We start from the raw sequence: 57671 nt of genomic DNA, 5'->3' as shown, positions 1-57671 counted from the left end.
GTGGTGAAGGTGACTGGAAAACAGCAGCTATGTTGAGAGCGTCAAAAGTGATGGCAGGTGGTCTGAAAGGTGGTACTTCATTTATGGAAGACTACACTTACCACTTCAACCCTGAGAATCCATTGGTATTGGGTTCACACATGTTGGAAATTTGCCCATCGATTGCAGCAAACAAACCAAGCTGTGAGGTACACCCACTGGGTATTGGCGGTAAGGAAGATCCTGTACGTCTGGTATTCAACGGTGAGGCTGGACCTGCCATAAATGCCTCACTGATCACGATGGGCGACAGATTCCGTCTGTTGGTGAACGAGGTGGAAGCAGTGGAACCAACAGAAGAGTTGCCAAACCTGCCGGTAGCCCGTACACTTTGGAAGACCATGCCTGATATGGAAACAGCACTTTCAGCGTGGATCTATGCAGGTGGAGCACACCATACGGTTTATAGCCAAGCATTGACAACAGACTATATGGAAGATTTTGCTGAGATGTTTGATCTCGAGCTGGTAGTAATTGACAAGGAGACGAAGCTCCGTCAGTTCAAGGAGCAATTGCGTCTGAATGACCTTTATTACCAGATTCATAAAGAATACTAAGATTGTAGGTTACTTCTGAGGAAGTATTCTGGCAATACTAAGTGTGTATAATAATTGGAAAGCCTTGGTGGATATTCTGCCAAGGCTTTTACTTTGATTAAAATAATCTGAAAAAAATCTAAAATTGGTGAGGGCTTTTAGCCTGTTTCCCTCTCTTATATTAAAACAAGATAAATTATTGTAAAATCAACACTATACGGAAATGAAATACATTATAGGATCGTGGCTCTTGTTTGGGTTGATGGGCTTTCTGTTATCTTCTTGTGAATCAGGACAAGATGATATGGAAATTTCAAGTCCTAACGGTCAAATCAAAGTCAACTTAAGCTTGTCAGAGGATGGTAAGCTTGTCTACAATGTATTTCGTGATACAGTCTGTGTATTGTTGGACTCGGAGTTGGGATTGGTAATGAAAGCTGAAGATTTTTCTAAAAACCTTCAACTGACTGCTTTTTCAGCACCAGAAGTAGTCACAGATAGTTATTCTTTAGTGCAAGGCAAGAAAAGCCATTACCAATATCAGGCAAACCGTAGAGTAGTGGAGTTATCGAATGCCAATGGACATAGGATGGAAGTAGTATTCCAAGTGTCAAATGATGGCGTTGCATTCCGTTACCAGTTTCCCGATGCCTCAACCGACCAACAGGAGGTGACAGAGGAAAGAACGACTTTTCATTTTCCGGAAAGTGCTAAAGCATGGCTCCAACCTATGGCAGCAGCCAAAACGGGTTGGGCAAGGTCAAACCCTTCTTATGAAGAGTATTTCCTGAAGGATGTACCAGTGAGTACCACTTCGTCGATAGCTGCCGGATGGGCTTACCCTACCTTGTTCAAAAACAATGACAATTGGGTGATGATTACAGAGGTTGGGTTAAACAGGGGCTACTGTGGTACCCGATTGGATAACTCACTTACAGAGGATCATACGAACTATCAGGTAGCCTTCCCTCAGGATGCAGAAGTGATAAAAGATAAACAGAAATTGCCTCAGTTTACATTGCCATATGCAACGCCGTGGAGGGTAATTGTAACAGGAGAACTATCCACTATTGTGGAATCAACGTTAGGAACAGACTTGGCACAAGGCTCCAAGTTGGAAACAACGGATTGGATCAAGCCAGGTAGAGCATCATGGAGTTGGGTATTGCTCAAAGATGACTTTACAGTATATAAAGTACAGAAAGAATTTATCGACTATGCTGCTGACATGGGTTGGGAGTATTGCCTGATTGATGGTTTGTGGGATACACAAATTGGTTATGAGCAAATTGGTGAATTGGTGAAATATGCTGAAAGCAAGGGAGTTGGTGTCTTGCTTTGGTATAACTCATCAGGAGATTGGAATGATACCCACCAAACGCCAAAGCACATGATGTTGGAGAAAGATACACGTTTGGAAGAGTTCAAACGCATTGCAGAAATGGGTGTGAAAGGAGTGAAAGTGGATTTCTTTGGTGGTGATGGTAACTCGGTCATCAACTACTATATCGATATCTTGGAAGATGCTGCCGAAGCCAAACTGATGGTCAATTTCCACGGATGTACATTGCCGAGAGGTTGGCACCGTACTTATCCGCACCTACTAACGGCAGAAGCCATTAGGGGTATGGAATTTATCACCTTTACACAGGAAGGAGCAGACAGCGCGATGAGTCATTGTACAATGATTCCATTTACCCGCAATGTGATGGACCCGATGGATTTTACTCCAACTGCTTTTTCAGGGTTACCGGGACTTGAACGAAAAACAAGCAATGCTTTTGAGCTAGCACTTCCTGTACTGTTCCAATCTGGCATACAACACTTTGCAGAAACACCTCAAGGAATGCAAACAACACCGGATTATGTGCAGGACTTTATGAGGGAAATTCCAGTAAGCTGGGATGAAACAAAACTGGTAGAAGGAACTCCGGGCAAGGAGGTCATTATGGCAAGGAGAAAAGGAGAAACGTGGTACGTAGGGGGAATCAATGGTGAAAATAAGGAGAAGCAATTTGTATTGAACTTGCCTTTTATTGAAAAGAAAGAAGCTGTATTGATTACAGATGGAGATAGTAATAATAGTTTCAGCAAGGAACTGGTTTATACCAATGAAGATAATCAAGTAGCAATGTCTATGAGAGGTAATGGAGGCTTTGTGATGGTCTTCTGATTTACCTCAATATTATGTGTCGTTTATGTTTATAGGTTAGTAAAAGCTGACAAACAAATAGAAGTACCCATTAGTAGCACAAAATGGTGTAAATAGTTGTAATTGGATGATTTCAAAAGAGAAACGATTAGGAGCTGGTTCCTGACTTTCAGGAACTATGTTTATCCATAATCTTATCTGTTAATAGTTGTTTATACGGGCATGAATATTTCGTGTCCGTATTTCTTTTTATATTGCTTCGAATACACTTACAATTATATTTATAATTGACATCCTTATATTAATTTCAATTGTTTAACCCTCCTGAACTGATATTTTTCAACACAAAATAAATGAATTTAAAAATCAGGTAATCAATCACTTATGTGTTGTATCTCTACGGGTAAGAAAATTTTTTAAGAAAAATTGAGATTTGGGTGAGGGCATTTTGGGGTATTTGATCTCTTTATTAATGTATAAAGAACACTAAATACAGACTGTTAAATCTCAGGTATGCAAAAAAGAGTAGCCATATTATTTTTTCTGACTTGTACGCTATCAATGGTAGGTTGCCGAAACATGCAGCAGCCAAATGCAGGAGATGTCACTGTTGAGGTACAGGATTTTTCGCTTTCAGAAGTAAAGCTTTTGCCAAGCCCTTTCAGTCATGCATTTCAGAAAGGTAAGGAATGGTTGCTGAGCTTGAGTCCAGACCGTTTGCTTCACAGGTTTCATGCCTATGCCGGATTGGCTCCAAAAGACTCTATTTATGGAGGTTGGGAAAGCAGAGGAATTTCAGGGCATTCTTTGGGACATTACCTGTCTGCGGTTTCAATGGCCTATGCTGTAGATGGAGATAAGGAAATGCGCAGCAGAAGCCAATATATTGTGTCAGAACTGGCTCGTTGTCAGCAGGAATTTGGGAATGGATATGTAGGGGCAATTCCTGAGCAGGATAGGATTTTTAGTGAAATAGCTGCAGGCAAGATTTATTCATCAGGCTTTGACTTGAATGGCGGTTGGGTGCCGTGGTATACACAACATAAGGTGTTTGCAGGTTTGGCGGATGCCTACAAATTTACAGGCAATGAAGAGGCAAAGGCAGTGCTGATCAAATTGAGCGATTGGGCGTGTGACCTGTCAGATAAGTTAACAGACGAACAGTTTCAGCAGATGTTAGCCTGTGAGCATGGAGGTATGAATGAGACGTTGGCTTACCTTTATGAGGTTACAGGAGAGAAGAAATACCTTCAACTTTCACTGCGCTTTAACCATCAGCAAATTATTAACCCATTGCTGGCTCGTCAAGACAAACTTATTGGTCTTCATGCCAATACACAGATTCCAAAGGTAGTAGGGGTGGCTGCTCAGTACGAGCAGACTGGTGACACAACGCAAAGGGGTGTTGCTGAATTTTTCTGGAATACAGTTGTTCAGCACCACTCTTATGCCAATGGAGGAAATAGTGACCATGAGCATTTTGGGATGCCTGACGACCTGAAAGGAAGACTTTCGATCTATAGCTCAGAGACTTGCAATACTTACAATATGCTGAAGCTGACCAAGATGCTTTTCAAGTGGGAGCCATCAGCTGATAAGGGAGATTACTACGAGCGTGCACTTTACAACCATATTTTGGCATCCCAAAACCCTGAGACAGGAATGGTTTGCTACTATATGAATCACCAACCGGGTGGTAAGAAAAAATTTAGTTCACCATTCAATGACTTCTGGTGCTGTGTAGGAACAGGTTGGGAGAATCATTTGAAGTATGGTGAGTCCATTTATTTCCACAAGGATGACAAGCTGTTTGTGAACCTGTTTATTCCTTCAGTACTGGAGTGGAAAGACCAAAATGCGAGCATTACGTTAGAAACTGAGTATCCTAAGGAGAAAGAGGTAAGCCTGACACTGGCTTTGGACTCTCCTAAAAAATTGGAGATCAAACTAAGAAAACCTGATTGGTTGGCATCCTCACCAGAATTGGAAGTAAATGGAAAGGCGGTAAAAGTGGAAATTGGAAAAGATGGTTTCGTAACACTGAACCGTACATGGAAAAATGGAGACCGCATCACTTATACCATGCCGATGAATATCCATGCTGAATCACTGCTTGGAGATACAACAAAGAAGGCATTCCTATATGGTCCACTTCTACTGGCTGCAGACCTTGGAGACCAAAACATCTCAGAATATCATACACCGAGTATTGTCGCAGACAATCAGGAGCCATTGTTGGCAATGGAGGATGTAAGTACACTCACCTTCAGTACTGCTAATACAGGAAGACCAACCGATCTGAAATTCAGGCCTTTTAATCAGCTCAACAAGCAAGGCTATATGCTGTATACGGATGTGTTGAACGAACAACAATGGGAAGCCAAACAGGAGCTAGCCAATACATTGCTTAGAAAGAAACAGTATGTACAAGAACATACTGTTGACCGAATCAGAATAGGGGAGATGCAGCCGGAGCGTGACCATAACCTGAAAGGTGAAAAGACGGTTTCAGGAGGTTTGGAAAACAAGTGGAGACATGCAGAAGATGGAGGATGGTTTTCATTTGAATTGGCAACGGAAGGCAAACCAAATAACTTGGGCATTGCTTGTAGGTATTGGGGAAGTGATAGCGGAGGACGCAAATTTGATATAATGGTAGAAGGAGTGGTGATCAAAACCAAAGAACTGGTCGGAGAACTGCCAAACAGGTATTTCTATGAGTATTACATAATCCCTGATAACCTGCTGAAAAATAAGGAGAAAGTGGAAGTGAAATTCCAGGCTTATCCTTCCAATATCGCAGGGGGACTTTATGACTGCCGCCTCATGGAAATCACTGATACGACAACTGTAGTGCAGATGCTGGAACAGTAACTTATTGGAATGTGTATCATAAGAATTTTCGCCCTCTTGAACCGGATAGAAATAAACCAGTCAAAACTCTGACTTACTACTATGGAAGAGAAGACATCATTTGAGGCACCAAAAAGTCAGCCTTTAGACAAAAATAATGACGACATACTGACAGCCGTTAAAATGTTTTTTAGGCAAAGAAGACAGCATGAAATGCCTCAGGAGGAGTTTGACCAATTAAAAAAAGTGCTTTTGGAAGAGCAAAAAAAGCATAGCAAAAAGTGAGTGACCAAAAGTCGTGGACTAGCGCAGCTGACAGTAAAGAAAATGAAAATAAACTATACCTAATGGTTAGTCAGAATGGTAGAAAAGGAAGTTAAAATACTTTCAATTATACTAATTCGCCCATTTCTGAAGTATTCATTTTCAGTTGAATAAGAAGCTTCAGAGACAGAAAGAGCCCCCAAATGGCAGTTTGGGAGCCCCAATTACTTTTATAAGTTTTTATTAAAAGCACTTTAAAGTTATGAAATTATCCTTACAAAAATCATGGAGACATATAAAATATGTCTTCTGTGGGGTTTGCGTTTTGATGCTTCCGGCTTCAGGACTTTATGCCGCAGAGCCTGTATTGACGGAGACGGTGAAGAGGGTGAGTGACGAGCGGAAGATATCAGGAAAAGTAACCTCAGGAGAGAATGATATGGGTATTCCAGGTGTTCACATTGTGGTGAAAGGCACTATGGAAAGTACCGTAACAGATTTTGATGGTAATTTTTCCATTATGATTAAAGAGCTAAACCCCACTGAAGTAGTAGTACTTCAAATTTCAGCTATTGGGTTTATAACACAAGAAGTGGAGGTTAGAGATCAGTCTAATATTACAGTGGTATTGGCTGAAGATGTACAGCAGTTGGAAGAGATTGTAGTAGTGGGGTATGGTGTTCAGAAGAAGTCTGATGTGACGGGTGCTGTAGCAGTCCTGAAAGTAGATGACCTGAAGACAGTTTCTACCAATGATGTAGGCCAGATGCTTCAAGGACGTACGCCAGGTGTTCAAGTAAACAGTGACGGACAGGCAGGTGCTTTTCCTCAAGTGCGTATCAGGGGTATCGGTACATTTGGTAACTCAGATCCATTGTATGTAATCGATGGTGTGCCGATCAGCGGTGTTCCAAGAGATTTCAACCCGAATGATATTGAGACTATGCAGGTGTTGAAAGATGCTTCTGCTGGTGCGATCTACGGTTCAAGAGCGGCGAATGGTGTCATCATCATTACAACCAAAAAAGGTAAGAGAGAAAGCCCTTTGAAAGTAGAGTATAACAGCTACTATGGTGTCGATGAGGTATGGCAAACAATGCCTGTAACGAGCCGTGCGAACTATCAAACACTTAACAATGAGGCACGCTACAATGACGGAAAGCTATTGGCTCCTGCTAACAACCCAGAGTCTGTGAAGTACATTGATGATGTGGATACAGACTGGCAGGCAGAAGGCCTAAAGCAAGGCATGCGTCAGAACCATAACCTTTCCTTCTCAGGAGGTAGTTCATCAAGCACATATAATGTCTCTTTGGATTACTTTGAAAATCAGGGCACTTACGAGGGTAATGGACCCAACTATCAGCGTTATACAGCTCGTGTAAACACGACTCAGGAAAAAGGACGCTTCAGAATGGGACAGTCATTCTTCTATGCAAAATCTAATGAGGATGCTTTGGTAAGTGGAGCAGGTGTATTGGCAGGTGCACAGATTCCATTGGTGAACTACCTCGTAACAGCGATTCCAACAATGAGGCTTTATGATGATACAAAACTTGGAGGATATGGCGGTACGCTGTCAGATCGTGAGGATGCTATCTCTGTGAATGGTATTGGTTACAATAGCTTGATTACATCTACAACAGATGTTGACCGTATCTTTGCAAGTGGTTATGGAGAGTTGGAGCTATTCAATAAAAAGAAACATAGCTTGAAGTACAAGGTCAATGTCAGTGTTGACAAGACCATGGCACGTGACTATGTATTTATTCCTGAGTTTGATTTGGGATATTTCCATAAGAATGACTTGGCTAGAGTTACGGACAACAGCAGAGAATATACAGCAGGTTTGGTTGAGAATACGTTAACCTATGATTTCTCTTCAGGCAAGCATAACCTGAATGTATTGGTAGGTCAGATGTATCAGAGTAATGAAACATTCATTCGTTATGCAGGAGCATCTGGTTATGAAGAACCTTACTTCCCGACATTGGAGAATGGACAAGAGAAAAGCTCTGGAGCTTATCAGGATAAGAGTGTATTGTCTTCTTACCTAAGCAGAGTGAACTATAGTTTTGATGATCGTTATTTATTGACTGCAACTTTGAGAAGAGATGGTTCATCGAAATTCTCTCCCTCAAACAAATTCGGTTATTTCCCATCGTTAGCCATTGGTTGGAAACTGTTGAACGAAGACTTCATGGAGTTTATGCCATCTCAGGTTTCAAGCTTGAAGCTACGTGCCAGCTGGGGTATCCTGGGTAATGAGAACATTGGTAACTATGCTTACTCTCCACTAATCAACCCGAACGTGGTGTATACATTTACAGATGAGAGTGGCAACGAGCAAAGATTGACGGGAGCGATTCAGACAAATGTAGTTTCTGAAACATTGAAGTGGGAAGAGAAAGAAACAACAAACATAGGTTTGGATGTAGAGCTTTTCGATGGACAGGTATTGTTGTCAGGAGAGTACTACAACAGTGTCAGTAGAGATATCTTGGTAGGGGTGCCAATCCCTGCTTCGGTTGGTTCACTGAATGCTGCACCTATCGTGAATGCAGGTACTTTGAGAAACAGAGGGGTAGAAGTAGCGGTGAACTACCGTAGAATTACAGGAGACTTCCAGTGGGATATAGGAGCTAACATCTCTTCAAACCGCAACAAGGTATTGGCATTGGGTGAGAATGTAAATGAAGTATTGGGTGCTGGTTCAATCACAACAGTCGGTTCTGAAATTGGTAGACACTATGGTTTTAAGACAGACGGCATCTTCCAGACGCAAGAGGAAATTGATAACCACGCATACCAGGAAGCAGGAACGTCTGTTGGTGATATCAAGTTTGTGGACTTGAGCGGTCCTGATGGTACACCTGATGGCGTAATTGATGCTTATGACCGTACAGATCTTGGAAGCGCACTTCCAAAATTTACTTATGGTCTTTCGTTCTCAGCAGAGTACAAAAACTTTGACTTTACAATGTTTGCAAGTGGTGCTGGAAAATACCTGATCAACAATGCCTTGTATCGTCAATTGATGCATACAGGTGGTGATGACAACTACCACTTGGATATGCTGGACCGTTGGACATCAACGAATACAGATACAAATATCCCTCGTTTGGTATGGTCTGACCCTAACGGAAACGGTAGAGATTCAGATCGTGAGGGATGGTTGCAGGATGGTACACACTTGCGTATCAGTACAATCTCATTGGGTTACAATGTACCTACTGAGAAAGTAGAATGGCTGTCTAAGGCAAGAGTATACATGACGGCTCAGAACCTATATACTTTCCAAACCTATAAAGGCTATAACCCAGACTTTACATCAGGTGTTTGGAACCCAGGATTTGATGCAGGTTCTTATCCTAAACCAAGAACGATTATGCTAGGTGTGCAGCTAGGATTCTAAGAATGGCTGCACCTAAATCATCAGACATCACATAAGCATATTAGAACATGAAAAAATTACTATATGCGGTTATGGCAGCAGCGACATTGTTTAGCTGTGATAACCAACTGGAGCAGGTCAACCCCAATGTACCAACATTAGCATCTCACTGGCAAACACAAGAACAAGCGTTTGCAGGGGTGACAGCAATTTACAATGGTTTAATTACCGATGGAGCCTATATGAGAACATTCCCGGCTTTTTCTGATAACAGAGGGGATGATTTCCAAGGGGATAGCCCTGCTGTCTATCTTGAGCTAGGTGGACAGTTCACTATTCCGGAAACAGCTGGTGAAGTGCAATGGATTTGGAGAGACCATTACATTTTGGTATTCCGTTCGAATCAGGTACTTACTTATGTTTCTGAAATGGGTGAGGAGGTATTGGATCCAGACTTGAAAAACCGTTTACTGGGACAGGCTTACTTCCTGAGAGGACTAGCTTATTATAACCTGGCGATTACGTTTAAGCAAGTGCCAGTGATCACTGAGCTTCCTAAGGATGATAACGATTACTACCCTGAAACAGCTTCAGAGGAAGTATTGTGGAACCAGATCTACAGCGACTTGAGCATGGCGCAGGATTTATTGCCGGTGTCTTATAAAAATGTATCAGGTGCGGATCAAGGACAGGTTGGTAGAGCAACGAAAGGTGCAGCAATTGGCTTGTTAGGAAAAGCGTATGTCTACAGACAACAGTGGGAAGATGCAAAGGTAGAGTTTGAAAAGTTGATCTCAGGTGATTTGGCTGGTACTTACTCTTTGGTTGCCAATTACCGTGACAACTTCTCGGAAGTAAACGAGAATAACTCAGAGTCTTTATTTGAGGTACAATTCTCAACAACAACAGGTTCTATTTGGAACTGGACAGGAGAGCCTAACTCTAACTGGAAACAGATCAATGGCTTGGGTGTTAGCTATGCCATGGATGGCAAAGGTTGGGCAGATTACTTGCCTACCCGTTGGATTTACAATGAATATAAGCAAGAGCGTACAGTGGATGGAGAGCTAGACCCTCGTTTGCTGACAACCATCGCTTCCTATGAGCCGGAAGCCAACTCTGTATTGGCTTATGGTGAGCCTTGGCCATTTGCTACAGATGCCATCTACCCAAGAAAATACACCAATGATGGTTTGGGTGCATCTACAGACCTTGCAATGGAAGCTACTGGGGGTATCAACTATAGAGTACTTCGCTATGCAGATATCCTGATGCTTTATGCAGAGACGTTGAATGAGTTGGGAAATACAGCAGGGGCTTACCAATATATCCAGCAAGTAAGGGACAGGGTAAAACTTCCTGATTTGGCGACTACCAAACCTGATATGACACAGGAGCAGATGAGAGATCAGATAGCCCATGAAAGAGCGTTGGAGTTTGCCATCGAAGGAAACCGTATCCATGATATCATTCGTTGGGGATGGTTGTACAAGCCTGAAAAGCTCTCCCTTCTTAAAGAGCATGACAGTGACTTTAACACTTGGGTAGCAGGTAAAGAATACTTGCCTATTCCTCAGTCTGAGCTGAACAACAACAAAAACCTCTCTCCTAATTCAGCAAACTAATAGGGGATTAGGAATTTAGAATTGGGAATTCATGGCTACCTCCGGTAAGGGTGGATTCCTGATTCTCTCTCAACAACTAATGACAACGATGACCATGAAATATATATCAAAGATTGCGTTTTTGGGTCTTGCGGGGCTCTTGAGCTTGAGTGGTTGTGTGGAGCAGCCAGAAGAATATCTAACGGAAATAGACCCGGCTGTTTTTGAGCCTAAGCCATTTGATATTGACAATTATAGCGATACGTATGGAGGTATTGCTTCTTGGCAATTCTCCTTCCAATGGGGACCCTACAATTTGCATGACCCTTCAATCGTCAAGGGGGATGACGGGTGGTACTATTGCTATAGTACAGATGTAGCTTACGGACAGTCAATTCGTCCGGGTATTATGGTTCGAAAATCTCAGGACCTTGTTGACTGGAAGTTTGTAGGACAAGCAATTGATGGTTTGCCACAACAAGCAGTAGACTATATCGAAGGAAAAGGTGCTACAGCGAATGAAGGTATCTGGGCTCCTTATATTATGAAAGTAGGGGGAGAATACAGGTTGTACTATTCGTTAGCCTCTGATGGGTTTAGAGTAAGTGCAATTGGTTTGTTGACCGCTTCTTCGCCGGAAGGACCTTGGGTAGAAAAAGGTTTGGCAGTAGTGTCAGAGACGGATGGACCAGGTACAAATGCCATTGACCCTACAGTAGTGGTTACTCCTGCTGGAGATCATTATATGTATTATGGTTCTGCTTGGGATGGACTATTTGTTGTACAACTAGATCCTGCTACAGGTTTGGCTGCAACTGCTGGAGACAAAGGCAAGCTGATTGTAAGAAGAGGTCAGACAGATGGCATGTACAATGGTAATTTGGAAGGACCAGAGATCATCTATAACAAAGAACATGATAAGTATTACCTGTTTGTGGCATATGACTGGTTGGCTACCAAATACAATGTGCGTGTTTTCAGAGCAGACAGTCCTGAAGGTCCATTCCTTGACTGGGATGGTGTACCGGCTGATGAGCCACATGACAACAATGCACCGATGATCTTGGCTCCGTACGCTTTTGAAGGGCATGCAGGATGGCAAGGAACAGCACACTGTAGTGTATTTGAAGGGGTTGATGGAGAATACTTTATGGCAAATCAGGGTAGACCTGTGGTAGACCCTGCTGCAATGGTAATGCACGTACGTAAGGTAATGTGGACAGAAGAAGGATGGCCGATGGTTTCTCCTGAGCGTTATGCCAACGTACCAAACGATCCGGTTACTAAAGAAGAATTGGTAGGTAGCTATGACCAGCTGCTTAACCTTTACACAACGGTACCTGGTTATGGCAACGAGCAGACAGATCCAGGCATCAACGGATCTTTTATCTCTAACCTGCTGGCAGATGGTACGATCAATGGTGACCCAAATAACACTTGGGAGTATAATGCACCTTGGTTAGAGTTAAAATGGGCAAATGGAGCATTTATCGATAAAATGCACGTTTCCCGTGAAAGAGACTGGGAGCGTAAGATTTCCTCTACTGTTGTAATGACAGGATTTAACGGAGGTGGTTTGTCTATTTGGTTTAAGAAGAGACCAGTAGAGTAGTGCAGGAATAGGCAACATACCAACACAAGAATTCCTTTTTTTTAACTGAGTTATTGAGAACGGAGCATAGGACTCCGACTGGGAAAATTATGCTCCGTTCTCTCCTACTTAACAGCTCTGAAATATATACTCAAGCATAGTCTTGGGGTTGACTTTTACAGCCAAAAAATACCTGACAGATGGATAAGATGGATAAAACAATGAAAAAAATTATTGGCAGTGCCCTGATTGCTGGTTCCTTATTTACAGGGAATGCAATGGGGCAAAACTACAAAGACTTTACAGTCCAGACGGACCATGTAAAGGCAGAGATTCAGCCTACCATGTGGGGGATATTCTTTGAGGATATCAACTTTGCAGCTGATGGGGGTATCTATGCTGAATTGGTGAAAAACCGCTCCTTTGAATTTTATACACCATTGATGGGTTGGGAGGAAAAGAAAAGTGAGGACAATGCTTCTTACATTACTGTGATGAACCGCTCATCAAAGGATTCAGCAAACCCTAGATATGCTCAAATTAAGCTGGATGCCGAAAAAGAGGCATTTACCTTGACCAATGAAGGCTTCAGAGGAATGGGACTCAAGGAAGGCTTGAGCTACAGTTTTTCCCTAAATGCCAGAACGTTAAAAGGTGCTCCGGTAACACTGCATATTGAGTTGCTTTCTCATGACAATAAAGTAGTAGGAAAAACCTCTCTAAAGCTGGACAGCCCTCATTGGGACAAGTTTACAGCAAGCTTGAAATCAACTGTTACTGACCCAAAAGGAAAGTTGAGACTTAGCTTTGAAGGAAAATCTACTGTAGATATCGATATGGTATCGATGTTCCCTTCAGATACATGGAAAAACCGTCCAAATGGATTAAGAGCAGATTTGATCCAAAAATTGGCAGACCTGAACCCTGGGTTCCTACGTTTTCCAGGTGGATGTATCGTAGAAGGTAGAGAATTAGCCACCCGTTATCAATGGAAAAAAACAGTAGGTAACCTCGAGGACAGAAAGGTACAGATCAACCGTTGGAATACAGAGTTTGATCACCGTCCAACCCATGACTATTTCCAAAGCTTTGGTGTTGGATTCTTTGAGTATTTCCAGTTATCAGAAGACCTGAATGCTGAGCCGCTGCCTATCCTGAGTTGTGGTATGGCGTGTCAGTTCAATACAGGAGAACTTGTACCAATGGATCAGCTTGACCCATACATTCAGGATGCTTTGGACCTGATTGAGTTTGCCAATGGTGATGTATCAACTCCTTGGGGTAAACTCAGAAAAGAAATGGGACATCCAGCGCCATTTGACCTAAAGTATATCGGTGTAGGAAATGAGCAATGGGGACCTCAGTACATTGAGCGTTACAAGGTATTTGCCAAAGCAATCAAGGAAAAATACCCTGAGATCATTATTGTATCCGGAACAGGGCCTTTCCCTGACGGAAAAGAGTTTGACTATGCAGCAGAAGAGCTGAAGAAACTGGATGCGGAGATTGTAGACGAGCATTACTATAGAAACCCTGAATGGTTTCTGGAGAATGCTGACCGGTACGATAACTATGACCGTTCAGGACCAAAAATATTTGCAGGGGAATATGCGGCACAAAGTGTGGCAATTGCAAGCCCTGACAACAAAAACAATTGGCAGTGTGCCCTGTCTGAGGCAGCATTTATGACAGGACTGGAAAGAAATGCAGATGTGGTTCACCTGTCTTCATATGCGCCACTTTTTGCACACGCTGAAGGTTGGCAATGGACTCCAGACCTGATCTGGTTTGACAACCTGAATTCTTATGCTACCCCTAATTACTATGTTCAGCAACTGTTTTCAACCAATAAGGGAACACAAGTAGTGGAGATAGGCTACGCTTCCAACGAGCCAGTTACGGGTCAGGAAGAATTGTATGCCTCAGCAGTATTGGATGAGAAAAACAACCAGCTGATTCTGAAGATTGTCAATAGCTCTTCAAAGGATGCTACCAAGACAGTAAGACTGGAAGGTGACACCAAAACAACAGGAAAAGGAAGCATCACAGTACTGAAGAGTGAAGCGTTGGGTAGAGTGAACAGCTTTGATAATCCTGAGAATATTCACCCAACTACAGAAGAAGCAAACTTTAGAGGCAAAAAGCTGACTATCAACCTGCCTGCTTACTCTTTGACTGTAGTTAAAATCAACCTTAAGGAAAGCAATTTATAACAAATAGGACTATGCCTTGGCTTTCCTACGATTCAGAACTGTAGGGGAGCATGGGCATAGGTGAAAATATAAACTAAATAACAATGGGAAGTTTTTCATTTCTGGACTATGCAGTCTTTATCGGATATGCCGTACTGATCTTGTTTATGGGACTCTGGGTTTCCCGAGACAAAAAAGGAGAAACCAAGTCGGCAGAGGATTATTTCTTGGCGTCAAAGTCATTGCCTTGGTGGGCAATTGGAGCCTCGCTCATCGCTTCTAACATCTCGGCAGAGCAATTTATCGGGATGTCAGGTTCTGGGTTTGCCATCGGGTTGGCGATTTCTTGTTACGAGTGGATTGCAGCAGCTTCGCTGATTATAGTGGGTAAATATTACCTGCCGATCTTTATCAAGAAAGGCATCTTTACAATGCCTCAGTTCTTGAAAGACAGGTTTGATGGGCGTGTTAGTATGAGCCTTTCCGTATTCTGGTTGCTGGTGTATGTGTTTGTGAACCTGACTTCAGTACTGTATATGGGCGCGTTGAGTCTTGAGATTATCATGGGTGTGCCGATCTTGTACGGCATAATTGGTCTGGCGCTCTTTGCTGCAGTTTACTCGATTTACGGAGGACTTTCAGCTGTGGCTTGGACAGACGTTGTACAGGTAGTTGTATTGGTTATTGGAGGTTTAGTTACTACTTATCTGTCATTCAATGCACTGTCTGGTGGAGAAGGTATGCTGTCAGGTTTGCAGATTGCATTCGAGCAAGCACCAGAAAAGTTTAAGATGATTATCGATAGAGGGACCATGATTCCTGATGGTAAAGGTGGATTTGTAGATGCCTATGAAATGTTGCCAGGTATCGGTGCTTTGTTTGGTGGTATCTGGATTGTAAACCTGGCTTACTGGGGACTTAACCAGTACATTATTCAGCGTACCTTGGCAGGTAAAAACCTGAAGGAAGCGCAGAACGGGGTTGTGTTTGCAGGTTACCTGAAGATCCTGATGCCTTTGATCGTTGTGTTGCCAGGTATTGTAGCGTTCACCATTAGTAAAGATCCATTGGCATACAATGTAGGGGAGAGCATTGCCGGTACTGTTTCTGACATGGCGGTAGGTACGATCACCAAATCAGATGAAGCTTACCCTTGGTTGCTGAATACCTTCGTTCCAACAGGTTTGAAAGGTTTGGCATTTGCCGCATTGGCAGCAGCGATTGTTTCTTCATTGGCATCCATGATCAACAGTACGTCGACTATCTTTACAATGGACATCTATAAGAGCCATTTCAATCAGAATGCCTCGAACAAGTCTTTGGTAAACATGGGTAGAATGGTTTCAGTAATTGCACTGTTTATTGCCGTATTGGTCGCTCCGATGTTGGGAGAACTGGATCAGGCGTTCCAGTTTATTCAGGAGTTTACAGGACTTGTAACACCGGGTGTATTGGTCATCTTTACATTGGGACTTTTCTGGAAACGTGCAACAGCCAATGCCGCTTTTGCAGTAGCATTGCTTACTTTCCCATTGTCTTGGGGTATGAAAATCCTCTTGGAAGAAATGCCATTCTTGGATAGAATGTTTATAGTGATGCTGGTACTGGCAGCCATAGCGGTGGTAATTTCCCTGTTTGGAAAAGAAGACAAGGAAAAAAGTATCAAAATTGAGAAAGGTATGTTCAACACAGGAATGACTTTCAACATTGCCTCAATGGGTATTTGTGGAATCTTGTCCGTTCTGTACCTGATTTTCTGGTAGTAAATAGGGTTGTGCAATATTTAAGGTCGGAAAGAAATGGAATCATCTGTTTCTTTTCGGCCTTATGTTTTTAATAAGGAACTGCTGCTATGGCATAGAAATGGGGTTTTATGTGTAGAGTAGGAGAGAACAGAAACGCAGGGAAATAGTTAGGAAAGAAGAATGGAAGAAATTTTGCAGTTAAACACTTGTTTAAAACTTATATTTAAAATATAATTGCAGCATGAAAGGGCAAAAGGATATAGAGAAAGATAATACTGAATTGAAAATCAGACTGGCAGCAAAAGAATTGTTTACTGCCAAAGGCTTCAAAGGCACAACTGTGCGTGATGTAGCTAAAAAGGCTGATGTCAATATTGCTCTTGTCAACTATTATTTTCGTAGCAAAGAAAAGCTTTTCAAGGCTATTTTTGAAGAAAACACGAAAGAATACTTTCTGTTGATTCAGGATATTGTTCAAAGCGAGGGACTTACATTGGAAGAGCGAATCAAAAGATATGTCTCTACGGTAATGGACCAACTGGTACAGAATCCTCAATTGCCAATGTTTATCTTGCAGGAGATGCATCAGAATCCAGAACTGTTTCTTGACAAGAAACGCATGGACTGTACCCGTATCGCACAATCTCTTTTGACAAGGCATAAGGATGAAATAAGCCCTGAAAAGTTGTCTAATATAGATGTTATCCAGCTAGAAGCCAGTATTTCCAGCCTGATAGTATTTCCTTTGGTATCCAAGGTTATCATGATGAAAGTACATGACCTGGATGAAGCGGAATACCATAACCTGATGGAACAAAGAAAAGAAATTATTACAGATATGATTATCAGTTACTTGAAGTCATGATTTTTCACTTTTAAAATTTTTTACCCCTTAATTAAACAATAGTTTAAATCATAAATTTAAAATGTTCTTTTAAGATTTTCATAATCATATGACCTTTGCCGTCAGAAGGTGTAAGTGGTGTTTATTTTGATTATCAGCTATTTAAAATCATAAATTTTTTTTACCCTTCGGTTAAACAAACGTTTAAATCATTATTTTAAAATGAGTATTCAAAAGAAACTTTTAACAGGCTTATTGCTACTAATCCTCTTGAGAGTGCCGGTGTTTGCACAGGAAAGTGGACAATCTCCGACAATGGGGATATTGGATTGCATTGAGTATGCGAAAGCCAATCAGACTCAGATTCGAAGTGCGCGAATTGATGAGCAGATTGGTGAACAACAGATAAGGGAGGCCAGAGGTACAGGTTTGCCTCAGGTAAATATTAATGCCAGCTATGAGGACAAGTTAAAACTTCCACTCCTTGTAGTACCTGGCTTTGGTGGTGAAGACGGTGGTGGTATCACCATGGGTTACCAATACAATACATCTGTCTCGGCAGAGGCTACCCAAATGATATATGACCCTACATTTGGTGTTGCTTTGAAGGCTGCCAAAACAACCCGTAGCATGTATAAGCAGCAGACAGCTTTTTCGGAAGAGCAAACGGCTTATGGGGTTGCCGTCGCTTACTATCAGGTGATTGTGGTTAAGAAGCAATTGGACCTGCTGCAAAGTAACCTGAGAAATGCTGAAGAAACCCTGAAACAGACGGAGCTACAGTTTAAGAATGGTTTGGCAAAAGCTGTGGATGTTAGCCGATTAAGAGTGAATGTGAATACACTTCGTTCCAGAATTGATCAGAGTACATTGACACTTCAGCAAGTGGTAAGCCAACTGAAATATCAGATGGGAATGCCATTGGAGCAACCGTTGGATATCAAGGAAATTGAAATGAATGAAGAGGAGCTGAAGTTGGCATCAGAAAATGTGCAAGCTGAACCGAAGAACAGGTTAGACTATCAGTTGCTGGAAACTAATATGGAACTGCAATACCTTGATCAGAAAAGAAATTCTGCAAGTTACCTGCCTACGCTTACAGCATTCGCCAACTACGCTTATCAGGCTCAGGGTGCTGAGTTTGGAGTCCTTCCTACTGACAGTAATGGATGGCTGGATTTCAGTACGGCAAGCATTGGCTTGAGACTGAGAATACCAGTATTCCAAGGTTTGCAACGTGATGCAAGAATACAGCAGTCCAAACTGAAACGCTACAAGATAGAAGAGCAAATCTCCAATAAAAAAGAAACGATCAAGCTGGAGGTTACCAATGCAGAAATAAAGTACAAGAATACATTGGAGCGCATTGATTCTGAGAAAGAAAATGTGGAGTTGGCGCAAAGTGTATTGGATATAACAAAGCTCGAATTCAGAGAAGGGGTAAGTACTTCTACAGATGTTGTCAACGCGGAAACAGCACTTACGGAAGCACAAAACACTTATATCACAACCCTTTTGGACCTGTACACTGCAAGGTTGGAGCTTGAGAATGCCAAGGGTACCATCATGGACTATTTAGTAATAAATCAGTAGAAACGACAATCTGGAATATATATGAAAAAGATCATTAGCATAACTTTAACCATAGTGCTCATTTCCTTTATAGGATTCAAACTCTATAGCAACAAAAAGGAAATCAATGCAAATAATAAAGTGGCGGACAAAGGTGACGTTACTGTCGCAGTCAACACTTCAAAAGTCAAAAAAGGTACAAGTACAAACAGTTTCTCATTGCTGGGTACTGTAGCTCCTGACCAGGCTGTAGACATCAAGGCTGAAACAGCAGGAAAAGTGGAGAAAATTTACATCGATTTGGGTGATGAGCTGAAAAGAGGTGCGGTAGTCGCTCGCATTGACAACAGGCTTTTGAGCATTGCAGCTTCCAATGCCAAACAAAGACTGGACGATGCCAAGCAAAACTACGAACGTTACAAAAACCTATTTGAAGGTGGCGCAGCCACACAGGCGCAGTACGATCAGTTCAAACTGTCTTATGAAAATGCACAAAACCAGTACGCTGAAGCAAAAAGACAACTGGACAAGTCTGTAGTGACGGCACCGTTCAGCGGTGTGATTACCAAAAAGAGCATTGATGAAGGTGCCTATGTAAATATTGGGGGATCAGTTGCCAGACTGATTGACGTAAAACACCTGAAAGTAGAGCTAAGTGTAGCTGAAAAGGATGTTTACAACTTGAAGAAAGGGGATCAGGTAACAATTTCTACATCGGTATTCCCGGGTGTTACTTATGCAGGTGAAATTACATTCATCAGCCCTCAAGGGGATGATGCACACAACTATCCAGTTGAAATTGCCTTCGATAATAAGGCTACCAATACTTTGAAAGCGGGTACTTATGTGAATGTTCAGTTCAGCATTGCTAGTGGTGTTGAGGTATTGCAAATCCCTCGTTCTGCACTGATTGGTAGTATCCAAAGTGCTAAGACATACCTAGTGAAAGATGGTGTAGCTTACCTGAAAGACATTACTGTAGGTCGTGATAACGGTGAATACCTGGAAGTGGTAAATGGCTTGCAAGCGGGCGATGAAGTAGTGGTGACAGGACAGATCAACCTGTCTGACAAAACCAAGGTAGAAGTAATCAACTAATAAATAAGGATAGCGAATTATGACAGTTACAGAAATAGCCATTAAACGTCCGGCACTGGTGATTGTAGTATTCACCGTGCTGGGACTTTTGGGCATGTTGAGCTATCAGCAGCTTAACTATAACTTGCTTCCGGACTTTGATGCTCCGGTAATGACAATTGCTACAGTCTATCCGGGTGCAGCAGCCAGCGAGGTTGAGACCTCTGTGACCAAGGAAATAGAGGATGCTCTTTCATCATTGGAGAACCTTGATAAGCTGGAGTCAACTTCTCAGGAAGGAATCTCTTTGGTAGTGGTTCGTCTGTATCAGAATGCAGATATTGATCAGGCAGTGCAGGATGCTCAACGTAAGATTGATGCAATCCAGTCAGAGTTGCCTGAAGATGTAGACGCTTCAAGCATCAGTAAATTCTCTACAGCTGACTTACCTGTATTGCAACTTGGCGTGACGGCTGATCTTGCCCCAACAGCTTTTTATCAGCTGATGGATGACCGTATCAAGCCACAACTTGCCAAGATTGAAGGCGTAGGTCAGATCAGTCTGGTAGGAGGGGAGCAACGTGAGATTCAGGTCAATGTAGACCCTGCAAAACTGAAAGCCTATAAACTGACTATCGGTCAGGTAAGTCAGGCAATTACAGCAGCCAATCAGGATTTCCCTACAGGAAAGATTGAAACACAGAACTCACAGTACAGCTTGAGAATGGCGGCTAAGTTCAGCAACCTGAACCAGATCAGAAACCTGATTATCACAACGACTGCGGATGGTGCTCAGGTAAGAGTGGATGATGTAGCCGAAGTGAATGACGGTATTGCAGAGCAAACGACCATCAACCGTGTTAATGGGCGTACCAGTATCGGTGTGGTAATCCAGAAACAGGCAGATGCCAATGCTGTAGCAGTAAGTGAAATGGTACGTAAAAAGCTGACTGAAATTGAGAGCACTTATGCAGCTGAAAACCTGCATTTCACAATTGCCAATGACAGCTCAGTATACACGCTTGCTTCAGCAGACGCTGTAATGTTTGACCTTGTACTGGCAGTAGTGATTGTGGCAGTGGTGATGTTGTTCTTCCTGCACAGTATGAGAAACTCACTGATTGTACTGGTAGCGTTGCCAACTTCTATTGTATCGACATTTATCCTGATGTACCTGTTCGGTTTCTCACTGAACCTGATGACGTTGCTGGCACTATCACTGGTAGTAGGTATCCTGGTGGATGACTCCATTGTAGTATTGGAGAACATTTACCGCCATATGGAGATGGGCAAGCACAAGCGTATTGCCGCATTGGAAGGTAGAAATGAGATTGGTTTTACAGCGATGGCTATTACGTTGGTGGACGTTGTGGTATTCGTACCGATGTCATTGGTAAGTGGTCTTGTTGGTAATATCGTAAGAGAGTTTTCATTAGTGGTAGTATTCTCTACACTGATGAGTTTGGTGGTATCTTTTACCATTACGCCATTGTTGGCTTCCAGATTTGGTAAGCTGACACATTTGGATCCAAAAGGAGGTATGTGGAGCAGAATCCTAATCGGTTTTGAGTCAGGTTTTGATGGGCTAAAAGATACCTACAGTGCAATGCTCAGCTGGGTATTGAATGGAAAAAGATGGGTAGTTTACCTGAGTACAGTGGCGCTGTTTGTGGCTTCATTGGCATTGGTGCCAGCCGGATTTATTGGTGCTGAGTTTACACCACAGGCTGACCGTGGAGAGATGGTAATTACCTTGGAGTATGACCCTGAAGTAACAATCTACCAAAATAACCAGAAGACCACTCAGGTTGAAAAACTATTGCTGGCACGCCCAGAAGTGGAAAAGGTAATGAGTAACATTGGTTACGGAGGTAGTACTATTGGCGGTGCTTCTACCAACTATAAGTCACAGCTGACAGTCACCTTGGTAGACAAAAAACATAGGAACTTTAGCACGACAGACTTCGGTATTACCATGCAGAAGGAAATCATGAGAATTCCGGGTATCAAAGCTAAGGCGGCTCCGACTTCCATCGTAGGTGGAGCAGGAGACGCCCCAATCCAGATTTCAGTGAAAGGTACTGACATGGATCAAATCAGGGAAACTGCTGAGATGATCAAAGGGATTGTTGCCAATACTGCTGGTACATCAGATGTAGAGTTTTCTATTGAAGATCCAAAACCTGAGATTCAGGTGCAGGTTGACCGTGATAAGATGGCAAATCTGGGCTTGAATGTTGGAACAGTAGGTAGTACACTTCGTACAGCGTTTAGTGGAAATGACGATTCCCGATTCAGTGAAAACCCTTATGAGTATGACATTATGGTAAGACTGGATGGGTTTAACCGTAGCAGTCTTCAGGATGTAAACAACCTGAGTTTTGTCAATAGCCAAGGACAGGTAATTCCACTGAGTCAATTTGCGGATGTTCGTCAGGAACTGGGTGCAAGTAAGTTGGAGCGTAAAGACCGCCAGTCATCCATTACAGTCAATGCACAGGTTGTAGGTAGACCTGTTGGTACAGTGGGTGCGGAGATTCAGGCAGCTGTAGCGCAGCAAAATATTCCTGAAAGCTTAGAGGTTGCCTATGGAGGACAGCTGGAGCAGCAGAGTGATGCCTTTGGTAGCCTTGGTTTGGCAATGTTGATGGCGATTATTTTGGTGTACCTGATCATGGCAGCCCTGTATGACAACTTTATAGATCCATTTATTGTACTGTTCTCATTACCAGTAGCCCTGATAGGTGCATTGTTGGCTCTGGCACTGACAATGAGTAGCTTGAGTATCTTCTCTATCATTGGTCTGATCATGTTGATGGGATTGGTAGCCAAGAACGCAATTCTATTGGTAGACTTTGCCAACCACCTGCTTGAGCAGGGGATGGAAATGAAAGAAGCATTGGTAGAAGCAGGTAGAGAAAGGCTTAGACCTATCCTGATGACCACACTGGCAATGGTATTTGGTATGCTTCCAATTGCGATGGCTTCAGGTGCAGGTGCAGAGACAAGAAACGGACTGGCGTGGGCCATTATTGGAGGTCTGATCAGTTCATTGATCCTGACATTGGTATTGGTGCCATCAGTATATATGACCATAAAGAGACGTGTTGTCAAATGGCAGAAGAAACGTTCAGACGAAACAGAAAAAACTGAGCTGGCTCTCAGTAATGCTTAATTTTTGGTTTTAGTTAGTTTTTGGAAGTCCTGCCCATTTTGGTGCAGGGCTTCCTCTTGTAATTGAAATAAAATGGAACCTGAAATCATTCAGCAAAAAGCTTTGGAACTTTTTTCCAAACACGGAACACAAGCAGTCAACATGGATTGCCTTGCCCGTGAATTGACGATATCCAAAAAAACATTGTACAAGCACTTTGAAAGCAAAGAAGCATTGGTGTATTCATTACTAGAGCAGGTTATTGAAGAGTGGGGGGCATCTTTAGATACCATACTGCAAGGAAAGAAAGACCCTGTGTCTCGACTATTAGCATTTGAACTTTTAAGGTATGACTATTTGCAGCGGTTCAATCCTGAGTTTTTGGTTAAGAAGGCAACCAACTATGACAGTATTCTGGACCTTCAGGATATTATAAAGGAGCAGGTGTCCAGTATCTATTATTGTTTGCTAGAGGATGCAAAGGACAAGGGGTACCTGATTGAATGTTTGGATATCCACACATTTATCAAGACACATGAAATGACCTTTGAACTGTTTGTAGAAAAATGTCTGTCAAATACAGCCCAATCTCATGAATCATTTAAGCACCTTGTGATGCTGCATACTGCCGGAATTGTCAATCAGAGAAAGATTGATGTATGGCCAGTAGTAGAAGAGTTACTAGGAAACCGTAACCTGGTTTTCCAATAAAGATATAGGCACTTAACCAATAAGTTCTGACTCTTTTTAAGAAAGGATAGGACAACAAAAAAGTTGATATAATAAACATATACTACCGAATTGACCTTATATGACCACTATGATAGACAATAGACTTACAAAAAGCGAGAAAGTAATTTTCTCGCTTGTATTTCTGCACCTGATTGTTGGAGTACTAACCTTCTTTTTTGACAAGGGTATTTTTGATCTCTATGTAATAGAAGATGGATATATTGAAAATATGACAGCAGTTATGCTCCTTTTTTCAGCAGCCTTCTTTATAGAGGCAGCTTTTAGAAATAAGAATAAGCAATGGCGTTTTCTGCTGTTCATGGCTGGGATGGTTTTTATTTTTGGTGCTGGAGAAGAAATTTCATGGGGGCAGCGTATTTTTGGCTTAAATACTCCAGAAAACTTGAAGGCAATCAATACACAGGCTGAACTTAACCTCCACAATATCAAAGTGGGTGATGTGAAGTTCAATAAACTAATATTCAGTGCAATCATGTATAGTGGAATTTTCACTTACTTGATTGTTATTCCAATGCTATATCAATTCAGTAATAAGGTAAGAGATTTTGCATTTTTATTTATACCAGTACCAAGATTGTCTCAAGGCCTTATTTACCTTTCTTTCTTTCTACTAGTTTCCATCATTCAAGATGGCAAGCTTTGGGAACTTCAAGAGTTCACTTTTTCAGTCTTCCTATTTACTACTTTGCTTTATCAGCAAAATGAACAGTTTGATGAAATTGTCGGAAGGAATACAAGTAGATAGAATTTCACAAGTGATGATGTTAATAGAGGGAGTGTCAAAATCTGATGCTCCCTTTTTTTGAGTCACTATATCGAGAATATCATAATTTAACAATAAGGGAAACGAAATAATTATATATAAAAAAGAATTATGCTTTAATAAAGAAATCATCTCCTTTGGTAGTTCTGTTTAACAACCTTGAAAGGTTGTTTTCGTGTTACGTTAAACAATATAATTATAAATATCAGTAATAAGGATCTTTATAGAAGTTTAAGTGTTTATACCTCATTTGTTTATTTCGTGGATTGTTAAATCATAATAATAAAGAAAAATCACTCTAGGGTATTTCATGAGGTTCCACCCATTCTTTAGACAGCTAAAAGGGTGAACTTATATTTTCTCTTTTTCTCTCAATTTCTGAGCGCACTTTCTCTTCTTGGAGTATAGTAATACCCTGAAAGACTGATGGAAAGCAACACGCACGGTTGCAGGATGCTCAGCTTTTCATTGGCCTCATCGATGAGCAAACGTCTCTCAAAGACGGTCAGGCCTTCTTTAAAAAATCTACCTGAACCTGCAATTGTCCTATTTTGGCATAGAGTTGTTCTTTCTCAATTTCGGCATCCTGCTGTTGTTTGTCTAACTGATTTTTCTTGGCAAATACCTGTGCAGCACCAGCGAGAAATTCCCGTTTCCAGGCATTGATCTGGGCTGGTTGTAACTTGTATTGCTGAGATTACTCGACTACCGTTTTGATTTCCTTTATAGCCTCGATCGCTACTTCTGCTTTGAAGGTGGCCGTAAACTTTCTGCGAGATCTTTTTGCGTTTGACATAAGCGTAAGTTACTGTTTTTTTCAATTAAGCTTATGGTCCAGTTTTCTTAGGGTATGATAGAATTTTTGGGGGAACTTCAATCTACTTTATAAAGAACAAGGGATTGACCTCCCATTTCTATAAAGCCACGAGATATTTGTCTGATGTTTTAGAATAAACAGTATGGATCGCCTGATACTGATAGCAGTGCCTAAAGCCCGCCTGCGAGCGTATTGTTTGGGTTTGTAGCGTTTTGGGTTGACATCTTTACTGTAAAAGTGGTTTGACAAAAAGTGATAATTGGATTTAAGCGATACAAAAATAACCAACCACTCGAAACAACAAAATAATATTGTTGTTTCGAGTGGTTGGTTACCAGGTCAGACCGAGTACTGTCTAGCTATGCACCCATTTATCAAATTGGTATAATTGTATTAACCAACAACACCGAATGATCTTTTAAACCAATTTATATTATTAATATATTCCTTAATTAATTCATAAAATATAATATATATATTTTCTCGATTTATACTTCTCACAACTATGTCTCTATAAGTATCAAATTGACCTAACATTATATCAATTCTATTTTCATCAATTTCGTTTTTGTATTTTTCAAAAATTAAAGGATGAATTTTATTAAACCAAATAATAGCTTTTTCCCTCTCCATTTTTGCAATATTGAAAATTTCTTCGTAATGAAAGGGGGTTAAAATATAACCTAGATACTCTTCTTTATTATAAGTATTTTCAAACTTAAAGCAAGTAAATGACATATTATCATTTATAACTTTTGTGCTAATATAAAAATTAAACTCATTTTTACTTGCATAGAGAACTTCTTTAAGTATAATCCCTATAGGACATGTAGCAGGCGTTTCAATTGGACTATAAGGTATATATATTCTAATATCATCATCTTCATAATAAGATGAGTCTTCTGATTCGTCATACTGTAGAATATCTAATAATCCTACTCCATTATATTTAAAATCCGCAAATCCCCATACATCAAATGGAGAATTAAATGAAGACCTATATAAGCCTAAGTTTGGCAATTCCTTCTTTAAATTTATTTTATTTTATTTACGAGAGGATGAATTGATCGTAAAACTCCTTTTTCTAGCCACATTCTGACTTCGTTTGTTGTACCTGTTTCATTAATTTTTCGACCAAAATCTAATATCATTTCAGGAGCTCCCCTTGCTGACGTACCAGTCTTTAGTATTCTGGAAGGATCATTCTCAATTATATCAAGTGCTTCAGCCATTACACCTTCAATAGTCATTCCATCTTTAAACATCTCGCTTGTCCCTCTTCAACCAGGGTTAAATTTATTTTTCCCATAAAAATGGACGACTGAATGCTTAGGATCTCTTAATACTTTTTTAAAAGGGACACAACTATTATGTACTAAAATTTCATTTTTTCCTACTAGATAAGTATGCTCCCTATAAACTTCAAGATTATATACTGTATTAGCTGGAACTTCCTTAAAGGATTTTAACTTAAGTTTAGTATGCCGTCCACAAACTGCTTCTTGTACTTTAAGTTCTCCTACTGGTACCCAATCACGTCTGTCTAACGAATAAAATGGGTGGGTCGGTGAAGCGTTAATGACTTCTTTGTTCCCTAGACTATCCTCAAAAGGATAAGCAATTATAGCGGTTGCCGCATGTATAAATTTACCAGTTATAGGTCTGTTTACAAATAGAGAGCCCGTATTTTCTTTAATCAGCCTTGTATCTAACTGATTCGGAATGAACTTCAGTACAGTAGCCATTCCATCAATCCCTAACTCCGGCATACTTAAGGGAACCTGATTTCCCAACTTGTCTGCTTTCTGTTGTTTTAGCCACCAGTTAGGTCTTCTAAAACTAACAATAGCAGCATTACCATCAGGCTTTTGTACAGATAGCTTGACCCACTTCCAAGTATAAGGAGTAATCTGTTCCGCGTCAATCTCAGTCCACTCCTCAGCTGCCGTTTGAAATGTCCTGACAAACTTCTCCTTTGAATTAAGTTTCTCTTGAATTTCAGTATAGCTGGAAAAGAGGTGGGATAGAATCCCCCCAACTCATCTGGCGTTTTAAAGTAGTCAATTGGAGATTTTAGATCTTGGCACCAGGTACTTGTCAATACAAGTACCTGAATTATACATAATATTATATATCTATAGAAGTTCCTTTAGATTAGATCGATAGGATAAAATAAAGAATACTTGGTAAGTTGAAAAAGAGAAAGAGGTAAACCTTTTGTTATTCTAGGCTTGGTACCTTGATCACGATTTGGACCTCTTTCTTTCCTGATAAACAAGCCTCAGATAGAAGTTAGGGTTAACGACCCATTATTAAGGTTTTGATTGTGTTTACCAGATTTGTATTTCACTAAATCAACAAGAGAAAATGGCGTACCAGTATTTCATCGGTCTAGATATCGGAAAAAGCACAATGGCTGTCTTGGTCAAAGGCCTGCAATCAACATTGGTCGAGTATGGGATTGAGAACACTCCCAAAGCACTCCATAAGCTGATTGTGCTTCTCAGCAAACAAGGCGTCACAGCAAAACATAGCTTAGTGTGCATGGAGCATTCAGGTGTCTATACTAGCCATAGCCTAGAACAGTTCTATGCAAAGGGCGATCCCATTTGGGTGGAAAACCCCATTAATATCAAGCGGTCCATCGGGATGGTACGGGGTAAAAATGACAAGGTGGATGCCTATCGCATCGCCGATTTTGCCTTCAGGAACCAGGATAAGACTTAGTTATGGGAACCTGAACGTAAATAGCTGGTCAAACTCAAAAAGCTATATACCATCAGGGAAAAGCTTATGGAAACCAATAAGCAACTTACCATGAGTTTGAAACAGGCTGAAGGTTTTGAAGACCGTCAACTTACAGGGCTGGCACGCAAACATTTCCAGCCGTTGTTGAATCAGCTGGATAAGCAACTGAAAAAAGTACAGCTACAGATCCGTCAACTGATTCAGGAAGATGAAAAACTCAAACAACTGACCAAAATTGTCACCTCCGTACCTGGTGTGGGAGAAATTGTTTGTTGGAAACTACTGGTTGTGACCAATGAATTCAAGGATCTCCGAGATGGACGGAAGTTCGCCTGCTACAGTGGTGTAGCTCCATTTGCCTATACCTCAGGCATTAGTATCAAAGGAAGAGCAAAAGTATCCAATATGGCTAACAAAGACATGAAAAAGTTATTGCATATGGCTGCAGTAGCAAGTATTGGTAAGGGAAAAGGAGAACTCTATGATTACTTTCACAGAAAAGTAAAACAAGGCAAACACAAGATGTCAATCATTAACGCTGTTAGAAATAAGATTATACACCGAGTATTTGCCTGTGTGAGTGCAAATAGAGAATATGATTATTCTTATATTAATGCACTTGTTTAGATTATAGAAATCGTGATAATCTCTAATGTACTTTATCATTCTAAGTCGATACCACTATGAGCTGGACCATTTCACGCAGACGTTTTTTACTTTCTTCATCAGTCCTGACTGGAGCAATATTTCTCGCTCCTAAAAGCTTGTTTTCACAAAGTAAACAACCTAGTATCCGCTTTGGAGTACTGACGGACAGCCACTATGCCAATCGCCCTGAATCAGGGACAAGATTTTACCGTCAGTCAATAGAAAAGCTGGAAGCTTGTGTTGAAGTTTTGAATAAAGAGAAAGTGGATTTTGCGATTCATTTGGGTGATTTAAAAGATCAGGACGAACAAAAGCAAGAAGTGGATACATTGCGTTACTTGTCTGAAATAGAAGGTGCATTTGCCAAGTTTAACGGACCAAGATATCACTGTATTGGAAACCATGATGTTGATAGCATTTCAAAAAAGCAGTTTCTTGAAGGTGTCGAAAACACAGGTATCCCAAAAGATCAAGGACATTATTCTTTTGACCTGAATGGATTTCATTTTATAGTACTTGACCCTAATTATCATCCTGATGGAAGCCATCATAACCATGGTGATTTTAAATGGTCTGAAGCGATTATTCCGGAAGGTCAGTGGAAATGGTTTGAGCAAGACCTTGAGAAAACAACTTTGCCAACGGTCGTATTCTGCCATTTTACTTTATATAATTTTACTCGAGACAATGACCCATTTTATGTGACAGATTTTGAAAGGGCTCAAAAGCTGATGGAAAAATCAGGAAAGGTATTGGCTGTACTTCAGGGACATGTACACCAAGAAGATTTCCAGACCATCAATGGGATTCATTACATTACACAATTGGGGATGGTAGATCATGATGGGCTTGATAACAACAGTTTTGCCATTGTAGAAATTGATCAAAATGGGTTGGTTATAAATGGCTACAAGAGAAGTACTTCTCACAAGTTTTCGTTAGCCAAAAAGTAACCTGAAAATTATAGCTATAAGTGCTAAAAGCAAAGAGCGTCATCCCAAATCAGGTTGGAATGACGCTCTTTTATTATATCTATATCATATATAGCTTTTAGAATAAAATAGCCTATTGGGTCTTAGCCTCTTTTCTTTAATGACTCCATAATACCTCTAGATGTTTCCCTTACCCTGTCAAGGTTTTCACTCTTTGCAGAAATGGCTATGTGAATTTGTCTGCCATCCACAGCTGTAAAGAAAACCAAGTAGTACTCACCCTGATTGGATGTTTCAAGATAGGCTACAGGCAGTGAGTTGATATCTACTGTTTTGGTATCCAACCAAACTGCATTTGGGTACATTCCCTTAAAATGGTTTTCATAAAACTCCCTTAGGTTATCTACCTCCCCTTCTGAAAGTGGATTCAAGTTATCTGACAGTATCAGGGTTATAGAATCCTGCTCCTGATGCAGCTCCAATACCGGATGAAAAGGTTGGTCATGGTACTTTTCATCTAGTACTTCAGGATCAAGTTGGCTAAACGTTGATGGAACATCAATTGACAATTGCTCAAAGATGGCAACCTGTACATTTTGACTTGGCGAAAATGCCCATAATACTGGTAGTAAGCTGATTGCTAAAAAAATTCTTTTCATTAGATCCTAGTTAAAGCTGTTGCTCTTTGTAAAGTTTAGTTATGAACATCTGTTCTGCTCCCAACAAGGGCTTATGCTGATTACAGGAGTCACTTTTAAAATAGTTTCTTGCTGGTTTTATGCAATTTATGTTTCTCGTTCAATGTTACAGACTGTTCAGTTCCCGTAAATATACAAACTTTCCAAAGCTGAAAAACTATATTTTGAATCAGAAAAGGTAATTGACTGACTGTTCAATAGAAATGATTGAGCTGATATACTTATAAATACCTGTAAGTATGATGACTACGTAAAACAAAAAAAGACCCCTCAGGCAAATCACCTGAGAGGTCAACTTTATATAGGGTACTTGATTGAATTACAACTTCTTCAAACCTTTCTTCTGGCTCTTGTCTGTCACTTCAATCAAGCTGATTGCATAACCACCTGCTGCTACTGAACGCTGTGTCAGTTTAGACTTGCTGTTCACCAACACCTTACGGATATTGTATGCTTGAGGGTTTGTCTTGTAATCAGCATCTTTCGCATCGCTGTAGATAGTTGCTACATACGTTTTGCCTGGCTCCAGGAAGTCGAAAGAGATTTTGGATACATAAGCCTCGTCACCTGCAACGTTACCTACAAACCAGTTGTTAGAACCTTTCTCACGACGAGCGATTGTAATGTATTTGCCTGGTTCTGCTTCCAGGTACTTGCTCTCATCCCAATCTACTGCCACATCCTTGATAAACTGGAACGCATCCATAAAACGCTTGTAGTTTTCAGGAAGGTCAGCTGCCATTTGCAGTGGGCTGTACATTGTCACGTACAGTGCCAACTGGTTAGCGATTGTCGCATTTACATGAGAGTGGTTGTTAGGGTTCAGTTTTGAGATATCCATCTCGAAGATACCCGGCGTATAGTCCATTGGACCACCAATCAGACGCGTGAAAGGCAGGACACTTACGTGGAAAGGCTTGCTACCACCGAATGCCTGATACTCTGTACCTCTTGCTGACTCGTTACCGATCAGGTTAGGGTAAGTACGTGCAATACCTGTAGGACGAACTGCCTCGTGCGCATTGATCATAATCTGGTACTCTGCTGCTTTTTCCAAAGCATACTGGTAGTGGTTCACGATCCACTGGCTGTAGTGGTTTTCACCACGTGGCAGGATATCACCTACATAACCACTCTTCACTGCATCATAACCGTTGTCTTTCATAAACTGGTATGCTGCATCCATATGACGCTCGTAGTTACGAACTGAAGAAGAAGTCTCATGGTGCATGATCATCTTCACATTCTTGCCTTCAGCGTATTCCTGAATACCTTTTACATCAAAGTCAGGGTAAGGAGTCACGAAGTCAAACACATAGTCTTTTGACTTACCGAACCAATCTTCCCAACCTACATTCCAGCCTTCTACCAACACGCCATCAAAGCCGTGCTCAGCTGCAAAATCAATATATTCTTTTACATGTGCTGTATTTGCACCGTGTACACCATTAGGGTTTACTTCAGTAAAGTTAGTCTCACCCAACTGTACTCCACTCAGCTCATTTGTATAAGCCCAAGAGCTTTTACCTGTAATCATTTCCCACCATACACCAATGTATTTCACTGGCTTGATCCATGAAGTATCCTCAATCTTACAAGGCTCATTCAGGTTCAGTGTCATGCGAGAAGCCAAAATCTCACGCGCATCATCACTCACGATTACTGTACGCCAAGGCGTTGTACGAGGTGCTTGCATATAACCTTTGTCACCTACTGCATCTGGTGTCAACCATGACTCGAATACAAAGTTCTTGTCATCCAAGTTAAGGTGCATACATGGGTAGTCGATCAGCGCTGCTTCATGCAGGTTGATGTACAGTCCGTCATCCGATTTCAACATCAGGGAAGTCTGAACACCTGTTGGAGAGAATGAAGTCTGAGAAAGGTTACCACCGATAGCTCCAGCCATCAAGCCTCTGATTTCTGAAAGACGTGATACTGTATAGTCATACTCCTGCGTGTCATAGTCACCCGGAATCCAGTATGCCGTGTGGTCACCTGCCATCGCAAACTGCGTATGCTCCTCCTTGATCACGAAGTAAACAAGGTTTTTCTGCTCAGGGAACTCGTAACGGAAACCTAAACCATCATTGAAAAGACGGAAACGGATGACCATCTTTCTGTCATTAGTCTTCTGGTCCAGTGTTACTGCCAGTTCTTTGTAGTGGTTACGGATTTGGCTTTCCTCACCCCAAACTGGTTTCCATGTCTCATCAAAAGAAGTAGTATCTACTGCAGCCAAAGTGAATCCATCATAAAGAGATGCCTTTGGATCTGCTTTCTTGTTTTTCAGTTCGATCTCCGAACCGAATTGCTGACCTGATTTGTCTGACTTTAGCTCAAAGCCCAACTTACTTGTTTTAACAACCTCTTTCCCCTTATAGGTTAACGAGTAGGTTGGTACGCCGCCTTCAGCCAGATTAAATTCCATTGTCAGTTTACCATCCGGAGACTTCAGTTCCGTCTGGGCTGACACGATACTTGTGACAAGGCACAACAGAATTAAAATAAAGTTCTTTTTCATTTTTATACAATCAATACAACACTAAGCTTGTCCAATTAAATATTGGTCGTTACAGATTTTACAGTGACCATGAGGTAACTATATTTCCACAAAGATATAAGAGTTTATGAGCCAATTCTAATTTCGAATTTCCCGAAACCGGTTACGAAATCAGTAACTGAAAAAAAAAACACCAAATATTTAGAAATATTAACCCCCTATTCTCAGAATCTTATATGCATTAACATCTAATGAGTAATTATCTCCAAGCTCTACAGTTTCTCCTGAAATCATATCTGTCCAAGTCGTATTTTGAAGCGTTGAAGGGAGCGTCAAATTCACCCCATTATTTCTAGTATTGACCATAACCAATAAGGCATCTTGCCCACTATGTCTTTGATAAATCAAAACGTCTTTATGGGTATATGTAGTCAGCTCTTTATCCAAAAGATCTATCACTTCTGACCTGACTTCCATGACTTGTTTGTACTGTGAAAGAATGTCCGGATTTTCACTCCAGTCAATGACATCTTTGGTGAAAAATGAAATCAGTTCAGGTCTTGCTACTTCCTGTCCCGAATAGATCAATGGAATCCCATCCATAAATGCGGTTGCCACAAAAGCCCCTACACTCCCCTGCTTACCAAAAATATCAACAGGTGATTCGTCCCAAGCGTATACGTCATGGTTTGTGATATATCGCAGCTTGGTCTTCCCTGCCGGAACTGCTGACCACTCCTGTTCACTGGTTACAAACAGGCTAGATGCAGATGAATTCTCATGGTATACTTTCTTGATCTGGTTATAGAAGTCCCAAGAGTAATTGAACTCAAAGCCAGCATCAAAATTGTGAGTAGCACCACCCTCAGCGAGCCAAATCAGGTCTTTGCTTGAAGTATTGTTCACTGCCCCAATTGCTTGCGACCAAAAATCTTCAGGTACAAAGTCCACAGCATCACATCTGAAACCGTCGATCCCTGCACTGTCGACCCAATACTTCATCGAAGCTATCATCTCATCACGCATGTCCTGACTGTCATAGTTCAACTCTGCCACATCAGCCCAACCAGTATTTGGGGGTGAAATGATATTGCCACTGCCATCCTGTGCATACCAGCTTTTGTTACTGATCCAAGGGTTGTCCCAAGCGGTATGGTTCGCTACCCAATCCAATATCACAGCCATGTCCCGCTCATGTGCTTCATTCACTAGATCGATCAGGTCATTAAGCGAACCAAATTCTGAATTAACTTCCTTATAATTCCTTACAGCATAAGGCGAACCTACTCCTTTTTCAATACCGATAGGGTATATAGGCATCAGCCATATCACATTAGCACCAAGGCTCTCAATATGGTCAAGGTTGTTTTTTATACCATCCAGTGTACCTGCATTGCTGAACGATTTCAGGTTTACTTCATAAACTACCATCTCATTTAGTGAGGGCACATTATCAAACGGGTTGACCGTATGGTTTTGTTTTTCATCATCTTTACCACTTGGACTGGTCAGGTTGTCTTCAGAGGAACATGAAAACAACATAGCCCAACACAACAGGAGCCAATACATTTTTTTCATTGTCATACACTTCAAAAAGTTAGAAACATCTACAAACAAGTCTTTTTTGTCGGGATATCAATAAAGCCAGAAAGAGCTGGCACCGGGAACAGCCGCCCAAGACAGTGTTCATCACCTCAGACAACTGGTTCCCAGACCAACTCTAGTGTATAAGACGAACAGCCTTATACATCACTTCAACTGTTTATCCTATATTCTTTTATATCAGTTTTTGATAATCTCATAGTTGAACTGGTACGGAGCCTTTTGTGTATTAAAGCTCAAAATCACTGTGTAATTACCTTCTTCTTTTACATCATAAGATGCACCATCAAAGTAGAGTTGACCACGTTTAGAGGTAATATTTCCAACACCATAGTTAATACCCCAATCATTGTTAGCCCTAAATTTCAAGGCACCTACTATCAGGTCAGTTGTAACTCTCCAAGTATCCGTCTCCGCATCGTATGTCATTGGCGTAGAATTTTCCCAACCTCCTGAAGTGGCTGTACCAATCAGACCAAATGACTCCACCAATGCCGACTCATAAGTCATTTCTGCAAGTTTTGGCTGAATTCTATAGAATCCGGCAGCAAATGTAACCTGCTCAGCAGCATCGTCAGTAGACAAAGTACCGTCTGCTATAAAACCATAATTGGTATGGTTGTAATCAGGGTGGCTAGTCAGTTTAAGGTCAGTTTCAGCATTCAGGTAAACGTAACCGTCAAATATATTGTCACCTGTCTGGATCAGTGTAGCCGACTCTTCTGGCTTCCAACCTTGGTAACCTCCTGGAGTCCAAAGCATGGCAGGAGCTGCTATATCCAATGTCGTGATGACACCATTACCAGTCTCTGAAGCCAACTCGTTGGTAGCAGAAGTGGCAACTACTCTAAATGCTACATTTACGGCTGTATTTCCTTCTTGCATCAGGTTACCCATCAGGTAGAAATTCAATGCCTCATTTGTAACTGTCAAAGAAGTTTCTGTCACTTTACCCAATGTAATTGCATTCGCAAAATCGTTACCTTCTACATCCATTTCCACAGTATATACCACATCTGAAGTTGAACCAAAATCTGCGGCATCCCATTCGATTGTATACGCATCTCCAATATTCTCTGCCGTGATCGTTGTAGCCAGTTCTGAAGTAATTACTGGAGGCTCACCTGCTGAAGCATAAGTTCCAACAGAAAGCGTAACCAACTCAGAGTTTAGGTCATTGAACCCTTCTGATTGTGCTACAACTCTCAATTCCACTTTGGCTGTTTCATTAGGGTTTTGACCCAATGTACCGATCACCATATCATTCAGTTCTGAGTAAGAGACTGTAATAGAAGCTTCTTGTGTTGCCGCCAAGATCGCTGGAGTCGCAAACAAGTTATCTACAAAATCAAGCTGCACAATATAAGTAACAGCCAAATCCACCCCATAATCCGCTTCATTCCAAGTAACTGTCAGCTCAGAGCCCAAGTTGTTCTCATCAATGCTGATGGTTGTACCGCCTTCAGGGGTCACCATTGCAGGCGATACCAGTTCCTCATTTACGATGATATTTTCTCTTTCCACACAAGCCTGCAACAGGCAAAACAGGGAGACAATTAAAAGTTTATATGATTTCATGATTGTGTCGTTTAATTAGTTGTCAGATTAGTAGTTTGGATTTTGCTTCAGGTTAGGGTTCAGTCCTAAGTCAAATGCAGGAATCGGGAAAATATCCCTGAATGATGCAGTCGGAATTCCTTCTTGAATACCGCCTTTCCAGTCCCACACAAGCTTACCATCTGTAAACTCACCGAACCTTACCAAGTCTGTTCTTCTGTGACACTCCCAATACAATTCCCTGCCTCTTTCATCCAGAAGAAAGTCCAAAGTCAGCTCTGCATCCGAAATGTTTCCTGAAGCATCCTCATAAGCACGAGACCTGATTTCATTTACATACTGAAGGGCTCTGCCTCTATCTCCTGCACCACCTCTCAATGTTGCCTCTGCATACATCAGGTAAATATCTGCCAACCTGAACATAGGGAAGTCAGTATCCACAAATGTTCCGTTCTTGCCTTTGATCCCTTTTGATGATACATTCTTAAACTTGCCTGTCAGGTACCCTTGGTTAAACATAAATGGATCTGTGATTTCCAGGCTACTCTGTCCACTGGTATGGAAGATCGCTCTCTTATCCGTAGCACCTGTCACATCCTCAAACGACCTTTCTACAAAGCTGGTAGATGGTCTGTTACCTGACCAACCTCCTGACGGAATACCATAATCGTTATCCGCATCCATGGTACCTCCTACTTGCGCATGAATAATGAAGGTCATTCCCCCATAGTTTCTGGTATTGTTACCATCCTCCGCAATCGGGAAGATGATCTCACTTCTGTATTGGTGGTTGTCCGCCAGAAATAGGTTTCTGTAGTTGTCAATCAGGTTATATTGTCCTGAATTGATGATTTCATCGCAATACTTGATACAGTCATTGTACCTGTTCTCTCCTCTATATACTTCCGCATTCAAGTACATTTTTGCCAGTAGTGTCCAAGCAACTGCCTTGTCTGCCCTCGCATACACGTTCTGTCTTGGATCTTTCAGGTTAGGCAACGCTTCCAGAATCTCTGCTTCGATATGATCAAAAAGGGCTTCTCTCTGAATCATCTCTGGTTGAAATGCACCAACTCCGTCTTCAGGTAAAACAAATGGTACGTTCCCCCAAAGATCCATGGCAAAGTAATAGAACATCGCTCTTAGCAACTGAGCCTCTGCTCTGTATACTGTCACCTCCGCCTTGAAGTCTTCATCCATCTCACCAATATTGTTGTCCACTGCTCTCAAAAACTCATTGCAGTAAGCGATATTGATAAAGATTCTCTGATAAAGCAGTTGCAAGTAACCGTTGTTATCTGACCAAGTATGTTCCTGATAGTCTGAAAGCCCTGGATCATTCCATCCTGTTACAGCCTCATCTGTTGACACTTCCTGCGCACTCCAATACATTCGCAGGAAAGAAGTAGTCCCTTCATCTTCAGCAGGAATCTCAGGCTTACCATATTCTCCTTGCTGTCCAGTCAGGGTTAAGCTTCCGTAGAGCTTTGCCAAAAACTGACTGTATCCTTCTTCAGTATCAAATGCATTGGCTGCATTGATGTCCTGTTCATTTAAGGGTTCTGTATTTAAGTCATCTACACATGACGTTGTGACCAGCATAATGCCTAGTCCTAGCGCCAATGTTTTCAATATATTTTTCATGATCATGCTCTATTTACTGATTAAAATGAAGCTCTCAATCCCAATAAGTAAGACCTTGTACGAGGATAGAAGCTATTGTCCAATCCACCACTGATTTCAGGGTCCAGACCGCTGTAGTTGGTGATCACCAATACATTGTTGATACCTCCCGAAACTTGCAGTTTCGCTAGTCCCTGGAATACTTCTCCCAAATTGTAAGCAAGATTGATATTATCAATTCTGAAGAATGAAGCGTCTTCAATAAAGTGATCTGAGAACCTGCTGTTCAGTTCGAAGTCCGTCTTTGGCATGTTTCTCAAAAACTCTTTTGAATCATAAAGAGATGTCAGGTTATTAAGCGCCTGAATGTTGTTATAGACGTAGTTGTTCAAGCTCGCTCTTGTATTCACTGACAATTCAAAATTCTTGTATGTAAGCCATGTGTTGAAACCAAGCGTAACGTCTGGCACAGGCTTTTGGAATACATACTTGTCGTTGTCATTGATGATGCCATCATTGTTTCTGTCTACATAAGCACCTTGAACCGGTGAACCATCTGCATTGTACACTTGCTGATAAGCCAGGAATGAGTATGCCGGATAACCTACCTTGTGCACCTGAATAGTACCATCTGTTGTACTGCCAATGTTACCCACATATACTGAGTAGTCATCGTCATCAGTTAGGTTCAGTTTAGTAATCTCATTCTTGTTGTAGGTCATGTTTGCATTCAGCTTCCAGTTCCAGTCCTCATTGGTAATGGCAATCCAGTTAAGGTTTACTTCTACCCCCTTGTTGTTCATGCTGCTGACATTGGTCAGTAGCTTTGAAGTGAAGTTTGTACCTGCAGGTGGATCTACCTGTCCCAACAGGTTATAGGTTTCCTTGTAATACACATCCACACTACCTGTCAGACGGTTTTCGAACAAGCCAAAATCAACCCCTGCATTGTATGTAGTGGAACTCTCCCATTTGATATTGGCATCGTAACCATTCGGTCTCAATGTATTGATATAGTTAGGTCCAAACGGATACCTTGAAGCATTGTCACTTCGAGTATAGGTTGCCAAATGCGGATAATCATTACCGATGTCCTGCTGCCCTGTTTCACCATATCCCAACCTTAGTTTCAGGTCAGAAACCACATCGCTATTCGTCAGGAATTGTTCGTTTGCAATGTGCCATGCAAATGCTGCTGCTGGGAATGTACCCCATTTGTTGTCCTCACTAAACCTTGAAGTTCCATCCTTTCTGAGGGAGAAAGTCAGCAAATAACGGTCATACAAATTGGCATTTACCCTTCCGAAGAATGAAACCAGATAGTTTTCTGATGCATTAACAACAGGCTGATTCTCTACTTCCTGCTTGTAATCCAATACCTGGCTTGAGCTACCTCTATAGAAATGAGCCCAAGAGTATCCCAACATCGCATCCAGCTTCAGGTTGTTAAACTCCTTGTTATAGTTCAGGTAAAAATCCAGCAACTTGTTCTCTCTCTCCACCTTGTATGGGTTGTATCTACCACCATTTACAACAGGTGTAGAAATCCACTGTGTGCTATCCAACACATTGTTTTGTCCTTCAGACAAGGTATAATCATGCCCCACGTTGATACTGGCATTCAGGTTTTCAAGGATTTTATAATCTGCCTTGAAGTTGGAAATCATGCGTTTTACCTCTGAAGTATTGTTAGTCAATGCCAATTGCGCTACAGGGTTAGCAGTTGCCAAGTTGATCGCTTCCCCATCAATTCCACCTTTCGTCCATGTTGTATAACCTCTCCATCTCGTATTGCCATTTACAACAGGTTGTGTCGGGTCATAGCTGACTGCATTTCCGATGGCACCTTGGTCTGCGAAGTTATTGTTGTTCAACATCCCTTTGGCATTTACCTGAAGCACCAACCTGTCATTGAACAGCTTCTGGTCCAATCCTACTGAAAGGGTCATTCTCTCAAAGTTGTAGGTCTTCAGTACACCATCTGTATTGTTGTAGCCCAAAGAGGCTCTATAATTCGTTTTATTCTTACCGCCAGAAACAGTGATATTGTGATCCTGACCAAAGGCTACCTGATAGATTTCATCCTGCCAGTCAGTATTTGCATCGCCCAGAAGACCTGTTACTTCTGGTGACTCTGGATACCTTTCCTGCACTAAAGCACGGTACTCATCTCCACTGTAAACATCCAACCTGTTAGGAGTTGTATATACAGATCCTGTAAAGCTATAATCCACCTTAAAGCCTTTTGCTCCTCGCTTGGTAGTAATCAGGATTACACCATTGGAAGCTCTTGAACCATAAATCGCTGTAGCTGAAGCATCTTTCAGTACAGTAAATGTTTCAATATCATTCGGGTTAAGCGTAGACAAGATATTTGGCGCTCCTCCTACTGCTGTATTATCCAAAGGAACGTTGTCAATCACTATCAAAGGGTCATTGCTCGCACTCAAGGAAGCACCTCCCCTGATACGAATCGTTGACGAATTACCGGGAGCTCCACTATTGGACGTAACGGCAACACCCGCCACCTTACCAGTGATCAACTGAGCAGGAGAATTAATAGCTCCTTTATTGAACTGCTTGGAGTCGATCACTTCCAACGCACCGGTTGCATCATCCTTTTGGACAGTACCGTAACCAATGACCACCACTTCCTCCAGTTGCTCTGTATCTACTTCCAAGGAAATGTCAAAGTGTGTCGCTGTTCCAATCTGAATTTGCTGTGTCTTGTAGCCGATATAGCTAACAGTCAGCACCTCATCGCTATTTGATATACTAAGCTTAAACTCGCCATTGATATCTGTCGCACTGCCTTTGGTCGTTCCTAGTACCATTACAGTTACTCCGGGAACCGGATAGCCATTTTCGTCTGATACTTTTCCTGATATAATATGGTCTGCCTGTTGTCCGTACAGGTTATTCACCCCACACAATACCAGAAAAAGATAAAGAATAAAGTATATTCTCTTTTTCATGTGTTCTTGGTTTTAGCAAGCTCTCAGTTACCCCACTGGTATCGTGTTTCAACCGAGGCTGAAACATTGAACCTATAGGGTAACAGGTCACTCACTATCATTAAACATTCATTTATACATACTTACTTTTTAGTTGAGCAGCTTGAAACGGATGGCCTGTCCGCCCCCTGCTGCCAGAGATATATTCAATTTTTGATCAGAGGTCACTTCAGTCTCACTGATCTCAATTGCTGTTGGGTTATTCATTAGGTCGGTATCTTCCTGATCGGCATAGACATATGCCTTGTATTTCTTCTCTGGCATCAAAAAGTCCAAAGAAATTTCAAATTCTCTCTCGTGTTCATCTGTCACACTTCCCAAGTACCAGTCATCACTGTCTCGGTCCTTTCTCACCACAGTGATATAGTCCCCAATTTTGGCATTCAGCACTTTTGTATCCTCCCAATTGGTTGGAACATCCCTGATAAACTGAAAGGCTGGTTGTCCTGTATAGTTCTCAGGTAAGTCAGCTGCCATCTGCCAAGGGCTGTAAATGGTTACATACAAAGCCAATTGTTTAGCCAATGTCGTATGGACTTTGTTATCAGATCTGGTTTTGATATTGATATCAAAAATGCCCGGTGTATAATCCAAAGGTCCAGCTAGACATCTGGTAAAAGGCAAAATAACCGTATGCTCAGGAGGATTCCCTTCGCTCCACGCCTCATACTCTGTTCCTCTCGCTCCTTCTCTTGTCATCAGGTTCGGGTAAGTTCGTCTCAAACCTGTTGCTTTCACTGGCTCGTGAATGTCCAGCATAATCTTGTTTTCGGCCGCAAACGCTGTTACATAGTTGTAATGGTTTACTGCAAACTGACTCTGATGAAATTCCTTCTGATTGATCAGGTTGGCTACGTAGCCCGTTTTCACAGCTGGTATCTTGTATTTCTTCAGGAACTCAAAAGCTTCCTTCAGTTGTGTCTCGTAATTGAGGATATTTCCACCTGTTTCATGATGTCCGATAAGGCTTACACCTTTTTCGCTTGCATACTTGCTCAAGAACTCGATATCGAAATCATCATATGGCTCTGCGAACCTGAACCTTCCCAAAGACCAGTCTTTTTCCCAGCCTTTGTTCCAGCCTTCTACCAATACACCTTTCAGGTTATTTTCGGCAGCAAAATCAATTAATTCCTTTACATTCTCCGTCTTGGCTCCGTGGATAGGTCCTTGATTCCAAGTTTGGGTTTTTACGTGCATCCCCCACCAGATACCTGCATACTTACCTGTCGATATCCAAGAAGTATCCTCAATCTTGCTAGGCTCATTCAGGTTTAAGATCAGGTAAGAAGTGATCAAATCACCAGCAGAATTGCCTACCTGAATTGTTCTCCAAGGAGATACAGAAGGCGCTTCTGTCATTACTTTTTCACCTGTCGAGAGAGGTACAAGGTCACACTCCAAACTAAGGGCCCCTTCAACGGGCTTCAAGGTCATGGCAGCATAATCCACCAAAGCTGCTTCGTGAATACTAACAAAAAGACTATCTCCAGACTCCATTGTCACAGGAGTGTGCATTGTCTTTTCCAAAGCAGACAGCTTCGTTTCAGTATATAACTCTTCGTAATCAATTTGATCGCTGTAGGCAGGAATCCACCAAGTATTGAAATCATGTGTAAAATTGAACTGTGTCAACTCATCTGTAATCACAAATTTCTTTAGGTTTTCCTGCTCAGGGAATTCGTATCTGAAGCCTAACCCATCATCAAAAAGTTTGAAGGTAATGTTCAACTGACGCTCCTTCTCATTTGATTTCTGCAATAATGATACAGTCAGTCCATTGTAATACTCTTCAATGTTTTTTACTTCTCCCCACGGTTGAGACCACGTATTTCTGAAAGTAAACTCATCCGTATTCTGAATGATAAAGTTTTCACTAAGGTCTCCCTGATCTTTCAATAAAAGTCCAAGTCTGCTTTCTGAAAGGATCAGTTTTCCTTCTTTTCTCAATTCATAGAAAACTTTACCGTCCCTATTCAATACAGTTAATTCCAATTTACCATTGGGTGATAATACTGTATGCTTTTCCGTACAGGAAGACATTATAAATGATAGGCATATCACTGCCACTATTCCCAATATTCTTCGCATATCCAACCGTTAATTTATACACTACACTATCTGATTGATCTTTTCCTGATCGTGTGGTACAAAACAGTCTGAATTCAAATGCTTTAACAAAAAACATATTCTGAGTATAGAAAATATAGGGCAAAATAAATCACAACACACTGATTACATGCCTATTACATTTACACCTATATAGAGAGTATATAATTGATATAAGGGTATTTTTTACGCTATTTAAGCGCAAAAAAAGCACCTTAAGCGTTACGCTCAAGGTGCTTATGGAAGAATTCCATGTCAAAAGTACACTAGATTTTCATCTAGGTATTTTAGGTCATTAGCTACCTCAGTTTTTTACTACTTGGTAGACCTTTACCCCTTCTGATGTTTCCAACTGAATGAAGTATACTCCTACAGGGTAGTTTGAAAGATCAATTTGAATGCTTGGCATTCCATCCTCCAATTGCTGATGATTCAATTCAATTCCAGTTGATGAGAGTAGCCTAATGCTTCTTACTTCATTGGTATTAAACTGAACAGTCGTTACCCCATTGGTTGGGTTAGGATATATTTGAATTTTATTTTCTTTCTTCCATTCATTTTCAAAGTTGGAAGCCATTCTTGCAGATGAAGAAACAGGTTCAAGAATCCAATGGCTCGAATAAGAACCACTCCAAATATTACTGTACTCAACAGTTCCATTGGTGTTTTCCACATGCAAATAATCACTTGCCTGCCATCTGTTTCGAATTCTTTTATAATCAATGTCAATATCCTCCAGCGACCAATGTGCACTGTAGAATCCACTTTCAACGTTTGTAGATTCTACTTTACCTTGCAGGTTTTCGATATTCATATAATCACCTGTTCCAACATTTTGAATCAATTGATAACCATCCATTTCTATCAGTTTCCATTGGTAAGTAGCATTACTGCTGAAGGTGCCATAATTCACATCATTACCTCCATCATAAAGGTAAGTCTCCTGCCATCTGTTTTTGATATAATAAGTATCTGCTACTGAAGCACTTTCTACTGACAATGTAAAAGTTAAGCTATTGGTACAGCCTGTATCATCTGAAAAAGTGACTGTATAATTGCCCGCATCAGATATTGTGACATCTGCCAAAGTAACTTGGGCTGTACTGGCAGTAAACCCATTTGGTCCTGTCCAGTTCCACGTTCCTGTAGTACTTGCCTGTACATTCAGAACCAAGTCATCTCCTTGGTCAGCAGATACAGCAGTACCAGCAATCCAGTTGCCACCATTCACCTGATGCTGTGCATTGAGTGTTGGAGTGGTACAATCAGGCACCCATACAAACTCAACCTTGTCAAGGTTCAAATCTATGGACTCCATAGCAATCCTAACAATATGCGCTCCTGCACTTAGGTTAAAGTCTGTACTCTGTACTGTACTGAAATTACTCCATCCGCCCGTATTGGATACGGCAATTGTTCCAGTCACATTCGTACCGTCAATCTCCACATGGAAAGCACTGGATGTCGCAGTCGCCACTGTCGAGATGATATGATATTGACCTGTAGTGGTAACATTTACAGAGTATTCTAGCCACTCGCCTGCTTGCGTCCAACCCACGTTATACACACCACTTGTAGGTGACTCTATGTCTACATCCTCATTCGTTCTGAATGCCCCACCATTATTACCGGTGTCATTATCCTGATAGGCGATCCCTTGCCCGCCTTCATCATATGCTTCGGCTTCAATTATCCCAGGGATTGTCGCTGCAATACCTCCATATGGCGACTGAGTTGCTGGAGCAGTATCCACCACAATGGTCACATCATCTGAAGACTGAAGGGTACCATCACTCACCGTAAGACGGAATGTATAGGTGTTTCCTGCCACCATTCCACTGATTGTAGGAGTAGGTGACTGTAAATCAGAAATAGATACCACAGCCCCTGACAACTGACTCCACAGGTAACTGACAGTATCCCCATCAGGGTCTGAACCTGTACCTTCAAGCTGAGTGCTGGTCTGTGTATATCCCAATGTTTGGTTATTTCCTGCAAATACGACTGGAGCATTGTTTGTTGTTCCACCATCCGTTACCGGCACACCATATGCCTCTAATTCATAGATTGAATAGCCATATTCATGTGCTTTTTGGCTACAGTAAATGGCGATATAGCGCCCTGTAAGATTAGAGGTCACTTCATCCGTTCTTCCTTCATTAGGCATTCCTTCCATATAGATTTTCTGCCACGAACTATTATCAGGATCAGGTACAATATTGCTGTTGGAAGCCATGATATAATAGTTTTCAGCATTGGCATTTTCCCAACTAACCACAACCTTGTCCAACTCATATACTGCTCCCAAATCTACCTTAATCCACTCTTCCTGATTAAAGTCTGTACTCCCTGCCGAAGACCACCTGTTCCAGAAATCACCATTGATCCCATCTACTGCCAAAGAAGCAAGGAAATCTGTACCTGAATAAGTTTCTTCGTCCGAAGCCGTTGCAGTTTTATTCAATGCCACATTCGAGGACTCAATCGTATATGCCACTTGCATATCTGCACTTGTTCCTTGTCCGTTTACTGCCTCCACCCAGAAGTGGTAGTCGACAAACCTGCTTAGGTTCTCTACCGCAAAAGTGGTGGTATTGGCCGCTAAGGTCACAACCGGGTTCGTTGGTTTGTTGCCATCTGTAGATTGGTAAATCGCATACCCTGTTTCAATCGCTGAGTTGTCTGTCCAATGAAGGTTAAGAGATGTTTTAGACAATTCGGTTACCTGCAAATCAGTTGGCGCAGCAGGATATCCAATTACATTTACAGTAAAACTCATTGATGTTTGGTCAACACCTCCATCAGCTGTTCCGCCATCATCCTGTAGCGTGACGGTCACAGTGGTAGTTCCTGCTGACACTGGCGTAATTGTCAAGTTTCCAGTACTTCCACAAGTGATACCATTAACAGCCACCTGTGCCACTGACGTGTTTTGAATTGTTGCTGATGCTGAAAGACTTTGTGTACAGAAATTACCATCGCTGATACCTGTCAGTTGAACCTGTGTTGCTCCACTTTCCAGATTGATCGTCTGCGATGCTAACTGATCTACCGATGGTGCATTGTTTGTTAAAGAGCCTGTATTCAGTTTCAGAATGTAAAAGCTGTTTCCTGCAATGGAAGAGAAAGGAACCCAGCCATTGATATCTCCTCCACTTACATTGACATTCACATTCCCTTGCCCCAACAGGTCGGTCATCACATAGTTTTCATCAGGAATTTGAGTTCCTGAAATACTGAAAGACACATTGTCCTGCTGATTGGCTGAAAGGTTGAGCATTACAATGATTACCTCATCATTATACTTTCTCATAAAAGAATAAATACTGTTGCTTGAAGTGTTCACTGTTTGATAGTCTCCACGCTTCAATGCCATCTCTGACTTACGAACCTGAATCAGGTTTCGATATAAGCTTAAGAATGAGTTAGGGTCGTTGGTCTCGTTTGCGACATTGTACTGCTGATAATCACTGCCAATAGAAGTCCATGATCCACAATCAGAAAAGCCTGCATTGTTGCCATTACTCCACTGCATTGGCAAACGGGCATTGCCTCCTGCTGCACCAATTTCCTCTCCATAATAAACAAAAGGAACACCCGGAGCTGTCAATGTCAGTACGCCCGCTACTTTTGCTTTTGCATCCTTATTGTTTGACAATCGGTCCTTGATCCTTTGAGCTGTGTAGCCATTTCCTCTTGGAAACAGGTCATGGTTTGAATTGAAAACCCCAAACTGCAGAAACGGATAATAAGCCATTACATCTTCCATTGGTTGTTGGATATCCGCCTTGTTTTCTGAGTTCAAGGCATCCTCTATTCCCAAGGCAATATCAAACTGAAAGCCAACATCAAACCCTTCATATACATACTTCGCTGCATGCTTCAAGTCCTCCAATGCATAAGGATTATCCCAATAACGTACCCATGTTTCGCCTACCGTAAAATTGTCAGGATTGTCATTTTTCACCAGTTTTCTCCATTCCCTCCAAAAGGCATAGGTTTCCGGCAAGTTGTGCCACTCCTCATCCAATGTGGCATCACCTGTCTGATATAGCATGTAAGGAACATCCAGCCTGAATCCATCAATATGCTGATCCAACCAATATTGTGTAATGTCCATTACCGCATTTCTGACCTCAGGATTATCATAATTCAGGTCAGGTGTAGCCCCATTGGCAAATCTTGACCAGTAAAATGCCATATCTGAGGGATAACCTGAACCGGGGTTACTCCACCAAGACCACCCTGCATCATCTGCACGCCAATGGTAAAAATCATCTCTTGGGTTATTACCTTGTTGCGATTGCAAAAACCAAGGGTGTTCCTTACTTGTATGGTTAAAAACCATATCCAGGATCACTTTCATTCCTCTGTTATGTGCCTCATTCAACAGTTGGGAGAGGTCACTGTAACTGCCATACTCGCTCCAGATACTTTTGTAGTCGGTCACTTCATAACCTCCATAATTTGTATTGGTTACCTCATGAATTGGCATTAGGTATAAAGCATCCACCCCAAGGTCAGAAGTTGTATTGGGGTTGCCGTCATTCAGGTAATCAAGCTTCTCGATAAGTCCTTGAAAATCTCCATTTCCATCACAATCACTGTCCTTGAAAGAAAGTGGGTAAACCTGATAGAAAACCGCATCGTTCCACCAGCCCAATACCTGATCTGTCGCCTTTACCTCAATGTGAGATGATTTGGTTACGGTTGTCTGGCCTGCACTGTTGGTGGCTGTCAGCGTCACACTATAAGTACCTGCTGTGGCATAACTGACAATCGGCTCCTTTTCAGTAGAAGTAGCAGGATATCCGCCTTCAAAAGTCCAGTTCCATGAGGTAGCAGCTCCCCCATCCGAATACTCAAAAAACCGTACAGCCTCTCCAGGGATCGGTGTAGTGGTTGAACAGTAGAAGTCTGCAAAAGGGTATGGTGACTCCACATTGTTAAACCAATCGTACAAGTTGTTTTGCGAAGTCTGAATAAGGTAGGTTCGGGAAGTGTTTTCCGTGTTACTTGCATTCACACGAAAAGCATATGTGATTTCCGTATCAGCAGCTAACGAAGATACAACAGCAGAATAAATATGGTCGCCATCTGTATCGGTCATCGCTAGTGCACCACTCCAGCCACTGCCGGTCACTTCCACTTGGTCTGCAGCAGGGTCAAAAAAGCCTTGCTTAATTTGATAGTCCATATTGACGTTAAACTTAACGTCAGTACATAGTCCTTGGATTACAGGTATGCATAAAAAGAATGCTATACCGAGTAGTATTTTCTTTCTCATAATAGATGATTTGTGAATTATGAGAGGAAAATTCTATCAAGCTATCTTGATCTATTTATTGTATAACAGCAGCATTACAGATTGTTACAATCAACAGAATATTTGAAAGAAGTTTTCCTCCCTTGAAACATTCTGTAAAGCAAACTTTAATGCGTACTAATCACAAAAAACAAAATTCAGATATAGAATAATATAAGTCAAAAAACACACAATCGACTCAATTTCAATTAATTGAAATTGAGTCGATACAGATTAAATATAGAAACCATTTTAGTGTATTAAGAACACTAAAGTAACATTGAAGTATAAAAACAGCCTTTCCTCACCCTGTGCATACATTTCGGTTTCCAATGATTTCCATCACAGTGTATTGAATAAGCCAAAATACTCCAGCCATTATTTTATAGTTTCCAATAAAGTTACAAGTCCCAGCTTTAGATGTTCCGTATTTTGAAAAACCCGACTCATCAACAGGTTCCCCTCAATCAGGTTGAGGGCAAACTGAGCCTGTTTTTGTGCTGTTTCCTCAGGTATACCTTTTTGTAACAAGAATGCCTTAATAAGTTGATTCCAAGCCGTATAAACCTGTTTGCAGGCTACTCGTACTTCCTCGTCAAGTGCCGCACTTTCAGAAGCGACGGTTGCCACCGGACAGGATTTTTTAAAGTTGGAAGCTTCCAGCTGTTGCACAAAAAAATGAAATACCTGTTCAAAGGCTGTTTTTAAATCATTTTCAGGAATAAACGTTTGCCTAAGAACTTCCGATACTTGTTCTCCTGCCAAGGTAATGGCTTCCACCATAAGCTGATTTTTGCCATTTGGAAAATAATAATACAAAGAGCCTTTGGGGGCATTGCTTAAACTTAAAACTTCATTTAAACCTGTTCCAAAATATCCCTTTTCACTTATCAAATCTACAGTAGCCTGCAATAAAGCCTGCTTGGATTGCTTTTTTACCATCACGCATTTATGTTAATCACGATTTTGTAATGTGAATTTTTCGAATCCTTTTCACTTACAATGCTTTTCGTGATATGGTTTATCCTTTACAAAACCTCTAATGGCAGCATTAGGAAATGCTGTCTACCAATTTGTATAATTTGTCCATGTCGGTGAGAGGCGCACCATGCCCAAAAGTAATGAGTTTGGGTTTGAGCTCAGCAATTTTCAAAATAGATTTTCGGTTTTGCTCCGGATCAGGCGTAAATACCTTAGGAGGCTCTGCAAGCTTTGATAAGGTAGTCGCATAGTTCATATTTCGAAGCACATCTCCCAAAATCAAAACGCCATCCTTTTCCCGCCAATACGCCACATGACCTGGGGAATGTCCCGGTACATCAAGCACGGTAAAACCTGCTACCTCATCGCCTTCTTGCAATTGCTTATCTACCGGATGTGCCGGGCCTCTAAATTGCTTGTCCACAAAACTGCTGATATTGTTCTTCGGTATCATGTCGGTATAATCCCCTGTTTCCATTGCCTCTGCATCCTTACCTCCACACCAAAGTGGCACATTGTAAACCTCACATACCTCTTTGCTCGACCCCTGATGATCAGGATGGGCATGTGTCAGTGCATGTGCGGATAGCTTCTTGTTTTTCAGTGCTTTTACAATTTTAGGAAACGATTGCCTTGATCCAGAATCAATCAATACATCTCCTATTAGGTAGGCGTTTATGCCATGTCTGGGGAACAAACTGATTTGGTATACGTCACGAGCTATTTCTCTCATTGTTTTAGGGTTTTATGTAGACCGATTGTTATAATTTTCCATAAATATATAGACCGATCTATATAATTTACAAATAAAAATGCGTAAATATATTTTGGAAGAACAGAAAGGAGTGGAATATTAAAAGTCATATTTCACTCACTATCTGATGATTACCAGCATAAAAAAATCCGTTTCAGCAAGGACACTAAAACGGATTTTTAGGCAAAAAACTTCTTTTGATTACTGCATCAATTGGCATTTATCTCCATTACATGTGCCTCAAATTCATTGTTGGGAATATAGGATTGGTTCTTGATTCTATTCTTGTAGGCATATATCGTGTTTACCGAGTAACCCAATATATTGGCTAACCTGTCACTGTCCTTTATCCCGATTCGGATCAAAGCAAAGAGTCTGATTTCAGTACAAAGTATTTCATCCTTATGAGGTACAAACTGGTGGTCTTCATCAAACAGTTGGTTAAATTGCTCAATGAAATTCGGGAAGATTTTAATAAATGACTTATCGAAGTTCTGCAACAGTTTCTGCTTTTCTTTCACCTGATCAACCTTGCTGAGAATATAGCGAATCTCCTTATACTGTGGACCTGTCAGTTTGGTTTCGATTGAATCCTTGATGTGGTCAAGCTTACCCAAATACTGAAATGGCAACTCCAGATAAAAGCCCAAGTACTCATCCTTGATGGTATTTGCCTCAAAAAGCTGCTCATTGGTTTTTCTCAGCATGCTATTGTTTTCCTTGATCGTTACTTCTCTTTGGCTGATCCTTCTCTTTTGAAAAACCGTAATGATCGCAAAGCACAAAATAATCAAAGTCAGTACACCTACAATGATTGAAAAATGCAGCAAATCCCTACTACGTGCCTCTTCACTGTTCAATTTTGAGGAAGAAATAACAGGAAATATCTTACCCACCTCACTCATACGTTGCTTTGCCCCGTAGTATTTGGCATCCTCCATTGACTCATTGATATACTCGTATGCTTTCTCTATATCACCTGTCTTGTAAAGCAGCTGAGCCAAACTCGTCATCGCAGATGTTTCCTTAATTGCATGCTTGATATCTGAAACGGATGCCTGTTCCAAAAGTGCTATCGCCTTTGCTGTATCATCCATTTTTAGGTAAAGGAAACTCAAGGTAGCAGCCGTAATTGCAAATTTCTGTCCACCCAAATTTGGATTCGATTCCAATAACCTGTTCAGTATCCGAATAGCATCATCGGTACGCCCCTCTCTCAGGTCTCTAAGTCCAGTAAGGTATAGATAATGATAAGAGTCAGGGTCAGCCAGATTGGTCGCAAAATCAACATATACATCTGCCTTTTTGATATACTCAGGTGAGTAATGCTGGTCCTGATTGTAATCAGAAATATCGTAGAGCATACGAGCCATCAAGGCATAATAATCGATCTTGGTCGTATCGGGAAGTGCATTTACCTGCACAGAGTTTAAGGTATCAAAGGCTTCCTTAAACATCCCTGAAGAAAGTAGGGTAAAACCGAGGTTTATTTTTGCGTAACCAATAAGTGACTCATCATTTAATTGGTAACTGATATCAATCAGCCTATTGCTGTACTGGAAAGCTGAATCAAAAACAAAGCTTTTATACTCCTGATACAGCTTGTTGTTCAGGTCAAATTTTGCTCTTAATGACGCTCCTTGATTGACAGAAAGTTGTCTCTTAAGTTTTTTAATTCTTTCCAGTTTTTGCTGCTCGTAAAATTCTTTTTTAGACAAAATTTCATCGAGCTGCTCAATTCCCGATTCAGCTTGTGCAAAACTAAAAAGACACAAAAAGCCGAATATATGCACCAAACCTAATCGCCAAGACATATCCCTCATATCAAAATGCCCTTATACATGGAGTGTATAAGATTAAAAATAAACATGATTAGTTGAAAGTATTTCAGCGTGCTGCCCCATCAGTACCATTTGATATGGAACTTCAATCTTTCCCCACCCTGAAAAAAGAAGTTAAGCAAGTAAATGACCAACCAAAATATTACCGGTAGCCAACAACTTGATAGGTATAATTATTCCGGCGTTAAATTAAATTATTTTAACACAAAATAAAACCAAATAGCCTACTGATAGTATTATTATTTTGGTTTTTAGAGGGAATACATCAAAAAGAGAGTCTTATGTTCCCTTTTGTGTTATGTGCGTGTGTTTTTTAGCTTATGTCTTGAATTTTCACAATCAATCCATCCTTAAAGGTAAATACAGACTGACCTATCATTGTGATCGCATCCCCCTTTTTTGCACCGCTAGGCAGGTCCATTGCCAATATTCCGTGATAATCTATTTGAACTGTCACCTTATCCTCTTCAAACTTCCATGATGTAACAGATTGATGTCTCTCAACAAAATATTGCTTTGAAGCCTCTGCCAATTCCTTAAAAGCTGCTATTCCTTTTGTTGCTGTATCGGTTTCCCCTCCCGATATATTTTCAAACTCAATATCGGTATGCAAGAACTGTATCATTCCATTTATATCAAACTTATTATAAGCTTGTATATACCTTTCAATTATGTTCTTTTGATCTTCCATCTTACTGAGAGATTAAGATTTTATAAAAATAATGTAGCTAATCACAAGCTATTTAATTTTCAAATAAAAAAAGCAGTTTCTAGTTAAGAAACTGCTTTTAATTATTTAAGATCAACATATTTTTAGATATCCGTCAAATCGTTATCCCAATCAAGTTCCATATATCTGATCAACCAATTAAGGCTATAATGTCTTTCATAAACCACATTGGCATTCAGATTGGCTGGCACTGGTTGATTTTTCACTCCAGCATCCACACATGCCCAATGAACTCGGTAATAAAGATCAGCCTGATCCAGAATTTCTTCTTTTGTTCTCAACTTTGCTTGTTGAATAAGCTCCTCTCTCGTCTTTTCAAAAACAATCTTTACGTTAGCAGATACATCGCTCTTTTCTTCAGGGAAAGAAAGTGTATCGATATAACCTAATGTCCAGAGTAATAAATGTAGGCTCTCATATCGCCAGTTGGCATTCTCGACCTGCTGCACGCTTGGGCTTTCACTCTCCACAAACGTCGTCTCCACAGGTGTCAGATACGGCAAGAGGTTATATTTACTTTCGAATGTGGTCAAATAAGAGTCTTCTATACCTTCACTCTTAAGTCCAATATAACATAAAGCCAAAGCTCTATTCACTATTTCCTCTTTCGTTCTAAGTACTACTTGATCTTCTTCTTTTATCTTCTTTAGATGATCAGCTGTAGGAATACCATGCTGTTTGCAATAGTCCAAAGACTTTTGTTTCCTATCTACCTGATTAGCAGTTTCATCTGAAAATTCTTTTTCTTCAATCACACGCTCTTTTTCTGTAGACGTATCTTCATTTTGTGAAAACACTGAAGTACAGGCGATTACCCAAAAAAAGTTAGCAAATAAAAACTTTCTCATACTTGGCTTGCTGTTAAACTAAAAATACCATCACTTCCCATACTTCACTAATCATGCCATCTAGCTTCACAACTCAAAAGTGCATTCCTAAAATTTGTCTACACAATTCTCAAACGCCTGATTATATTCACAAAAAATTATCACTACCTATCTGGTCAGGTTTCAGTTGATTTTATCACCCAATACCCATTTTGATAATATAAGGTTAGATCTAAATCACTAAATTGCCAGACTTATTATTTATATCGACTTTTTAAAAATTTACTTTTTCAATGCCTGTCTCAGGCTAAAAATAAATCGTGACTGACTAAAAAATGAACTTCAAAAAAATCTTTTACTCTCTGATTGGATTATTTGTCCTTATCAATATTCTGGCAATCGCACAATCGTATAAGTTTACCCACTATGCTAGCAGTGATGCCAAACAGGTTACCTCATTTAAAGGATTGACCTTTGCTGAAAAACTTAAAACCATCTTTATTGGTTTTGACAACCCAAGACCTGTAAGTGATGTATTACCCACCCAACCTTTTGAAGAAGTGATCATTTCCAGCAACAAGGATTTGGAATGCTGGCTAATCAAGGCTGAAAACCCTAAAGGTACAGTGGCCATTTTTCATGGGTTTGGAGGAAGCAAATCACAGATGCTTGATAAAGCTACCATCTTCCTGAACCAAGGGTACAGTGTCTTCCTTGTAGATTTTATGGGTTCGGGAGGCTCTGAGGGCAACCAAACTACCATCGGTTACAAGGAAGCCTTTCAGGTGAAATCATGTATGGACTATCTTCAGCTGCAAGGTGAAGAGGACATCTATCTTTTTGGGACTTCCATGGGCGCAGTTGCTATTATGAAAGCGATCCATGACTACGATATTGCTCCTAAAGGTATTATGATAGAATGCCCATTCGGAACAATGTATGAGACAGTGTGTGCAAGGTTCAGAACTGTAAAAATCCCTGAAGTACCTCTTGCAAGCTTTTTGATGTTTTGGGGTGGCGTTCAGAATGGCTTTTGGGCATTTGGACATAACCCTGTAGAATACGCCAACAGTATCAACTGTCCGACTCTGCTGATGTATGGTGAAAAGGATGTAAAGGTGAGCAGACCGGAGATCGATGCTATCTATTCAAACCTCAAGGGCAATAAAGAATTGGTTACATTCCCACTTGCCGGACATGAGAATTACCTCATTCAATACCAAGATGCATGGAGTAATGCAGTGAAAGCATTTTTGAAAGGGTAGTCTGCAAAATAAAAAACATGAGTCATTCTGAATCGTATTTCGGTTGTGACTCATGTTTTTAATTTCAATTTTCTCCTGCCCTCTCTATAAAAGTACTCTTAGGACTACCACATACACTACAGGAATAGTCATCAGGCAACATCATAAATAGCGTTCCTTTCTTGACTTGCTGCTCTGGATCACCAAACTGCTCATCATATACCGTCAGGCAGTTAGGACATTGGTAAATGAGTTTTACCTTTTTCTCATCAGCATTGTCCTTATTAAAAATGGCACCACTGGTATCCATCTGCTCATAGTACATACGGCTTACCTCAATCATCAAGGCGGGAAGTATCTCTTTCCTTACATCCTTGGCGTAGTACAAGTACTCTGCATTATTAGGGTTAAAGTCCTTTGCATACAGGATATTGTAAGTATCATTCATCCAGTTTTCATCCTGCTCGTTTCGCTCGATCACCACTGTTGTAAAGAGAATTTGAGGACCTGACTTCACAGTAAAAGTCAACCCATATGTACTGATATCTTGCTTGTCCAATGCCCTAACAAGGAAGTTTTTCAGCGACAAGGCATCCTCATTCAAGACGGGCAAATGCCAGTTCAGCTCCAGAGATGAGTGACGAACATTCAACCCAAATTTACCAAGCAGTTTTTCCCATGTGATACGTTCACTTCGGTCAATACCTTTGATCAGGAATGACTTCCAAGGTGTAAGGCTAATTTTCCCAATTTTGGTTTCCTGACATAGCAGGCACATGACTTTCAGAAATGAGATATCGTAGCGATTGTTACGCCAGTAAAGCCCCAACCAATATTTTCCATCATTCATCCTGTTCATCCCTTCATAATAAGGAAAAGGATCAGAAGGCATTTTCAAATCATGTGTAATACGAATCGTATTTAACTGAACTGTTGCCTCAATTTTTTCCCAAAGAATGTCCCAGTTGTCAGCGCAATCCAATAATTGCTGTTGCTCAATATAATGCGCCAACTTGACCAAGTCATAACTGTAAATCAGCTTTGGGCATTTCCACAATCCATTGTCCTGATCTGACCTCCTGATATAGCAATACCAGTAATTTTCATTTTCAGATGCCACAAAGTTTACCTGCCCTGTAAAAAGGGGTACCATTGACTGAGCAGGGTCAACAATATTGATTTTGATAGAGGGTTGGTATTCAAAAGTATCCAGAATATAATGGTACATATGGGGTGCCAGCCACGAGGTAGATGCCATCACATCCAGTGCCGTATAGGAGCTAACGACATTCTGAAAGCCTTCTTCCTCACTGTCATATTGGGTTTGAATGGAACGGAATGTGGTTTCCAGTGTATCCCTTTTCTTCTCTGCAACCGGAAATAGGATATCCTGACGGGAGCCGAAATGTACATGACTTGCTCCCAACTCTTCTGCTGTCAGTACGATCTTAAGCAAGTCACCTGGAGAGATGATTCCTCCTTTTACAAATACCCTAATCAGGTCTCTTTTTTGAATTTGATTGCCCATATTTAGCTGTCATTTTTGCTTTTTCATCAAAAAATTATGGTTGTATTGCCACCATAAAGGCATCCAATATATCCTTCACTTCGGGCTTACAACTTCCACAACCCAGTCCTGCACCCGTTTGCTCACACAACTTCTTATAGTCGGTACACCCTCCTTGGATGGCTTCTTCAATATTGCCTTTCCCTACATTTCCACAGCTACACACCAATTCCCCTTTTACAGGTTGCTGCTCTCCAAATGCCCGCAGCAGTTGTTCCCTTTTCTCTGCCAGCTCTGTTCTACCACCAATCAGTTTCTTAAACTCAGCAAATTCCGCCTTGTCTCCCATCAAAACGGCCCCTACCAACCTGTCTTTATAGATAATACATTTCTTGTAATATCGCTTGGACTTATCCAGTAAGATGACCTCATCATAGCCTATAGCCTTGGCTGGTATTTCAGTTATCCCTAATGAACACAAGTCAAATGTAGAGAATTTAAGGATGTTCATCGGAACAGTTCCACTGTACAGGCTCAGACGATCTCCTGCAATAAAACGTGCCATAATATCTGCCATCTCTTCGGCAGCAGCCGTCGTTCCATTCAGCTTCTGTTCAAACTCCGCTACTTCACCTACAGCAAATATATTCGGATCAGAGGTTTGCAAGTAAGGATTTACCACCAGTCCTCTGCCTGTCGTCAACCCTGCCTCTTTTCCTATTTCTACATTGGGTCTTGTACCAATGGCATAAACCACGGCATCACAAGTCAATGACTTACCACTTTTCAGGTGCGCTGTCGCTGTTTTGGAAATATTGTCATAGGCTACTTCCTGTACCTGATCATTGGTATAAACCTGTATGCCCAAGTCTTCCACATGTTCCCTTAGCAGGTTACTTGCCATGGTATCCAGTTGCCGTTCCATCAGTCTGGAAGCCAACTGGATGATAGAAACCTCTACTTCCATTTCCCTCAATGCTGAAGCCAACTCCAATCCCAACAGACCTCCTCCAACAATCACGACATGTCCTTTTCCATTGATATATTTCTTCAGTGCATCCGCATGTGCCTTACTTCGCATGGTGAATACACATGGTAAATGAATAGGTGTATCAGGAGGTAAAAACGCCCGACTTCCTGTAGCAATCACCAGTTTGTCGTAGGCATAGGTCTGTCCCCTGTCATCAGTAACCAATTTCATGCTTCTTTCTATGCGCTCAATAGTCGTACTCACATAAATGGAGGCATTAAGCGCTTCAAACTCCCCTTTCCTAAACTTGAGCAATTCCTCAAATGTCAAAGTTTCATTGACATACTCCGGTAACAATACCCTGTCATAAAAAGGAATTTCTTCTTTAGAGAAAACAAGGATTTCATCCTCCTGATTAAGTGACCGGTACGTCATCAGGAAACGGTGAGCTGCTGCGCCAGCCCCTATCACAATTACACGCTGAGGTTGCTTCTTGTAGCGAACAACCTCAACAGCTGAATACTTGAAATCAGGCTCTTTCGATATGGGATCCAGAAGTCTGTCTGTAAGGTTATTGGTTCTTGCCAGATCATGTTGCAGTATTTTACCCCAATGCATCGGTAAAAAAACCACTCCTTCCTTGATCTTGTCTGTCAACTGGGCATGTACCCTTACCGTTCCTCTTTTGCTACTGATCTCTACCACATCCCCATCCTTGATGTTCCTGA

At 41.1% G+C, this 57671-nt stretch carries 37 protein-coding genes (1 of these 37 running past the window's edge); 19 read left to right on the top strand and 18 right to left on the bottom strand.

The window, feature by feature from the left end:
• The 15 genes from araA to V6R21_RS04990 form a co-directional block, all read left to right on the top strand.
• A protein-coding gene (gene araA / locus V6R21_RS05060; RefSeq protein WP_334241450.1) for an L-arabinose isomerase crosses the window boundary here: on the top strand, positions 1–596 show its 3' end. Its footprint begins 913 nt before the window's first position; the window shows 596 of its 1509 coding nt (coding positions 914–1509); its start codon lies off the left edge, out of view; the stop codon is at positions 594–596.
• Between the two features lie 202 nt (positions 597–798).
• Positions 799–2748, top strand: a complete 1950-nt coding sequence (locus V6R21_RS05055; protein ID WP_334241447.1) for a glycoside hydrolase family 97 protein — start codon at positions 799–801, stop codon at positions 2746–2748.
• Positions 2749–3240: 492 nt separating this feature from the next.
• Positions 3241–5601 (top strand): glycoside hydrolase family 127 protein, encoded by a 2361-nt coding sequence (locus V6R21_RS05050; protein ID WP_334241446.1) that lies wholly within the window; start codon positions 3241–3243, stop codon positions 5599–5601.
• Between the two features lie 81 nt (positions 5602–5682).
• A complete protein-coding gene (locus tag V6R21_RS05045) occupies positions 5683–5865 on the top strand; it encodes a hypothetical protein (RefSeq protein WP_334241444.1) in 183 nt (60 codons plus the stop codon).
• 241 nt (positions 5866–6106) lie between these two features.
• On the top strand, positions 6107–9259 hold the full coding sequence (locus tag V6R21_RS05040) for a SusC/RagA family TonB-linked outer membrane protein (protein WP_334241442.1): 3153 nt from the start codon (positions 6107–6109) through the stop codon (positions 9257–9259).
• A gap of 47 nt (positions 9260–9306) precedes the next feature.
• On the top strand, positions 9307–10863 hold the full coding sequence (locus V6R21_RS05035; RefSeq protein WP_334241440.1) for a RagB/SusD family nutrient uptake outer membrane protein: 1557 nt from the start codon (positions 9307–9309) through the stop codon (positions 10861–10863).
• Between the two features lie 94 nt (positions 10864–10957).
• Positions 10958–12454, top strand: coding sequence for an arabinan endo-1,5-alpha-L-arabinosidase (locus V6R21_RS05030; protein ID WP_334241438.1), 1497 nt, complete (start codon positions 10958–10960; stop codon positions 12452–12454).
• 200 nt (positions 12455–12654) lie between these two features.
• Positions 12655–14646: an alpha-L-arabinofuranosidase C-terminal domain-containing protein gene (locus tag V6R21_RS05025; protein ID WP_334241436.1), complete on the top strand. Its 1992-nt coding sequence runs from the start codon at positions 12655–12657 to the stop codon at positions 14644–14646.
• Between the two features lie 83 nt (positions 14647–14729).
• A complete protein-coding gene (locus tag V6R21_RS05020; RefSeq protein ID WP_334241434.1) occupies positions 14730–16388 on the top strand; it encodes a sodium/sugar symporter in 1659 nt (552 codons plus the stop codon).
• Positions 16389–16611: 223 nt separating this feature from the next.
• Positions 16612–17235: a TetR/AcrR family transcriptional regulator gene (locus tag V6R21_RS05015; protein WP_334241431.1), complete on the top strand. Its 624-nt coding sequence runs from the start codon at positions 16612–16614 to the stop codon at positions 17233–17235.
• A 201-nt stretch (positions 17236–17436) separates the two neighbouring features.
• Positions 17437–18807 carry a TolC family protein gene (locus V6R21_RS05010; RefSeq protein ID WP_334241429.1) on the top strand — a complete coding sequence of 457 codons (1371 nt, stop codon included), beginning with the start codon at positions 17437–17439 and terminating at the stop codon, positions 18805–18807.
• A gap of 21 nt (positions 18808–18828) precedes the next feature.
• Positions 18829–19884 (top strand): efflux RND transporter periplasmic adaptor subunit, encoded by a 1056-nt coding sequence (locus V6R21_RS05005; RefSeq protein WP_334241427.1) that lies wholly within the window; start codon positions 18829–18831, stop codon positions 19882–19884.
• Positions 19885–19903: 19 nt separating this feature from the next.
• Complete coding sequence (locus V6R21_RS05000) at positions 19904–23038, top strand: efflux RND transporter permease subunit (RefSeq protein ID WP_334241425.1); 3135 nt, start codon at positions 19904–19906, stop codon at positions 23036–23038.
• Between the two features lie 72 nt (positions 23039–23110).
• Entirely contained in the window at positions 23111–23728 is a 618-nt protein-coding gene (locus tag V6R21_RS04995; protein WP_334241424.1) for a TetR/AcrR family transcriptional regulator, read from the top strand.
• 109 nt (positions 23729–23837) lie between these two features.
• Positions 23838–24515, top strand: coding sequence for a hypothetical protein (locus V6R21_RS04990; protein WP_334241422.1), 678 nt, complete (start codon positions 23838–23840; stop codon positions 24513–24515).
• 1228 nt (positions 24516–25743) lie between these two features.
• Here the strand turns inward: V6R21_RS04990 and V6R21_RS04985 are convergent.
• From V6R21_RS04985 to V6R21_RS04975, 3 genes are read right to left on the bottom strand one after another with little or no spacing between them, the layout of a single operon-like run.
• Positions 25744–26370 carry a hypothetical protein gene (locus V6R21_RS04985; RefSeq protein ID WP_334241420.1) on the bottom strand — a complete coding sequence of 209 codons (627 nt, stop codon included), beginning with the start codon at positions 26368–26370 and terminating at the stop codon, positions 25744–25746.
• A 14-nt stretch (positions 26371–26384) separates the two neighbouring features.
• Positions 26385–26615, bottom strand: coding sequence for a hypothetical protein (locus tag V6R21_RS04980; RefSeq protein ID WP_334241418.1), 231 nt, complete (start codon positions 26613–26615; stop codon positions 26385–26387).
• A gap of 15 nt (positions 26616–26630) precedes the next feature.
• On the bottom strand, positions 26631–27095 hold the full coding sequence (locus V6R21_RS04975; RefSeq protein ID WP_334241416.1) for a polymorphic toxin-type HINT domain-containing protein: 465 nt from the start codon (positions 27093–27095) through the stop codon (positions 26631–26633).
• A gap of 622 nt (positions 27096–27717) precedes the next feature.
• Here V6R21_RS04975 and V6R21_RS04970 point away from each other — a divergent pair.
• From V6R21_RS04970 to V6R21_RS04960, 3 genes are all read left to right on the top strand, one after another.
• Entirely contained in the window at positions 27718–28077 is a 360-nt protein-coding gene (locus V6R21_RS04970) for an IS110 family transposase (protein WP_334241414.1), read from the top strand.
• A 66-nt stretch (positions 28078–28143) separates the two neighbouring features.
• On the top strand, positions 28144–28725 hold the full coding sequence (locus V6R21_RS04965) for a transposase (RefSeq protein WP_334241411.1): 582 nt from the start codon (positions 28144–28146) through the stop codon (positions 28723–28725).
• A gap of 56 nt (positions 28726–28781) precedes the next feature.
• Positions 28782–29699: a metallophosphoesterase family protein gene (locus V6R21_RS04960; protein WP_334241409.1), complete on the top strand. Its 918-nt coding sequence runs from the start codon at positions 28782–28784 to the stop codon at positions 29697–29699.
• Positions 29700–29821: 122 nt separating this feature from the next.
• On the opposite strand, the gene V6R21_RS04955 is transcribed toward V6R21_RS04960, so the two are convergent.
• From V6R21_RS04955 to V6R21_RS04895, 13 genes are all read right to left on the bottom strand, one after another.
• Positions 29822–30337, bottom strand: a complete 516-nt coding sequence (locus V6R21_RS04955) for a hypothetical protein (protein WP_334241407.1) — start codon at positions 30335–30337, stop codon at positions 29822–29824.
• 358 nt (positions 30338–30695) lie between these two features.
• Entirely contained in the window at positions 30696–32900 is a 2205-nt protein-coding gene (locus V6R21_RS04950) for a glycoside hydrolase family 97 protein (RefSeq protein ID WP_334241405.1), read from the bottom strand.
• Positions 32901–33089: 189 nt separating this feature from the next.
• Positions 33090–34463 carry an alpha-amylase family glycosyl hydrolase gene (locus V6R21_RS04945; protein WP_334241403.1) on the bottom strand — a complete coding sequence of 458 codons (1374 nt, stop codon included), beginning with the start codon at positions 34461–34463 and terminating at the stop codon, positions 33090–33092.
• A 198-nt stretch (positions 34464–34661) separates the two neighbouring features.
• Positions 34662–36059 (bottom strand): SusE domain-containing protein, encoded by a 1398-nt coding sequence (locus tag V6R21_RS04940; protein WP_334241402.1) that lies wholly within the window; start codon positions 36057–36059, stop codon positions 34662–34664.
• A gap of 27 nt (positions 36060–36086) precedes the next feature.
• Positions 36087–37682: a RagB/SusD family nutrient uptake outer membrane protein gene (locus tag V6R21_RS04935; protein ID WP_334241400.1), complete on the bottom strand. Its 1596-nt coding sequence runs from the start codon at positions 37680–37682 to the stop codon at positions 36087–36089.
• Positions 37683–37702: 20 nt separating this feature from the next.
• A complete protein-coding gene (locus V6R21_RS04930) occupies positions 37703–40636 on the bottom strand; it encodes a SusC/RagA family TonB-linked outer membrane protein (RefSeq protein WP_334241397.1) in 2934 nt (977 codons plus the stop codon).
• A gap of 129 nt (positions 40637–40765) precedes the next feature.
• Positions 40766–42766 (bottom strand): glycoside hydrolase family 97 protein, encoded by a 2001-nt coding sequence (locus V6R21_RS04925; RefSeq protein WP_334241395.1) that lies wholly within the window; start codon positions 42764–42766, stop codon positions 40766–40768.
• Positions 42767–43088: 322 nt separating this feature from the next.
• Entirely contained in the window at positions 43089–48071 is a 4983-nt protein-coding gene (locus V6R21_RS04920) for an alpha-amylase family glycosyl hydrolase (RefSeq protein WP_334241393.1), read from the bottom strand.
• 396 nt (positions 48072–48467) lie between these two features.
• Positions 48468–49031, bottom strand: a complete 564-nt coding sequence (locus tag V6R21_RS04915; RefSeq protein WP_334241392.1) for a TetR/AcrR family transcriptional regulator — start codon at positions 49029–49031, stop codon at positions 48468–48470.
• Positions 49032–49140: 109 nt separating this feature from the next.
• Entirely contained in the window at positions 49141–49803 is a 663-nt protein-coding gene (locus V6R21_RS04910; protein ID WP_334241389.1) for an MBL fold metallo-hydrolase, read from the bottom strand.
• A 230-nt stretch (positions 49804–50033) separates the two neighbouring features.
• The gene (locus tag V6R21_RS04905; protein WP_334241387.1) at positions 50034–51638 is read right to left on the bottom strand and encodes a DUF6377 domain-containing protein; all 1605 of its coding nucleotides are present in this window, start codon (positions 51636–51638) and stop codon (positions 50034–50036) included.
• Positions 51639–51978: 340 nt separating this feature from the next.
• Entirely contained in the window at positions 51979–52356 is a 378-nt protein-coding gene (locus V6R21_RS04900; RefSeq protein WP_334241386.1) for a nuclear transport factor 2 family protein, read from the bottom strand.
• A 122-nt stretch (positions 52357–52478) separates the two neighbouring features.
• Positions 52479–53243 carry a DUF4272 domain-containing protein gene (locus V6R21_RS04895; protein ID WP_334241384.1) on the bottom strand — a complete coding sequence of 255 codons (765 nt, stop codon included), beginning with the start codon at positions 53241–53243 and terminating at the stop codon, positions 52479–52481.
• A 314-nt stretch (positions 53244–53557) separates the two neighbouring features.
• Between V6R21_RS04895 and V6R21_RS04890 the strand changes: the two genes are divergently transcribed.
• Positions 53558–54487, top strand: coding sequence for an alpha/beta hydrolase (locus tag V6R21_RS04890; RefSeq protein WP_334241381.1), 930 nt, complete (start codon positions 53558–53560; stop codon positions 54485–54487).
• Positions 54488–54551: 64 nt separating this feature from the next.
• Here V6R21_RS04890 and V6R21_RS04885 read toward each other — a convergent pair whose 3' ends face one another.
• Together V6R21_RS04885 and V6R21_RS04880 are read right to left on the bottom strand one after the other, a co-directional pair.
• Positions 54552–55994, bottom strand: a complete 1443-nt coding sequence (locus tag V6R21_RS04885) for a rubredoxin domain-containing protein (RefSeq protein ID WP_334241379.1) — start codon at positions 55992–55994, stop codon at positions 54552–54554.
• Positions 55995–56028: 34 nt separating this feature from the next.
• A partial coding sequence (locus tag V6R21_RS04880) for an FAD-dependent oxidoreductase (RefSeq protein WP_334241377.1) occupies positions 56029–57671 on the bottom strand: 1643 nt, incomplete at its 5' end.

Source organism: Limibacter armeniacum (assembly GCF_036880985.1).
Classification (GTDB): domain Bacteria; phylum Bacteroidota; class Bacteroidia; order Cytophagales; family Flammeovirgaceae; genus Limibacter; species Limibacter armeniacum.
The sequence above is the reverse complement of the archived record's forward strand: the minus strand, read 5'-3'. Positions and strand labels throughout refer to the sequence as shown.

Coding starts and splice junctions, on each gene's coding strand:
- V6R21_RS04920 (WP_334241393.1), bottom strand. CDS start 48,071: ATGAGAAAGAAAATACTACTCGGTATAGCATTCTTTTTATGCATACCT.
- V6R21_RS05035 (WP_334241440.1), top strand. CDS start 9,307: ATGAAAAAATTACTATATGCGGTTATGGCAGCAGCGACATTGTTTAGC.
- V6R21_RS04910 (WP_334241389.1), bottom strand. CDS start 49,803: ATGAGAGAAATAGCTCGTGACGTATACCAAATCAGTTTGTTCCCCAGA.
- V6R21_RS05040 (WP_334241442.1), top strand. CDS start 6,107: ATGAAATTATCCTTACAAAAATCATGGAGACATATAAAATATGTCTTC.
- V6R21_RS04925 (WP_334241395.1), bottom strand. CDS start 42,766: ATGCGAAGAATATTGGGAATAGTGGCAGTGATATGCCTATCATTTATA.
- V6R21_RS04935 (WP_334241400.1), bottom strand. CDS start 37,682: ATGAAAAATATATTGAAAACATTGGCGCTAGGACTAGGCATTATGCTG.
- V6R21_RS04890 (WP_334241381.1), top strand. CDS start 53,558: ATGAACTTCAAAAAAATCTTTTACTCTCTGATTGGATTATTTGTCCTT.
- V6R21_RS04995 (WP_334241424.1), top strand. CDS start 23,111: ATGGAACCTGAAATCATTCAGCAAAAAGCTTTGGAACTTTTTTCCAAA.
- V6R21_RS05055 (WP_334241447.1), top strand. CDS start 799: ATGAAATACATTATAGGATCGTGGCTCTTGTTTGGGTTGATGGGCTTT.
- V6R21_RS04885 (WP_334241379.1), bottom strand. CDS start 55,994: ATGGGCAATCAAATTCAAAAAAGAGACCTGATTAGGGTATTTGTAAAA.
- V6R21_RS05020 (WP_334241434.1), top strand. CDS start 14,730: ATGGGAAGTTTTTCATTTCTGGACTATGCAGTCTTTATCGGATATGCC.
- V6R21_RS05050 (WP_334241446.1), top strand. CDS start 3,241: ATGCAAAAAAGAGTAGCCATATTATTTTTTCTGACTTGTACGCTATCA.
- V6R21_RS04900 (WP_334241386.1), bottom strand. CDS start 52,356: ATGGAAGATCAAAAGAACATAATTGAAAGGTATATACAAGCTTATAAT.
- V6R21_RS05005 (WP_334241427.1), top strand. CDS start 18,829: ATGAAAAAGATCATTAGCATAACTTTAACCATAGTGCTCATTTCCTTT.
- V6R21_RS04970 (WP_334241414.1), top strand. CDS start 27,718: ATGGCGTACCAGTATTTCATCGGTCTAGATATCGGAAAAAGCACAATG.
- V6R21_RS04980 (WP_334241418.1), bottom strand. CDS start 26,615: ATGTTTAAAGATGGAATGACTATTGAAGGTGTAATGGCTGAAGCACTT.
- V6R21_RS05010 (WP_334241429.1), top strand. CDS start 17,437: ATGAGTATTCAAAAGAAACTTTTAACAGGCTTATTGCTACTAATCCTC.
- V6R21_RS05025 (WP_334241436.1), top strand. CDS start 12,655: ATGAAAAAAATTATTGGCAGTGCCCTGATTGCTGGTTCCTTATTTACA.
- V6R21_RS04940 (WP_334241402.1), bottom strand. CDS start 36,059: ATGAAATCATATAAACTTTTAATTGTCTCCCTGTTTTGCCTGTTGCAG.
- V6R21_RS04990 (WP_334241422.1), top strand. CDS start 23,838: ATGATAGACAATAGACTTACAAAAAGCGAGAAAGTAATTTTCTCGCTT.
- V6R21_RS04915 (WP_334241392.1), bottom strand. CDS start 49,031: ATGGTAAAAAAGCAATCCAAGCAGGCTTTATTGCAGGCTACTGTAGAT.
- V6R21_RS04945 (WP_334241403.1), bottom strand. CDS start 34,463: ATGACAATGAAAAAAATGTATTGGCTCCTGTTGTGTTGGGCTATGTTG.
- V6R21_RS04930 (WP_334241397.1), bottom strand. CDS start 40,636: ATGAAAAAGAGAATATACTTTATTCTTTATCTTTTTCTGGTATTGTGT.
- V6R21_RS05015 (WP_334241431.1), top strand. CDS start 16,612: ATGAAAGGGCAAAAGGATATAGAGAAAGATAATACTGAATTGAAAATC.
- V6R21_RS04955 (WP_334241407.1), bottom strand. CDS start 30,337: ATGAAAAGAATTTTTTTAGCAATCAGCTTACTACCAGTATTATGGGCA.
- V6R21_RS04895 (WP_334241384.1), bottom strand. CDS start 53,243: ATGAGAAAGTTTTTATTTGCTAACTTTTTTTGGGTAATCGCCTGTACT.
- V6R21_RS04960 (WP_334241409.1), top strand. CDS start 28,782: ATGAGCTGGACCATTTCACGCAGACGTTTTTTACTTTCTTCATCAGTC.
- V6R21_RS05030 (WP_334241438.1), top strand. CDS start 10,958: ATGAAATATATATCAAAGATTGCGTTTTTGGGTCTTGCGGGGCTCTTG.
- V6R21_RS05045 (WP_334241444.1), top strand. CDS start 5,683: ATGGAAGAGAAGACATCATTTGAGGCACCAAAAAGTCAGCCTTTAGAC.
- V6R21_RS04965 (WP_334241411.1), top strand. CDS start 28,144: ATGGAAACCAATAAGCAACTTACCATGAGTTTGAAACAGGCTGAAGGT.
- V6R21_RS04950 (WP_334241405.1), bottom strand. CDS start 32,900: ATGAAAAAGAACTTTATTTTAATTCTGTTGTGCCTTGTCACAAGTATC.
- V6R21_RS04905 (WP_334241387.1), bottom strand. CDS start 51,638: ATGTCTTGGCGATTAGGTTTGGTGCATATATTCGGCTTTTTGTGTCTT.
- V6R21_RS05000 (WP_334241425.1), top strand. CDS start 19,904: ATGACAGTTACAGAAATAGCCATTAAACGTCCGGCACTGGTGATTGTA.
- V6R21_RS04975 (WP_334241416.1), bottom strand. CDS start 27,095: ATGGCTACTGTACTGAAGTTCATTCCGAATCAGTTAGATACAAGGCTG.